The sequence below is a fragment of the Actinomadura sp. SCN-SB genome, from assembly GCF_043906805.1.
Lineage (GTDB): Bacteria > Actinomycetota > Actinomycetes > Streptosporangiales > Streptosporangiaceae > Spirillospora.
Map to the genome: position 1 here is coordinate 1 of NZ_JBIMPP010000068.1, position 42,492 is coordinate 42,492.

Sequence of the window (42,492 nt, forward strand, 5' to 3'; positions counted from 1 at the left end):
GGTTGTTTTGTTGGTGAAGGCCGTGTGCGGTTAGATGTCGTCTCCGGCCAGGACGGTGTCGGCGTCGATGATGCGGTAGGCGTAGCCTTGTTCGGCCAGGAAGCGTTGGCGGTGGGCGGCGTAGTCCTGGTCCAGGGTGTCGCGGGCCACGACGGCGTAGAAGCGGGCGGTCTGTCCTGAGGTTTTGGGGCGTAGCAGGCGTCCCAGGCGTTGTGCTTCTTCCTGCCGGGAGCCGTACGCGCCGGAGACCTGGATCGCGACGGTGGCCTCGGGCAGGTCGATGGAGAAGTTGGCGACCTTGGACACCACCAGCACGCCGATCTCGCCGGCGCGGAAGGCGTCGAAGAGGCGTTCGCGTTCGCCGACGCGGGTCTCGCCCTTGATGACCGGGGCGTCGAGCAGCTCGCCGAGTTCGTCGAGCTGGTCGATGTACTGGCCGATGACGAGGGTCTGCTCGCCGCGGTGGCGGTCGACGAGGGCCTGCACGAGGCGGGTCTTGGTGCCGGTGGTGGCGCAGAAGCGGTAGCGCTCGTCGGGGTCGGCGGTGGCGTACGCGAGCCGTTCGGAGTCGGTGAGGGTGACGCGGACCTCGACGCAGTCGGCGGGTGCGATCCAGCCCTGCGACTCCATGTCCTTCCACGGCGCGTCGTACCGCTTGGGTCCGATGAGGGAGAACACGTCGCCTTCGCGGGCGTCCTCGCGGACGAGGGTGGCGGTGAGGCCGAGGCGGCGGCGGGCCTGGAGGTCGGCGGTCATCCGGAAGATCGGCGCGGGCAGCAGGTGGACCTCGTCGTACACGACCAGGCCCCAGTCGCGGGCGTCGAACAGCTCCAGGTGGGTGTAGGCGCCCTTCCGCCGCGTCGTCATGATCTGGTACGTGGCGATGGTGACCGGGCGGACCTCCTTCTTGGTGCCGGTGTACTCGCCGATCTCGTCCTCGGTGAGGGACGTGCGGCGCAGCAGTTCCTGCTTCCACTGGTGGGCGGACACGGTGTTGGTGACCAGGATCAGCGTGGTGGCCTCGGCCCGTGCCATGGCGGCGGCGCCGACGATGGTCTTGCCCGCTCCACAGGGCAGGACGACGACGCCGGAGCCGCCGTGCCAGAACGCGTCGGCGGCGTCCCGCTGGTAGGAGCGCAGCGTCCAGCCGTCCTCGACCAGGGAGATGGGGTGCGCCTCGCCGTCCACGTACCCGGCGAGGTCCTCGGCGGGCCAGCCGATTTTGAGCAGGTTCTGCTTGAGCGCGCCGCGTTCGCTGGGGTGGACGACGACCGAGTCGTCCCCGATCCGTTCGCCCAGCATGCCCTTCAGCTTCTTGGACCGCAGCACCTCCTCCAGGACGGACCGGTCCGAAGAGTGCATGACGAGGCCGTAGGACGGGTGCTTCTCCAGGCGCAGCCGCCCGTACCGGGCCATGGTGTCGGCCACGTCCACCAGCAGGGCGTGCGGGACGGGGTAGCGGGAGAACTTCAGGAGCGTGTCCACGACCTGCTCGGCATCGTGTCCGGCGGCGCGGGCGTTCCACAGGGCCAGCGGGGTGATGCGGTACGTGTGCATGTGCTCGGGCGCCCGTTCCAGTTCGGCGAACGGCGCGATCTCCTTGCGGCACTCGTCGGCCAGGACGTGGTCGACTTCGAGCAGCAGGGTCTTGTCGGACTGGACGATGAGCGGTCCGTCGGACACGGCAGGCAGCCCCCATCAGGCGTTCGGTGTGGATGGCCCGTTGGCCCGTCCCGGCCCCTGGGCATCAGGTGCTGCACGCTACCCGAGGGCGGGGCGTGCGGAGCGCAGGGTAACGCGGCCACTTCTACCAACGGCGCGGAACGGTTCCCTCTTCCCCGGGGAGCGGTGGCCGCCTAGACGCCGTCGTAGTCGGACCCGTTGACGGCGTCCAGGACGCCGATGACGATGAACAGGGCGATCTGCAGGACGAGGGCGACCGCGAAGATGACCCAGCTCCAGGTTGTGAGCGTACGGGTGCTGTTGGGGTCGGTCTGGCTCCGGTTCATCGCGAGGGCCGCGGTGATGATGCCGGGGATCGCCAGTAGGTTGCAGCACATCCCGGTGGCCAGGGCGTTGCAGATCAACGCGGCGATGGTGGACCCTGGAGCGCCGCCGCCGGATCGGGGTACGCCTGGAGGGCCGTATCCGGAGGGCTGGCCGTAGGCGCCCCAGCTTGGCTGTGTGCCGGGGCCGTAGGGGTCGTTCCAGCCCTGTGCTTGCCCGTATGGATCCGGCCCGTAGGGGTCGTTCCAGGCGGGTGGCTGCTCGTCGTATCCGCTCATTGGCCACCTCCCGTACGCCGGAACGCCTCACCCCAGGAACGCCTCACCCCAGGGCTGTCCGGATTTTCGCGTAATGCCGCTTTGGTGATTGGACCGTGCAGGCTAGCCGTTGGTTCAATCCCGTGGCGAATCCGTGCGTCAGGAGTCCTCGTCGAGTTCGGCGACGCCGGTGATGCGGTGCAGGGCGAACCGGTGGACGGCGGCGCGGGTGGCGTCGTACCCCGTCAGGAAGCCGCCTTCGACCCGTACCGGCTCCACGATGCGGCTGGAGGACTGGCCCTGCTGGTCCAGGTAGCCGATCCAGACGCGGGTGCCGCTCTGGACGGCCGCGCGCAGCCGTTCCACGGTGGCGGCGGCGGGCGAGCGGGGCGGTTCGCCGGAAGGGGCGTCGCCGCGCCGCCGGGCCTGCTCGGCGCCGTGCCGGGCGGCCTCGTCCCCGGCGCGCAGCGCCCGCACCGCGGCGGCGATCATGGAATCGTCGGCGGTGGCGCCGCCCGGCCTGACACGGACGACCTCGGCGGTGGGCGGCGGGTCGGCGCGCAGCACGTCCGGGCGGGTGATGATGATCCCGCCGCCGGGCTCCTCGGCGACCGGGGCCAGGCCCATCCCGCGCAGGGCGTCCAGCAGCTCGCCCCGGGGCAGCGCGGACGCCAGGACGGTCGGCGCCAGCCGGTGGGCGCGCAGTGTGCCCGAGCGGCGGTCGGCGAGGATCTCGTCGAGGACGGCGGGCGAGTCGCCGCGCACGTACGAGGTGAGCGAGCCGACCCGCAGGTGCCCGTGGCGGCGTGCCACGTCCTCGATCAGGTAGGTGAGGGGTTGGGGGAGCGGCGTCACCGAGTGCCGGGACAGCAGCTCGGTGAGCTCGGCCGCGGTACGGCCCGCGTCCAGGGCCCGGCGGATCGAGGTGGGCGTGAACCGGTACACGGTGGCGCCGCCGGTCGACTCGACGTCGGCCGACAGCGCCAGTTCCCGGGCCAGCTCGGTGACGAGGGGGCCGGGTGCGACCGCCGTCAGGTCCGCCTGGATGACGATCTCGTCGACCGGTTCCGGCAGGTGCTTCCGCAGGCCGGGCTCGGGGTCGTGGCCGTCCAGGAGGTCCCGCGCGTACGGGGCGAGGCGTCCGAAGCCGGTGAGGCCCAGCGCGGCGGCCTCCCGCAACGTCCAGCCGATCAGGCGGTCGCGCAGGGCGCCCGTGCGGCGCGGATGCAGCCAGGACAGCCGGGCGCGGATCGACTCCTCGTCCACCGCCAGGCCGGGGCCCGCCGAGGCGAGGACGTTCAGGACGGCGGCGCGAAGGGCGGGCGCGCTGCTGCGCACGGTGGCCTCGCTCAGCGCGTTGATCATCCGGTCGCGGTCGTCGCGTTCACCGGCCAGGCCGGGGACGCGGTCGGACGTCAGCCAGCCCCGGGCCAGCTCCGTCCAGCGCCCGGCGGTGTCGCGCGCCAGCCACAGGTCGTAGGCGGGCGTGGGCAGCCACTCGCCGTCCACGGTGCCGCTGCGGGTCAGCAGCCCGGTGGCGTAGGCGACCTCGGTCAGCAGCGCCGCGCGCCACTCCTCCACGTCCAGGAGGGTCGCGACGGCCCGCAGGTCACGGACCGCGAGGCCGCCGCTGCGCAGGACGGGCGGGGGCTCGGTGCCCCACCGCTCCAGGAGTTCCTCGACGAGCCGCACGGTGGTGAACGCCTCTCCCGCGGCCGTCCTGACGGCCAGTTCGTCCCCGTCACCGCCGCCCGGGGTGGAGACGCTTCCGGTGAGTTCGGGCGGGTGTGCGGGGACGTCCCGGAAGAGCCTTCCCTCGCGCAGGTGGAGCCCGACCTCCCGGGGGAGGGTGACGGTCCGGTCGTCCTCGGCGGCGAGCAGCCCGCGCGCCAGGAGCCGTTCGATGGGGGTGGTGGCCGTTCCGACCCGTACGGGACGCCGGGCGTCCGCCACACGGCCCACGGGAGGGCCCCAGGCGAGTTGCAGGAGGGCGGCTCTGGCTTCGGGGCCCGCGTCCTCGATGAGCCGTTCGGGGGCGGCGAGAAGGGCGCTCAGGCGATCCAGCAGGCCCGCGGAGTCGGCGAACCCGCGCGGCTCCTCGCCCTCCAGGTCGGTGATGATGGCGGCCAGCCGCTCGGTGGTGTAGCCGGCGAAGACCTCCCGCACGGGCGGTCCCAGGCCCGCGGGGTGCGGTAGCTGCGGCCGGACCCCGGGTGCGGGGGCGAACGCGCCGCCGCCTCCGTTCTCCCAGATCAACGCGTGCCGTTCGAGGCGTTCGAGGGCTTGGCGCACATCGTCCTGGGTGGCGTCCATGGCGTCGGCGAGGTCGTTCGGCGACACGGGACGGGGGAGGACCAGCAGCGCTTCGAGCACGGCCAGGGTGAAACGGTCCAGGCGGTCGAGGGCGCGCGAGATGGCGACGGGTGTGCCCGCGCGGGCGGCCAGCGCGGTCAGGTCGGCGGGGACGGGCGTGACCAGTTCCGGCCTCGCGGCCAGCAGCGCGCGCAGTGCCGCGTCCTCGCGTGCGCGCAGCCAGTCCGCGAACGATTCCATCCCTCTCCCCACCTCGTGGCGGTGTCCGTACGCCTGCGCGTGCAGGTGAACGTGCGGGCACCTGTCACCAGGGTAGGAGCCGCTGGGCGTGCCCGATGCGGGTCGGCGCATCGGGCTGGGTCACACGCGGGCGGGCTGGGTGGAGGCGATCCGAGGGGCCTGCGTGCGGAACGCGCATCCGTTGGCGGGTGCGTGGCCGTGTCGGCTGGCGGCGGTAGTCAGCTAGCGGCGTGGGTGTCGGTTGCGGGGGCGCGGTCCACGGTGACCAGGCCCAGGCCCAGCCGTGCCCACGCCTCGACGAACCGTGTCTCGTCTATGCGGGTCGGGGGCTCGTACAGCGACTCGTTGGCCAGCCAGTAGTTGACCACGGCACCGCCCAGGATCGAGGCGATCGCCGGCCAGTCCTCGTCCAGGCCCTGGTACTCCGGTTGCTTCGACAGCCAGGTGGCGATGCCGTCGTACAGCGGGTTGACGATCCCCTCGCGCATCTCGGAGACCAGATGCGGGAACTGGTCGAGGTCGCGGAACAGCACCCGGACGAGGTCCTGCTCCTCGCGCATCTTCGCCAGGCCCGCCTGGCAGGTCATCCGCAGCCGGATCTCCAGCGGCCGGTCCTGGTAGGCGGAGGCGTGCCGCAGGACGTCGCTGATCTGTTTGCGGGTCCGCTCGATGTGCTCGCGGATGGCGGACGCCAGCACCTCCTCCTTGGAACGGAAGTGCCGGTACAGGCCCCCGGCCCCGGGCGACAGCCCCGCCGCGGCCTCGATCTCCGCGACGGAGGTGGCGGCGTAGCCGCGGTCGGCGAACAGCCGAAGCGACTCGCTCACGATCCGCTCGCGCGTGGTCATCGTCATGGTCGTCTAGTCCTCCGACAGCACAGTACGGCATGGCGGCCCGGGGTTTCCGGCCACGCGTGACGGCGCGCCCGAATTCGTGATGCGGCTCGCACCGGACGGCGGGCGGCTAAAGTTCTTGGGACGACGTCCCTAACGCCGGAAGGGGCGTCCGCCGGAAGGGGTGACGATGTTCGTAACTCCGCGGAAGGGAGGTCGGGGGACCTTCCTGCCGGAGGACTTCGTCGTGCCCACCCTGGTCGCCGGGCCCAGGTTCCGGATCCGCCCCATCGCCATCCATGACGTCGTGAAGGACTACGACGCGGTGCGGGGCAGCCTGGAACAGCTTGAGGGCCGGTTCGGGCCGGAGTGGGGGTGGCCGGACGGCCGGTTCACCTTCGAGCAGGCGCTGATCGACGTCGCGTGGCTGCAGAAGGAGGGGCAGCTACGGCGCTCGTTCAGCTACGCGGTGATGACGCCGGACGAGGAACGGCAGCTCGGGCGGATCCACGTCGCCCCGTCCGACTCGCCCTCGGCCGATGCCGTGGTGGTGTTCTGGGTGCGCGCGGACGAGGAGGACCCCAGCATCGAGAAGGAGCTGGAGGAGTTCGTGCGCGAGTGGGTCACCACCGCCTGGCCGTTCGAGACCGTACGGTTCCCCGGCCGCGACCTGATGAGCTGACACGCGCCGCGCCCCGCCGCGGGGCCGGACCGGTCAGTCCAGGTGGCGGATCAGGCCGGCCAGCAGCCGCCCGATCACCAGGTACACGACGGCGGCCAGGCCGTAGTTCACCGCGATCCCCGCCTTGGGGTCGGAGGGCTGGAAGACGTCCTTGAACTCCCAGGCCATGCCCTCGGCCCACTCGGCGACCGTGTTCACGATCTCGTTGGCGGGATTGGCCTCGAAGGCCACGAACACGATGTGCACCGCGAGCGTCGCCACCACCACCGTGGTGACGGCGGAGACGGCCGTGGTGAGGACGCGCACGGCCCGCTTGCGCACGGCGCCGAACCGGCTCGCGCCCGGCTCGGCCTTCGCCGCCGAACCCGCGTCCCCTGCGGGCGGGGGCATGTGAGACGCGACGCCCGGCGCGTGGCGGGGCGCTTGAGGGACGGCCGTCGCGGCGCCGGAGGCCGCCGTTTCGGGGGCCTCAGTGGTCTGCTGGTCCGTGAATCGGTCATGGTCGTCGGCCATGGCGGTGCCCTCTTGGGATGGTCGTGGTGGTGTCGAGCCCGGTGTTTTGCCTGGTCGGAGGTTCGTGGCCAGGGGCAGGGGTATATGCATCAAGGAAAGCACGTTTCGGACAGTACGGAATTACAGCTTCGAATACGTAGAAATCACAACTTATCGCTCACAAGACTCCCGCGCTCCCTCACTCGGATCCCGTCGCATCGCCACTACCGGGGGAGCGCGGGTGCACGTCCGCGCACGGGCATCCGGTGTACGGCCAGGCAGACCGGGTGATGCCCTGCCCAGCGGCCGGAGCGTCGTGGCCGCCCGCGGCGCTCCGGCTTCCCAGCAGGCACACCCGCGTGGCAATGCCGCCATACCCATCCCTTTACCCTGTGGAACGTGCTGGAGCCAGATGCGACGCGAATTGCCGACATCGGACCCGTCCCGGCGATCGGGAGCCCGGGGACCGTGGTCGGGTTCGATCTCGACATGACGCTGGCCGACACCCGTGACGCGATCGGAGCGGTGTACGAGGCGCTGGCCGCCGAGACCGGCGTCGCCATCGACGTCGCCGCCGTCGTCGCGCGCATCGGCCCGCCGCTGGAGACGGAACTGGCCTACTGGTTCCCGCCGGCGGACGTCCCCGCCATGGCCGAGCGTTACCGCGCCCTGTACGCGGGCATCGCGGTGCCCGCCACCGTCCCGATGCCGGGCGCCGCGGAGGCGCTGGAGGCCGTCCGCGCGCAGGGGGCCCGTGTCGTCGTCGTCTCCGGTAAGAACCAGGCCGACACCGAGCGCACGGTCCGGTTCCTGGACCTTCCGGTGGACGGGGTCGTGGGCGGCCTGTTCGGGACGGAGAAGGCCGCCGCGCTGCGCCTGCACGGCGCGTCCGCCTACGTCGGCGACCACACGGGCGACGTGGACGCGGCACGCGCCGCCGGGGCGCTCTCGGTCGCCGTCGCCACCGGGGCGTTCGACGCCGTCGCGCTCACCTCCTACGGGGCCGACGTGGTCCTTCCCGACCTGCTGGCCTTCCCTGGCTGGCTCGGCACGTTCGCCACCGGCGGGGGTAGACCGGGATGAGAAGGGTGGTCGCCGGATCCGTCCGAACCGTCGGATATTCGGATGCCGCCCAGGTCGTGTACCGATAGCTTCGGTGCGTCGGCTCGCAGCGGTCGTCGCTTTCACCGCTTCGTGGCGAGGCACTAATCTTTAGCCCAATTCAGGACGAGAGCTAAACGAGGTCTCCCGTGCCCACTGGCAAGGTCAAGTGGTACGACGCCGACAAGGGTTTCGGCTTCCTCACCCGCGATGACGGTGGTGAGGTCTTCGTGCATTCCTCCGCGCTTCCCAATACGGTCTCCACGCTGAAGCCGGGACAGCGCGTGGAGTTCGGGGTCGTCGAGGGGAGACGCGGCCAGCAGGCCCTGTCGGTGCGCGTCCTGGAGACACTGCCGTCGGTGGAGAAGTCGGTGGCCAAGGCCCGCCGCAAGAAGCCCGACGAGATGGTGGTGATCGTCGAGGACCTGATCAAACTCCTCGACGGGATCTCCAACACCTATCGCAGGGGCAAGCACCCGTCGCCGGGCGAGGCCAAGAAGATCGCGACGGTGCTGCGCGCGGTGGCGGACGACCTGAACCCCTGACCGCGGGACCGTCCGGGACGCGCGCAGGCGGTCTAGGGGGCGGGGCCGGGATGGGGTTCGCCGTGGTGGGCCTCGGCCGGGTGCGGATCGGCGCGGCGCGCCGGAGGCTTCCGCTTCGGCTCCCCGCGCTCCCTGCGGCGTGCGCGGGGCGTGGCCTCCCTCCGGCGGTCCCGGAGGATCAGCAGCGCCAGGGCCGCCGCGAGGGCGGCCGCGACGATCGACATCGCCGGCCGCCCGTCCGCGACGATCGACAGCCCGAGCCCGAGCAGGCCGCCGAGCACCCACACGAGCTGGTGCAGGGTCTCGGAGACCGCGAACGTGGACGACCGCACGTCCTCGCCGATCTCGCGCTGCACCACGGCGTCCATGGACAGCTTCCCGAGGGACTGGCCGAGACCGGCCGCGGCCGCCACCCCCAGCGCCGCCCAGAGCCCGAACAGGGCGGCGGCCACCGCGGCGGCGGCCGTGACGAACGCCAGCGTGCTCCGCACGATGGCGCGGGGCGCGCGGGCCTTCATCCAGGCGCCCAGCGAGGTGCCCGCCATGCCGCCCGCCCCGGCCGCGGCGGCGAGCAGGCCCAGCGCCACGTTGCCGGACACGGGCTCGAACGACTCCTCGCGCAGCAGGAAGGCCAGGTAGAGGATCAGGAAGCCGGAGAAGGCGCGCAGCGCGGCGTTGGCCAGCATCGCCTCGGCCACCACCGGCTCGACCCGCAGGAGCGGACGCGGCCGGCGGCGCCGCCGCTCGCCCTCACGGGCCTTGCCGGGTTCGCCGCCCGAGTCGCCGCGAGCTTCCGGCTCCGGCTTCGCCTCGGGCTCCGGCTCCGGTTCGGGGACGTCGGCGTGCCGGGGCAGCCCCATGCTGAACAGGGCGCCCGCGAGGAACGTCACCGTGGCGATGCGCAGCAGCCAGTCGGCGCCGATCAGCGTGCCCAGCGCGGCGGCGACCGGCACCGTGACCGAGGCGGCGATCAGCCCGGCGAACGCGGACCGGGCGTTCGCCGTCACCAGCGTGATCTGGTCGGGCAGCACCCGCGGGGTCACCGCCGCGCGCAGCACGCCGAACGCCTTGGACAGCACCAGCACCCCGAAGGCGGCGGGCAGGAAGGTGATCTCGTCCCCGTGCAGGACGGCGCCGGCCATGCCCCAGCAGAGCAGGCCGCGGGCGCCGAACGTGCCCGCCATCGCGAACCTGCGGGCATGGCTCATCCGGTCCAGAACGGGCCCGATCAGCGGGGCCACCAGCGCGAACGGGGCCATGCTGACCAGCAGGTAGAGGGCGACCTGGCCGCGGGCCTGCTCCACGTCCAGCCCGAAGAACAGCGTTCCCGCCAGGGCGACGGTGAGCATCGCGTCCCCGGCCGAGTTGAGCGCGGAGATCTCGATGAGGCGTCCCAGGCCGCTCTGCCCCGCGCCCTGGGCGTGGGCGACCCGCCGGGCCAGCCCGCCCACGCCGCGGACGCCACGGCTCGCCGACCGCGCGGCGCGAGCCGTGCGGCGCGCGCCGGTGCGCAGGGCTCGCCCCGCCGCCTCGGTCCCCGCCCGCAATCCCATCAGGCTCATCCCTCCCCAGCAGGAAGACCAGGGCACACGATGCAGGGTACGTTCCCGTGGCCGTGGCGCCGTCACCCGGCGAGGAAACGAAAGTGGGAGGGTGATGTGCGCGGTCACGCCTTCGCATGGGCGAGAATTGGAACGTGAGCCCACTCCGTCAGTCCAGTTCCGCGCGTTCCTCCACCGCGCGCGCCACCAGCGGGCCCGCGCGCCGCACCCGTACCCCTGCCGTCGACGCCGCCGCTGCGGACGCGATCGACCTCGCACGCGAGGCGGCGGAGGAGACGGCGCGCCCCCTGCCGGTCGGGGAGCATCTCGGCCTGAGGGCCGAGGGAGACCGAGTGGTCACGCACTATTTCGACTGCCTCGACCCGGCGTACCGGGGGTGGCGCTGGGCGGTCACGGTCGCCAGGGCGGCGCGCGCCAAGCAGGTGACCGTCGACGAGGTCGTGCTGCTCCCCGGCGAGGACGCGCTGCTCGCGCCCGAATGGGTGCCGTGGCTCGAACGGCTGCGTCCCGGCGACCTGGGGCCCGGCGACCTGCTGCCGACCCCCGCCGACGACGTCCGGCTCGCGCCCGGCTTCACCGAGGTTGACGACTCGATCGACCGGGCGACCCACTGGGAGCTCGGCCTCGGCCGTCCCCGCGTCCTGTCCCGGCAGGGGCGGGACGAGGCCGCCACGCGCTGGTACGAGGGCATCGCCGGCCCCCGCGCCCCCATCGCGATCTCCGCCCCGGCCCAGTGCTCCACCTGCGGCTTCTTCGTGCCGCTCGCGGGTGAGCTCCGCCAGGTCTTCGGGGTGTGCGCCAACGAGTACGCCCCCGACGACGGGCGGGTGGTCTCCGCCGACCACGGCTGCGGCGCCCATTCCGAGGCGGTGGTGATCCCGCCGGCGTCCGAGCACGGCCCCCCGGTGATCGACGAGCTCGGCTACGACATCGTCCCGACCGGCGACGCCGAGGCAGAGCGCGACGCGGAGGCCGCCGAGCCGGCCGAGGAACGGGCCAGCGCGGTCGAGCTCCCCCGTGACCTGGAGGCCGAGGAGGCGCTGGGGCACAGCTGACCGCCCCGGACGGTGCCCCTCGGCCGCCATGACCGGCCGCCATGATGATGATCGTTCTTGTGAGGGGTGTGCGTGACCGGCACGGCTTCCGATCCGTTCGGCACCGGGGCGCTCCGCGAACGGGTCCTGCGGGCGTGGGCCGAGTCCCCGGCGCGCTTCCGTGAGGACGCCAACGCGGAGGAGGACTACGCCCTCGGCGGTTACCGCGACCGGGTCGTGATCGAGCTGGCGCAGAACGCCGCCGACGCCGCCCTGCGCGCGGGCGTCCCCGGCCGCCTCCGCCTCGTCCTGGACGACGGGGGCGGGGACGGCCCGCCGGTCCTGACCGCCGCCAACACCGGCCGGCCCCTGGACGCCGCCGGAGTGGAGTCCCTGTCCACGCTCCGGGCGTCCGCCAAGCGCGACGAGCCGGAGACCACGGGCCGCTTCGGTGTGGGCTTCGCCGCCGTCATCGCCGTCAGCGACAGCCCGTCCATCACCTCGGCCCTGGAGCCCGCCGAGGCGGGAGATCTCGGCCGCGCGGGCGTCGAGTGGTCCCGGAAGCGGGCTCGGGAGCTGGTGAGGGACGTCCCCTCGCTGGCCGGGGAGCTGGAGCGGCGCGGGGGGCAGGTGCCGGTGCTGCGGCTGCCCTTCGCGGTTCCGGCGACGGCGCCGGCGGAGGTCCCGGAGGGGTTCGACACGGTCGTGCGGTTGCCGTTGCGCGACGCCGCGGCCGTCGCGTCCGTGCGGGCGCAGCTTGAGCAGGCGGGTCCCGCGCTGCTGCTCGCCCTGCCCGCGCTCACCACGGTCGAGATCGAGGTCGGCGGCGCCCGCGTCAGGACGCTGACGGCCGAGAAGGGCCCGGACGGGACGGTGGTGATCGACGGGCTGCCGTGGCGGACGGCGGAGGCGCACGGGCAGGCGCCGCCGGAGCTGCTGGCCGATCGTCCCGTGGAGGAGCGCGGCCGTCCCGGCTGGCAGGTCCGCTGGGCCCTTCCCGAGGCCGGCACGGGGCTTCCCGATGGGGTGCCGGGGGTCGTGCACGCCCCGACGCCCAGCGACGAGCGGCTGGGGCTGCCCGCCCTGCTGATCGCGTCCTTCCCGCTCGCGCCCGACCGCCGCCATGTCGCGCCCGGACCCCTCACCGACTTCCTGGTGGAGCGCGCCGCCGAGGCGTACACGTCCCTGCTGCGCGGGCTGCCGGCGACCCCGCGCCTGCTGGACCTGATCCCCGGCCCGGTGGCCGAAGGTGAGCTGGACGCGCGGATCCGCAGGGCGGTCTTGGCCCGTGTCCCCGAGGTGCCGCTGCTGCCCGTCCCGGGCGAGGAGGAGACCCGGGTCCGGGGACGGGACGCGGTGGCGCTGGACGCGCCCTTCCCCCTGATCGATCTCCTGGCGGGCGAGGCGGTCGTCCCGGGACTGCTGCCGAGCGGATGGCCGGTGCGGCACAAGGCCCTCGACGCGCTGGGTGTGCGGCGCGTGGAGCTGGCCGACGTCGTGGACGAGCTCGCCGCGCTCGATCGGCCCCCGGACTGGTGGCGGCGCCTGTACGCGGCGCTCGCGGACGCCCCCACGGACGCGCTGGGCGCGCTGCCCGTTCCGCTGGCGCCGGAGGCGGCGGCGAAGGACGAACCGGGACGCGACGTACGGGTCGTCCGAGGGCCCCGCGGCCTGCTCGTCGCGGCGGACGGTGTCGATCCGGCCGGGCTGGGCGTTCTGGGCCCGCGGTTCGTGCATCCGGACGCGGTGCATCCGCTGCTGCTCCGGCTGGGCGCCGTGGAGGCGGGGCCGCGCGCCGTCCTCGCCGACCCCGCCGTGCGGGCCGCCGTGGAGGGGTCGTACGAGGCCGAGGAGCCGGAGGAGATCGCGTCGGCGGTGCTGAGCCTCGTCGCGGCGGCGGGCCTGGAGCCCGGCGAGGAACCGTGGCTGGCGGAGCTGGCGCTGCCCGGCACCGACGGCGATCTCTACCCGGCCGGTGAGCTGCTCCTGCCCGGCAGCCCGCTGCGCGAGGTGATGGCGGCGGACGCGCCGTTCGGCGTCGTGGCGGACGAGCCGGTGGAGCGGTGGGGCACCGGACCGCTGGCGGCGGCCGGCGTCCTGGACGGGTTCGCGCTCGCGCGCGCCGAGGACGTCGGCCTCTCCGCGCTCGCCGACCTCGCCGAGGAGTACGACCTGGACGGCGAGGACGCGTGGGCCGAGCACGTCCTGGAACGGCTGGGCCCGCAGGAGGTGCCGCCGATCGTCCCCGAGTTCCGGGCGGTCAGGGACCTGGAGCTGGTCGGGGACTGGGACCGGGCGCTGAGCCTGCTGGCCGCGCCGCCCTGGCGTGCCGCGATCGTCCAGCCCGCCCACGTGCTGCTGCACGACGGGCGGCGCGTCTCCGTCCCCTCCTACACGGCCTGGTGGCTGCGCGCCCACCCCGTGCTGGACGGGCGGCGCCCCGGCGAGTTCCGCCTCGGCGGGCCGGACGGCGACGACCTGCTCGACGGGCTGTACGACCCCGTCCCGGCGGGCGCGCCCAGGGATCGGGAACTGCTCCTCGCCCTCGGCGTCCGGACCTCCCTGGCCGAGCTGCTGGACGAGCCGGACGGGACGCGGGAACTGCTGGAACGCCTCGGCGACCCGTCCCGTACCGTCCCGAGGGAGCACCTGAGCGCCCTGTGGACGGCCCTCGCCGACGCGCACACCGCCGGCGGGGACGGTGTGGAGCCGCCGGAACGCGTCCGGGCGATCGTGGACGGCGAGGTGGAGGTGGCCGACGCCGTGGACGCGCTCGTCCTGGACCGTCCCGACGCGCTGCCGCTGCTCGCCGGCCAGCCGCTGGTGATCGCGGCGGGCGGCCGGGCGGGGACGCTCGCCGAACTCCTCGACCTGCCCCTGGCCGGCGAGGAGATCCCCGGCGAGGTCGAGTCGGCGGGGACGCGGCGGCCCGTTCCCCCCGCGGTACGGGCGGTCCTGCCGGAGGCGCCCGGGTCGTACGTCGAGCACGAATCCCTGGTCGTGGACGGGCAGGCCGTCCCCTGGTGGTACGGCGACGACGGTGAGGTCCACGCGGACGGCCCGTGGGGACTGGCCAGGGCGCTCGCGTGGGCGGCGGGCCGGTGGGAGGACAGGCTCCTGGCCGAGACGCTGCTGCGCGACCCCGATGCGCTGCCGACCCTTCAGGCCGAGGCGGACCTGGACGAGCCTTAGCCGCTCAGCTCGGCCGGAGTCTCAGCCGGCCCGGTCCTCCGGCCGCTGGGCGCGGCGGGCGGCGCGGGCCTCGGCCTGGCGGGCGCGGCTCGCCTGGAGGCGGGGGATGTACCAGACGCCGAAGACGCCGATGGCGATGCCCGCCACGCACGTCCACAGCCACCACCGGTCGGACGGCGGCAGATCCACGATCAGCAGCACGACGAGCGCGACCGTCCAGCCCGCGGTGCCCGCCGCGGCGATGCGGACGTCGTTGGTCCGCATCGGCGGCGGATCGGGCCTGCGGGCACGGGTCATGTGATCAGCCTAGTCAGACGCCCGCGCGCGGCGGAGGGCGCGCCCGCCCGAGCCCCGGCGGAAGAAATCGTCCTCGCTTGCCGATCCGTTGCCATTTCGGTGCCTTGAGGGGTTCCTTTCGAGCGCTTCGGTCTGTCACCCTGCGCCCGTGACCGTTGACGACGCTGCAGACGCCAAGGAACGGGCCCCGCGGAACGCCCTCGACCGGTACTTCAAGATCTCCGAGCGCGGGTCGACCGTGGCGCGGGAGGTCCGTGGCGGACTCGCCACGTTCTTCACCATGGGCTACATCGTGGTCCTCAACCCGCTGATCATCGGCACGGTGGCCGACCACGACGGCCAGTTCGTCGGGGACGTGTCCGAGCCGGGCGCCGCCATCCCCCTGGTGGCGGCCGCGACCGCGCTGGTCGCCGGGGTGCTGTCGCTGCTCATGGGCCTGGTCGGGCGGTACCCGTTCGCCCTCGCGGCCGGGCTCGGGCTCAACGCGGTCGTCGCGTTCACCCTCGTCACGGACATGTCGTGGGAGGACGCGATGGGCATCATCGTGCTGGAGGGCCTGGTCATCACCGTGCTGGTGCTGACCGGGTTCCGGACGGCGGTGTTCCACGCCATCCCCGCCCCGCTGAAGACGGCGATCGCGGTCGGGATCGGGCTGTTCATCGCGCTGATCGGGCTGGTGGACGCGGGGTTCGTGCGGCGCATCCCCGGCCTGCTCGGCGAGTCGTCGGTGCCGCTCCAGCTCGGCGCGACGGGAAGCCTGTCCGGCTGGCCCACGGCGGTGTTCGTGTTCGGCCTGCTGCTGACCGTCCTGCTGGTGGCCCGCAGGGTCAGGGGCGCGATCCTGATCGGCATCCTGGTCACCACCGTGGTCGCGATCGTCGTGCAGGCGATCGCGAACGTGGGCCCGTTCAACCAGGGCAGGGGCCCGGACGGGCGGCCGCGGATCAACCCCGACGGCTGGCAGCTGAACGTCCCCGAGCTGCCGGACAAGGTCGTCAGCACTCCCGATCTGAGCCTGCTCGGCCAGTTCAGCCTGCTCGGCAGCTTCGAGCGGGTCGGGGTGACGGCGGCGCTGCTGTTCGTGTTCACGGTCATGCTGGCCGACTTCTTCGACACGATGGGCACGGTCGTGGGCGTCGGGGCGGAGGGCGACCTGCTCGACGACGACGGCAACCTGCCGGGCATCCGCAACGTGCTGCTGGTCGACTCGGTCGGCGCCGCGGCGGGCGGCGCGGCCTCGGTGTCGTCCAACACCACCTACGTCGAGTCGGCGGCCGGTGTCGGCGAGGGCGCCCGCACCGGGCTGGCCAGTGTGGTCACCGGGGCGCTGTTCCTGCTGGCGATGTTCCTGGCGCCGCTGGTCAGCGTCGTGCCGTTCGAGGCGGCCTCGCCCGCGCTGGTGGTGGTCGGGTTCCTGATGGTCGCGCAGATCCGCGCCATCGACTTCAACGACTACGAGGTGGCGATCCCCGCGTTCCTCACCATCGTGCTGATGCCGTTCACGTACTCGATCACCGCGGGCATCGGGGCCGGCTTCGTCTCGTATGTGGCGATCAAGGCGGTGCGCGGCAGGGTCGCCCAGATCCACCCGCTGATGTGGCTGATCGCGGCGCTGTTCGTGATCTACTTCGCGCTGACCCCGCTGCGGGAGCTGCTGGGTGTCTGAGATCGGCGCCGCCGCGTGGCACGATGGGGTTCCGACGGCCTCACCAGCAGCGATCGGAGGTTGAAGTCGCTCGCGTCACGGGCGCCGGGCGGGTGGTGCGGACGGCCGGCGGCCCCCTGGGCCGCGGCGCGTTCGCGGAATAGCCCCGCCCGGCGTATCGTTAGCAAAAGCAATGACTTCTGCGAACGACCATGAGCACGCCAACCAACCCACGGCGCACCCGGGGCAGAGCCCCGGGCCTGGCCGAAGACCTGCGCATCTCGATCGCCCGGCTGTCGCGCCGCCTGCGCACCCTGAGGGCGTCGGGCGAAGGCCCCGAAGGGGATCTCTCGCTCACCCAGTCCGCCGCGCTCGCGGCCATCGAGCGGCACGGCTCGATGACGCCGCGGGAACTGGCCGACCACGAGAAGGTGCAGCCGCCCTCGATGACCCGGGTGATCGCGTACCTGGAGGAGCGCGGCCTGGTGGAGCGCAGCCCGCATCCGACGGACGGCCGGCAGGTGGTGCTGAGCGCCACCGAGGCCGGCAAGACGATCCTGGCGGAGGGACGGCGCCACAAGGAGGCGTGGCTGTCCCGGAGGCTGGCCGAGCTGAGCGCGGAGGAGAGGGAGATCCTGAGGCGGGCGGCCCCGATCCTGGACAAGATCAGCCGCTCCTGACCCCGGGAGAGCCCACCGGCACGGGAAAGACGCCCGATACGGGGAAAACCGGTGGCATGTTCCGGTCCCTGCGCGTCCGCAACTACCGGTTGTACGCGTCCGGCCAGGTCGTGTCCAACACCGGGACCTGGATGCAGCGGGTCGCCCAGGACTGGCTCGTCCTGGACCTCACCCACGGCAGCGGCACCGCGCTGGGGATCACGACCGGATTGCAGTTCCTGCCGATGCTGCTGTTCGGCCTCTGGGGCGGCGTGGTCGCCGACCGCTACCCCAAGCGCCGGGTGCTGATGATCACGCAGGCGTCCATGGGGCTGCTCGCGCTGATCCTGGGAGTGCTCGCGGTCACCGGCACCGCGCGGGTCTGGCACGTGTACCTGCTGGCGTTCGGGCTCGGGCTGGCCACCGTGATCGACAACCCCAGCCGCCAGTCGTTCGTGGTCGAGATGGTCGGACCGCGCGACCTGCCCAACGCCATCGCGCTCAACAGCGCCACGTTCAACGGCGCCCGCCTGGTCGGGCCCGCCGTGGCCGGCGTGCTGATCGCCATGCTCGGCACCGGCCCGGTGTTCCTGCTGAACGCGGCCTCGTTCGGCGCCGTGCTGTTCGGCCTGTACGCCATGCGCACGAGCGAGCTGAACCCGTCCGAACCGGTCAAGCGCGCCAAGGGCCAGCTCGTCGAGGGCCTGCGGTACGTGCGCGGGCGCCGCGATCTGCTGCTGGTGCTCGTGCTGGTCGGGATGGTCGCCACGTTCGGGATGAACTTCCAGATCACCACGGCGCTGGTGGCCAGGCAGGTCTTCCACAGTGGAGCGTCATCGTTCGGGCTGGCCTCCAGCATGCTCGCGCTCGGCGCGCTCAGCGGAGCGCTGCTGGCGGCGCGGCGCGCGTCCCGGCCCCGGCTGCGGCTGCTGGTGGGGGCGGCGGCGCTGTTCGGAGCGCTGGAGATGATCACCGGCGTGATGCCGTTCTACTGGTCGTTCCTGGTCCTGCTGGTGCCCACGGGCATCGTGCTGATGACGTTCACCACCTCCGCCAACGCCACGATGCAGCTGAGCGTGGCGCCGGAGATGCGCGGCCGGGTCATGGCGCTGTACATGTTCGTCTTCCTCGGCACCAACCCGCTGGGCGCCCCGATGATCGGCTGGCTCTCCGAGGCGTTCGGCCCCCGTATGACCATCGTTCTGGGCGGTTTGGTGGCCATGCTCGCCGCCCTGGCCGTGGGAGCGCTGGCGGCGCCACGCGGCAGCCTCCGCCGCCTCGCCCCCCGCCGTGACGGCACGCCCGCGCTGGAGACGGCGCCGAAGTAAGCTCTCGTTTCCATGAGACTCTTCGTGGCGCTGGTGCCGCCACCGGAGGTCCTCGACGAGATCGAGGAGTTCATCTCCCCGCTCCGCGCGAAGCCGCCACAGCTTCGCTGGGTTCGCCGGGACCTGCTGCACGTCACGCTGGCCTTCCTCGGTGACGTCGACGACCGCACCCTGCAGCGGCTGCTTCCGCGGCTGCAACGGGCCGTGGGCCGCCACGAACACCTGTCCCTGTCGCTGGCGGGCGCCGGCGCGTTCCCCGGCACCGGCAAGCACGCCCGCGTGCTGTGGTCGGGTCTGTACGGCGACCGCCGCAAGCTGGCCCGGCTGGCGGCCTCGGCGGGCGCGGCGGGACGCAGGGCGGGCACGCCGCCCGACACTCACCGCACGTTCCGTCCTCACCTGACGCTGGCACGCGCCCGCGTCCCGGTGGACGTCCGGCCGCTGCTGGAGCCGCTCCAGACGTTCGCCGGTAGCCCGTGGACGGCCGACTCGGTCCACCTGATGGAGAGCCGCCTGCCGGGCAAGGGACGCACCCAGGTCGAGTACCAGCCCATCAAGACCTGGTCGCTGCGTCCCCCCAAGGACGTCTGATCACAGTTCGGGCGGCGGGGGAGCGGGACGGTCGGCGTCCGGCGGACCCCAGGGAAGCCCGTACCGCTCGCAGGCGCGGCGCAGCTCCTCCAGGTCGGGCGGGAACCCCACCTGGCGGAGCACCCGCCCCGCGGGGCTCCACACCACCAGCCGCGGCATCCGGTCGCCGGTCTCGTCGATGCCGACGCCGCCGACCCGGTCGCGGGCCAGATCCCATTCGACCCGGCCGCGGCGGGTGACGACCGCCAGTCCCGCCGTCGAGACGCGCAACTGGGACCGGTTGCGGTCGTACAGCCAGTAGCCTCCCAGGCCCACCAGCACCCCGGACGGCACCGACCAGCTCGCCGCCGCGGTGAACCCGCCGACGTCCGGGCCGAGCCAGATCGCGCCGAGCAGCGCCACCAGCTCGCACAGCAGGACGCTCACGAGGTACGTCCCGAGCCGGGAACGGCGCGTCGCGTCCAGCAGGGTGCCCGGCGCGTCCGCAGGATTGGCACGCTCCGCCTGGGCGGCCGTGCCCCCCTCCGCCGGGGGAACGGCGGAACCGGACTCCGGCGAGGACAGCGTGGCCACGGCCGAATGGAACGCGGCGGACAGATAGGCGTCGTACTCGGCGTCGGTCACCGGAAGCCCCGCCCGCCGGGCCGACTCGCGCAGGTCGGTACGCGCGATGCGCAGCGTGGACAGCGGCGCCGCGAAGAACTCGTCGCCCTCGGAGTCGTACAGCCGGACCCAGGCGTGCCCGGAGATCGTCAGCAGCTCGATGCCGCCGATCCGGTCCTCCGGCATGCGCAGCACCACGTCGCCCGCCGCGTCCGCCCAGCCGAGGCCCCCATCGGCCACCACCAGCCGCCCGCCGGGGACCTGCGCGAAGATCTCGGGCAGCCCGTCCAGGCCGTACTCGGGCGTGCGCGGCTGCCGCGCCCCCGGCGTGATCACCCGGTAGCCGTGGTCGTCGAGGGCGTGCGCGAGCTGAAAGGTGTCCAGCCCGTGCGCGGGAAGCCGGGCGATCAGCCGCAGCCGGTGATCGAACGCCAGCACCGCCGGGTCGGCGCGCCGGGGCTCGCCGGTCAGCGGGTCGGGCCGCAGCCCGGGACCGGTGACCAGCGCCGCGACCCGCGCCGCCGGAAGCCGCACGGGCTGCCGCGTCCGCGGGACGCCGCGCACCTCCAGCCGGTCGCCGGAGATCGTCCACCGGATCCGCGCGTCCCGCAGCAGCCGCCGCCGCGCCAGCAGCACCGCGCCGATCGCCGCCAGCGCCCAGCAGGCCGCCGCCAGCCTGGCGCCGAACCCGCCGGTCCCCTCCACCGCGATCCGCGCGATCATGATCGCGCCGAGCAGCACGGTCAGCACGCCCAGCGCCACGACCCTGCGGCGGCTGGGCAGCGGCTCCGGCGTCGCCAGCCGCACCGGCTCGCGCGGCGCGGGGGAGGCCGCGGGCTCCCGCTCCACCGTCCCCACGGGGTTGGCGGGCGCCCCGGGGGTCTCCGCCGGTCCGGCGGGGCTCTCGGCGTCCGTCCCGGACGCGGAGGACTCGACGGTGACCGCGGGTTCGGCGGGCTCGGCCGTGGCGACCGGGCCGCGCGGCGGCTCGTGCGCGGCGGCCAGCAGCTTCGCCTCCTGGTCGAGCAGCCGCTGCTCCGCGACCTGATGGCGGGGCAGGCCGAGGTCGTCGGGGCCGTCGCCGGACGGGACGGGCGCCTCGGCCAGCTCGGCGGCGTCACCGTCCAGCAGGTGGATCGGGATGCCCAGCCGCCGGGCCGTCACGAACAGCGGCAGCGGCTCGAACCCCATCGAGTCCAGGGTCCCGATCGGCGTCCGGCCGAACTTGTGCAGGACGGTCAGGACGTTGTCGCCCATCGTCACGGCCAGGCCCTCGACCCGGGCCCGCTCGTACCGGATCATCGGCAGGCCGCCGGGGCCCAGCCTCTCCAGCCCCTCGGCCGACAGCCGCCAGTACGGGCGCGGGCGGCGCCGTCTGGCCTCGGGGGACGCGCCCAGCGCCCACGGCAGCGCCGCCACCGCGACGATCAGCGCCGCCCACAGCCAGACCGGACGGATCGGCAGCAACGCCAGGACCACCGCGAGCAGGGTGAACGGTCCCGCGGCGACCGGACGCCACCGGCCGCCGGGACCGCGCAGGCCCACCAGCTCATGCTCCACAGCAGGCATCCTCTCGCGCGTCCGGTCTCCTTCGCCGCCCTCCGCAGCACGCCCGGAGGTGGCGGACGTCCCGCCCCTCCATCATGATCGCCTGCGCAGCAGCGCGTAACCCAGCGCCGCCGTCGCGCCCAGGGCGACGAACAGCCCGACGCTCGCCCCCGTCGAGTCCCGCCGGCCCTCGGTGGCGTCCCGCTTCGCCTGCGGGGACGCGCTGGAGGTCGTGCTGGGGGACGGCCGCGCCTCCTCGGGAACCGGCACGCGGTACACCGGCTGCGAGACGCCCTCCGAACCGGCCAGCAGCCACCGCCCGTCCGCCGTGTACGTGATCGACTCGCCCTGTTCCTGCGCGGGTATCCCCACCGAGGTCAGCGAGCGGCCGGGCCGCCCGTCGGCGCCCATCCGGTAGATCCGCGCGCCGAAGTAGTTGCGGATGACGAAGGTGCGGCCGTCCGGCGCGAACGCCGCGTCGGTCGCGAGCGTGGGCGCGTCGCCGACCCTGCGCAGGGTGTTGGCACGCTCCGTGCTGAGCTTCGCGGGCGCCCGGTACAGCGCGCCGGTGAACAGCTTGCTGGCGATGTAGAGCCGGTTCGTCCGCGGGTCGATCATCATGGCCTCGGCGTTGCGCGGACCGTCCTCGTAGGTGAACCGGAACGCGGTCGCGCGCAGCGTCCTGGTGCGCAGGCTCGCGGGCTCGGTGACCCGGTACACGGTGACGTACGGCCAGGCCCCGCCGAGGTTGTCCCCGATGTCCGCCACGAAGATCGCCGGTCTGCCGCGCTCGTCCCGTCCCATCGCCATCGCCTCCCAGTCGCGGGCACGGGCGCCCGCCAGGCTCAGCACGGCGCGCGTCCTGCCGTCCGGGCCCAGGGCGAAGATCTGAGCGACGCCGCCGGAGTCGTTGTGGGTGTAGACGACGCCCCGGTGCCTGCGGCTCACCGCGAGCCCGCTGGACTCGTTGATCCGGGGATCGGCGACGGTGAACGCGACCTTCGCGTCGTCCCGCGCACCCCTGCCGGGGGCGTGCGCGGCGGACGCGGGCCGCGGGGCGGCGATCAGGATCGAGCCGGCGAGCAGGGCGGAGGCCGCGAGGAACGCGGGGAGGGCGGGCGGGGCTCCGGGTCCCGGGCCGGGTCGTCGCCGGGGACGTGACGGGCGCGCTGGCATACTCCGATCATCCCCCGTTCCCGCGCCGAAACGATCACCGCATGCCCCGTGGCCGGGCCTCCCTCAGCCGAACACGGCGCCGGCGACCACGCACAGGATCAGCGCGGTCAGCACGGTCGGGAGGAGCCATCGGGGCGCACGGTTCACGGCATCGAGCTTAATCCACTCCGGCGGCGGCCCCTCCGCCCCGCGCTGGCCGGTCCCGTACGTGACGCACGCCATCCCGCGCCCGTGCCGGGGCCCCGAACCGGACTCCGGCGGTCGGCGTCGAAAACTGCATGTGCGGCTTGTTCGGATTGTTGCGCTCGGCCGGGGCCGAGCACCCCGCCCAGGCGTCGGACGCGTTCGTGGCGCTGGGCACCCTCGCCGAGGAGCGCGGCCGTGACTCCGCCGGCATCGCCCTCTTCACGGGCCACCCGGCGCAGGACGGCGAGGCCCTCGCCCCGGTCGGCGAGGTGGACGGCGTCCGTTCCGACCTGCTGCACGCCGGCTGCCGCGTCGTGAAGGGCCGGGGCGCGTTCTCCGGCACCTGGCGGCCCGACCTCCTCGAACCGCTGGACGAGGCGCCGGTGGCCATGGGCCACACCCGCTGGGCGACCCAGGGGTCCCGGCACGAGCCGGCCAACGCCGGCCCACTGCTCGTCCCGTCCCCGAGCCCGGCGCCCGGCGTGCCCGCCCCTCCCGGCATCGTCGCCACCCACAACGGGGACGTGGACGCGCGGCTGCTGCGCACGCTGTACGAGCTGCCGCCCGCGACCGGCACCACCGACAGCGAGCGGATCTTCCAGGTGCTGGCCCGCAGGCGCACCCCGCGGGAGATCACCGGCGCGCTGTCCACCGTGGTCGGGCGGGCGGCCCTGGCCTGGGTCGACCGGTCGCGTCCCGACCGGGTGCACCTGGCCCGCGCCGCGCTCAGCCCCCTGTACGTCGCCGTGGACACCGAGCACAACCTCTACTGGGCGTCCAACCCCCGCTGGTTCCGGGAGGTCGAGCGGCACACCCGTGTCCGCTTCGCCACCGTCGTCATGCTCCGCGAGGGCACGTACCTGCACACCGGCCTGGTGAGGGGGCGGCCGCAGGTGCTGGCCGGCGCCACGTTCAGGCCGATGGTCCGTCCCATCGACCTGGACGAGCGGGTGTGGACCGGCTTCACCCCGGAGGACAGGGCCCGTGACCGCGCCGAGCTGCGTCACCAGATGATCGGCGGCAACGGCACGGGTCCCCTGCCGACCGTCGTCTAGAGGCGCTCGACGACGTAGTCGATGCAGGCGGTCAGGGCCTCGACGTCCGAGGGGTCCACCGCCGGGAACATCCCGATGCGCAGCTGGTTGCGGCCCAGCTTCCGGTACGGCTCGGTGTCGACGATGCCGTTGGCCCGCAGCGTCGTGGCGACGGCGGCGGCGTCGACCTCGTCGGTGAAGTCGACGGTCCCGACCACGTTCGAGCGCTGCGCCGGGTCGGCCACGAACGGCGTGGCGAACGAGGACTTCTCCGCCCAGGTGTAGAGCCGCTGCGCGGAGTCGGCGGTGCGGGCCGTGGTCCAGGCCAGGCCGCCCTGCTCGTTCATCCACTCGACCTGCTCGGCGAGCAGCAGCAGCGTCGCGACGGCCGGGGTGTTGTAGGTCTGGTCCTTCGCGGAGTTGTCGACCGCGGTCCTCAGGTTGAGGAACTCGGGGATGTACCGGCCGGACGAGGCGATCTCCTCGATCCTGGCCAGCGCGGCCGGGGAGGCCAGCGCGACCCACAGCCCGCCGTCGGCGGCGAAGCTCTTCTGCGGCGCGAAGTAGTAGACGTCGGTCTCGCTCACGTCCACGGGCAGCCCGCCGGCGCCGGACGTGGCGTCCACCAGCACCAGCGCCTCCTCGGCGCTCGCGCCCGCCGGCCGCTTGATCGGCATGGCCACGCCGGTGGAGGTCTCGTTGTGGGTGAGGGCGTAGACGTCGATGCCGTCCTCGGCGCGCGGCAGCGGGTGGGTGCCGGGGTCGGACGCGATCACCGACGGGTCCTCAAGCCAGGGCGCGCCCTTGGTGACCTTGGCGAACTTGCTGGAGAACTCGCCGAACGACAGGTGCTGCGACCGCGACCGGACCAGACCGAACGCGGCGGCGTCCCAGAACGCCGTGGTGCCGCCGTTGCTGAGCAGGACCTGGTATCCCTCGGGCGGCGAGAACAGCTGCGACATGCCCGCGCGGACCCGTCCGACCAGGGACTTGACCGGCTTCTGCCGGTGCGAGGTCCCCATGTACGTCGCCCCGGACCCCGCCAGCGCGGCGAGCTGCTCGGCCCGCACCTTGGACGGGCCGCACCCGAACCGCCCGTCGGCGGGCTTGAGGTCGTCGGGAAGGACAATGGCTGGTTTGGCGCTCTCGGTCACTCGAAAAAGGCTACAGCGTCTCCCACGGGCTCTGGCCGCGGACCCCTGACGTGCGTACGCGGGTCACCGGCGGTGGCGGAGGGCCCAGCCGCCGAGGGCCGCGAGGCCGGTCAGGCAGAGCGCCGCGATCGTGGCGGGCGGGTAGAGCCAGGGGTCGTCGCGGCCGTGGGCCTTGACGGCCGTGGTGATCGAGTCGTAGGCCAGGAAGCCCAGCAGGGCGGCCATGAGGACGAGGGTGAGGCGCCCCGCAACGGCGTTGGTGCGGCGCCGCCTCTCTTCTCGCTCCGCCTCGTACCGCCGCAGCTCCTCGGCCTGGTCCGCCCGGCGTCCCTCGCCGACGCCGGGCGCCGGGCCGATGTCGCCTTCCAGCGCCCCTTCGAGGGGGTCGGCGTCGTCGTCGGTCACGTGCCAAGAATGGCAAAACGCGGTCGGGCTCGGGAACCGTGGGCTCGTGGGGCTCGGAAAGGTCGGGGGACGGGGGTCCCGGGGACGGCTTGCTCTGGCGCTTACCTCTTGAGGACCTCGGCGGCTCCGGGGACCTCGTCGATGGAGCGGGTGCCGGGGCCGACGTACCGGGCGCTGGGGCGGACGAGGCGGCCGGTGCGCTTCTGCTCCAGGATGTGGGCGGCCCATCCCGCCGTACGGCCGCAGGTGAACATGGCGGGCATCATCCCGGTCGGGACCTCGGCGAAGTCGAGGATGACCGCCGCCCAGAACTCGACGTTGGTCTCGATCGCGCGGTCGGGACGGCGCTCGCGCAGCTCGGCCAGGGCGGCGTCCTCCAGGGCCTTGGCGGCCTCGTACCGGGGGGCGCCGAGCTCCTTGGCGGTGCGCCGCAGGACGCGGGCGCGCGGGTCCTCGGCGCGGTAGACGCGGTGGCCGAAGCCCATCAGCCGCTCGCCGGAGTCGAGGATGCCGGTGACGACCTTGCGGGCGTCGCCGAGCTGCTCCACTTTTTCGATCATCGGCAGCACCCGCGCTGGCGCGCCGCCGTGCAGCGGGCCGGACATGGCGCCGATCGCGCCGGAGATGCTGGCGGCCACGTCCGCTCCGGTGGAGGCGATGACGCGGGCGGTGAAGGTGGAGGCGTTGAGCCCGTGCTCGGCGGCCGACACCCAGTACGCGTCGATGGCCTGGACGTGCTTGGGATCCGGTTCGCCGCGCCATCGGATCATGAACCGTTCGGTGATGGTCTCGCCCTCGTCGATGCGCGACTGCGGCACCATCGGCTGCGAGACGCCGCGGGCCGACTGCGCCACGAACGACAGGGCCGTGACCGATACTCGGGCGAGGTCGGCGCGGGCCTCCTCGTCGGAGATGTCCAGCAGGGGGCGCATCCCGTACGCGGGGGCCAGGATGGGCAGCGCGCTCTGCACGTCCACGCGGACGTCACCGGAGGTCACCGGGAGCACGTGGGGCTCGGCGGGGGCGAGGCCGGGGGTGAAGCTGTTGTCGACGAGCAGGCCCCAGGCGTCACCGAAGGAGACGCGGCCGACCAGGTCCTCGATGTCGACGCCGCGATAGCGGAGGGCGCCTCCTTCCTTGTCCGGTTCGGCGATCTCGGTCTCGAAGGCCACGACCCCTTCGAGACCGGGTTTGAAGTCGGACATGGTGTCCTGCCTTTCTCCTGCTAGTGATAAGGCGGTGCCGTGCCATTGAACCCTGTCCGTCCTACTGAGGAGTACCCAGGTCCCTTTGAGATGCACTACCGCAGGTGAGAGAGTCGGTCTTCGTGGAAAAACCGACACCCGACCCGGCGGGGCTCCGGAAAACCTATGAGGGCGGGGAGCTCGCGGAGGAGGCCCTTCCCGCCGACCCGCTGGAGATGTTCGCGGCCTGGTTCGCCGACGCGGCGGGACTCGCGGCGCTGCCGGAGCCGAACGCGATGGTGCTCGCCACGGCGTCGGCGCGGGCGGTGCCGAGCGTGCGGACGGTGCTGCTCAAGGGATACGGCCCGGACGGGTTCAGGTTCTTCACGAACCTGACCTCCAGGAAGGGACGGGAGCTCGCCGAGAACCCCAGGGCCGCGCTGGTGTTCCCGTGGCATTCGATGCATCGCCAGGTGATCGTGAACGGGCCCGTCGAACGGCTTTCCCGGGAGGAGACCGCGGCCTATTTCCGCACCCGTCCCTATGGCTCGCGGCTGGGCGCCTGGGCCAGCGAGCGCCAATCCGCGGTGATCTCGGGACGCGCGGAACTGGAGGAACGCTGGGCCGAGCTGGCCCGCCGGTGGCCGGATCCGGCCACCACGCCCGGGGGGCCGGAGGACGGCGCGGGTGAGGACGCGGTGCCGCTGCCCGACTTCTGGGGCGGGTTCCGGGTCGTCCCGGAGACGATCGAGTTCTGGCAGGGCCGTCCCAACCGCCTGCACGACCGGCTGCGCTACCGCTGCGTTCCGCCGGGCACCCCGGGACGCGGCGCGATCTGGAAGGTGGAGAGACTTTCTCCGTGAAGTCAGACAAACCCGATCCCGTCCGGCGTGGCGACCGCCGCAGGCTCCGCGGGATCGGGCTCAGCGGCATCGCCATCGACGTCAGGCCGCTGCGCTCCCCCGCCTACCGGCGGCTGTGGCTCGGCCAAGGCGTGTCGTTCATCGGTTTCCAGGTCACCGCCGTCGCCGTGCCGGTCCAGGTGTACGAGATGACACGCTCGTCGTTCTGGGTCGGCGTCCTGGGCGTGGTCAACCTGGTGCCGCTGATCGTCTTCGGTCTGTGGGGCGGCGCGGTCGCCGACCACATGGACCGGCGCAGGCTGCTGTTCGTGTCGTCCTGCGTGACCTGGGTGTCGACGCTGCTGCTCCTGGCCCAGGCGCTGCTGGGGCTGGAGAATCTCGGCCTGATCATGGGCGTGGTGGCGGTGCAGGCCACCGGGTTCGCGATCTCGTCGCCGACCCGGAACGCGATCATCCCCAGGCTGCTGGAGCCGCCGCTGGTCCCGGCGGCCAACACGCTCAACTTCACCGCGAGCCAGATCGGGATGCTGGCCGGGCCGCTGTTCGCCGGGGTGCTGCTGGCCCGCTGGAGCTTTTCGGCCGCCTACGCGCTGGACGCCGTGCTGTTCACGGTCGGCCTGTACGCGGCGCTGCGGCTGCCGGCCATCCCGCCGCTCGGCAGGATCACCGGCACGCCGGGGCTGCGCTCGGTGATCGAGGGCTTACGCTACCTGGCCACCCAGCCGGTGCTGCTGATGTCGTTCGTGGTCGACATCATCGCGATGGCCGTGGCGATGCCCCGGGCGCTGTTCCCCGAGCTGGCCGACACCCGTTTCGGCGGTGGGGAGGCGGTGGGCTGGCTGTTCGCGTCCATCGCGATCGGCGCGTTCGCGGGCGGGCTGGTGTCCGGCTGGATCGGCCGCGTGCACCGCCAGGGCCTGGCGCTGATCGGCTCGATCGTGGTGTGGGGGCTGGCCGTGGCCGCCGCCGGGCTGGCGCACAGCCTGTGGCTGGCCGTCGTGCTGCTGGCGGTCGGCGGCGCGGCCGACCTGGTGTCGGCGGTCTTCCGGCAGACGATGCTCCAGACGTACGCGCCCGACGAGATGCGCGGCCGCCTCCAAGGCGTGTTCGTCGTGGTCGTCGCGGGCGGCCCGCGGCTGGGGGACGTGCGCGCCGGTGCCACCGCGGCGGTGGCGGGCGCCACGGTCTCCTGGGTGGGCGGCGGCCTGGCCTGCGCCGTGCTCGTCGTGATCGCGGCACTGGCCGTGCCGGCCCTCCTGCGGTACGACACCCGCACGGCAAGGCCCGTACGGGTCGACTCCGACGCCCCGGCCACCGACCGTCCCGCGGACTAGGCGAGCGCCTCCGCGGCGACCCTGAGATCGTCCACCAGGCCGGCGTAGACGGCGTCGCGGTCGTCCGCGCGCAGCACGGCCGAGGGATGGATGGTGGCCAGCAGCCGGATCTCGGCGCCGGCCGCCTCCCCGGGGTCGCGGGCGCGCCGCTCCCGCGCGGCCGTCTCGGCGGCCACCTTCGCGGCCTTGGGCCGCCCGATCAGGTCGAGATCGGGCAGCGGCAGCAGCTCGCCGCGCTGCCTGGTCACCCGGAACGAGCCGCCCAGCAGGGCCTTCGCGGCGACCGCGCCCAGCGCCACCACGACCTCGGGGTCCAGCGCCCGCAGCTCGGCCAGCAGCCAGGGCCGGCAGGCCCGCATCTCACCGGCGTTCGGCGTCTCGTGGATGCGGCGCTTGCCGCCGCTCGCGGTGTGCTTGAACTTGAAGTGCTTGACGGCGTTGGTGACGTAGGCGTCGTGCCGGTCGATGCCGGCCTCGGCCAGGGCCCGGTCGAGGATCCGCCCGGCCGGGCCGACGAACGGGGCTCCCTTGCGATCCTCCTGGTCGCCCGGCTGCTCGCCCACGAAGACGACCCGGGCGCCCGGCTCACCGGCGCCGAAGACCGTCTGGGTGGCGTTCTCGTGGAGAGGGCATCCCTCGCACCGCTCCGAGGCCCGCCTCAGGGCCTCCAGATCATGCCGCTCCTCGGGGTCTTTCGGCAGGTAGGGGGTGGCGTCATGGGAAGAATCGGCGTCCATCGTGCGTTACGTCCTACCCGCCGTGCGGGGGATATGTTCGCGCGCACTCCCTGGACGGGTCCGGGCAAGTAAACTCGTGCTCACAAGACTGGAGGGAGCTGTGACCTCACACGGCCTGATCGACACCACCGAGATGTACCTCCGGACGGTGTTCGAGCTCGAAGAGGAGGGGATCGTCCCCCTCCGCGCGCGCATCGCCGAGCGGCTCTCGCAGAGCGGTCCCACGGTGAGTCAGACGGTGGCTCGGATGGAGCGCGACGGGCTGTTGCGGGTCCAGGGCGACCGTCACCTCGAACTGACCGAGAGCGGGCGCGGGCTGGCCACCCGTGTGATGCGCAAGCATCGCCTCGCCGAGTGTCTGCTGGTCAACGTGATCGGCCTGCCCTGGGAGGACGTCCACATCGAGGCGTGCCGCTGGGAGCACGTGATGTCGGAGGAGGTCGAGCGGCGGCTGGTGGCCCTGCTGGACAACCCGACCTCGTGCCCGCACGGCAACCCCATCCCCGGCCTGGACGAGCTGGGCGGCCACGGTGAGGAGTCGCAGGCCCCCGTCTCCGTCATGACCGAGGTGGCCACCGCGTCCGGCGCGCCCGCCGTGATCCGCCGGATCAGCGAGCAGGTGCAGAGCGACAGCGATCTGATGCTTAAACTCAAGCAGATCGGGATACAGCCCGGACGGGAGGTGACCCTCCTGGAGAGCGACGACGGTGTGCGGGTGACCTGTGACGACGAGGACGGCGGTCCGGCGACCGAGCTCTCCCGCGACATCGCCGAGCACGTGTTCGTCAGCCCCCGGTGACGACCCGAGGCCCGCGGAACCGTGCCCGCGGGACAGCGCGGCCCTTCCACCGCTGCACCCAGGTGGACGCTCCGCCGGAGCCGTCCCTGGAGCGGTCTATACCGAAGATCTCCATATCGGCGTGCGGATCGCGCGTATCCGGGTGGCGACTTCGTCGTTCAATACCAGTGAGGTGCGCGCGGCATCGGCGGTGCGAAGCCCGGTGATCGCGTTCCGGGGGGCTCCGCGGACGTCCGCGCCGCGGCGTACGGCAGCGACGAGGGCGGCGAAGGCAACGACGACGGCATCTATGACAGGAGCCGTACCGCAGTGACTTCGGTGAGCAGGGTGGGCGTATGAAGCGTTGGGGGGAGTCGCCGTTCGATGCGCACCTGCCGCCCGAGACCGTCCTGAACCAGATGGAGATGGCGGTCGTGGTGTGCGACCGCTTCAGCAACGTCATCTACGCCAACGCCTTCGCGCGGCAGCTGTTCGGCTTCGGCGGCGACGAGATCATCGGGCATTCGGTGCTGTCGCTGGGCATCGCCGAGGAGGACCACGAGCAGGCCACCGAGCTGGCCCGGCACGTGCTCAAAGGGAACGTGTGGGAGGGCACCTTCTGCAACCTGCGGGCCGACGGCACCTCCGTCTACACCCGCGCGCACGCCGTCCCGCTGCGCCATCCCTCCGGCGCGGTCGACGGGGTGGTGATCCTCGCCCGTGAGGCGCTGCGCAGCAACCAGCGCGAGCAGGAGCGTTACGGCCTGATGGAGCGTATCGGCGAGCGGCTGAGCGGCTCGCTGGAGTTGCAGACCACGCTGCGCCGGGTGGCCGACACGCTGGTGCCGCAGTTCGCCGACCACTGCTTCATCGACCTGTTCAGCGGCGACCGGCTCTACCGCCGGGTGTCGTGGCACGCCGGAGGGTGGGAGCCGCCGCCGGGCACCTGGGCGGAGGTCGGCGAGCCGGTGAGCTACCCGCCCGACCACTTCAACGCCAAGGCGATGAAGCGCCGTGACGCGGTGCTCGTCGAGGACATGGTGCAGCACCGGTTCTCCGCGCCCAACGACGCCGGCAAGCGGCTGGGCGACGAACTGGGCATCACCTCGGTGATCGCCGCGCCGCTGCTGGTGCGGGGCGAGCTGCTGGGCGTGATGAGCCTGGCGCTGTCCAGCCTCACCAAGCGCGCCGACCCGCACTACGACGGGTTCGACCGCGACCTGCTGGGCGCGATCGCGAGCCGGGTGGCGCTGGCGGTGGACAACTCGCTGCTGTTCGAGGAGGAGCGGGAGACCGCGCTGGCGTTCCAGAAGCACCTGCTCCCCGGGGAGCGCCCGCCCCGGCTGGACGGCCTGCAGATCGCCTGGCGGTACGAGCCGGCCCGGCCGCTGGAGTCGCACGGGCACGGCATCCAGACCCAGGTCGGCGGCGACTGGTACGACGTGATCCCGCTGTCGGCCGGGCGGGTCGGGCTGGTCATCGGCGACGTGGAGGGCCGCGGCGCCCGCGCCGCCGCCGTGATGGGCCAGCTCCGGGCGGCGCTGCGGGCGTTCGCCCAGGACGACAAGCCGCCCGCGGAGATCCTGCGCAAGCTGGACGAGTGGGTGCGCACGATGACCCGTCCCGAGCGCATCAGCTCCGGCTGGAACAGCGACGACCTGGTCCGCCCCCCGCTGGTGTCGTGCACGTACTTCGTGTACGACGCCTGGTCGCGGGTGCTGGAGTTCGCCAACGCCGGGCACGACCCGCCACTGCTGATCGCCGATGGCGAGGTCGGCGAGCTGACGTTCGAGAGCGAGGGCGCCATGCTGGGCGTCCGCGCCGCCGGGATGGGCGGGGAGATCTTCTTCACCGAGGAGACCGCCGAGCTGAAGCCCGGCGCCACGCTGGTGCTCTACACCGACGGCCTGGTGGACCGGCGGGCCAGGGAGGACGGCGACTACCACAGCCGCGAGGAGGCCCGTGAGCAGGTGCGGGCCGCCGTGGAGAAGGTCGCGCGCGGGAACGTGGAGGACATCGCCAGGGCCGCCTACGACGCCATCCCCGGCGAGATCAACGACGATGTCGCGATCGTGGTGATCCGTACCGCGGCCGAGGAGCTGGCCGTGGAGGAGCGCACCTTCCCGGCCGAGCCGATCATGGTGTCGGAGGCGCGCCGCCTGGCCGCCGACACCTTCGCGGCGTGGGGCATGCTGGACGAGCAGGCGGAGCTGGCCTGCCTGCTGGTCTCCGAGATCGTGACGAACGTGGTGCTGCACGCCTCGACCAGTCCCGCGCCGCGCCGCGAGCTGGTGCTGGAGGGGATGCCGCTGGTGCAGTTCAACACCGGGTCCGGCGAGTACGGCGACGGCGACCCCGGAGGCCCCGGGTACGGCCCGGGCGCGTTCGACGAGGACGACTGGAACCTGGGCGCCGACCTGGGGCGCAGGGAGCCGCCGTCCAAGGAGTTCCGGCTGCGGCTGCGGCGCGGCGCCGAGGCGATCTGGGTCGAGGTGTTCGACTCCGACATGAGGCTGCCCCGGATCCGCAGCGCGGGCGAGACGGACGAGGGCGGCCGGGGGCTCTACCTGGTCGACCAGCTCGCCAGCCGCTGGGGCGCCCGTCCCACCGCCGACGGCAAGGCCGTCTGGTTCGAGCTGCCGCTCACCTCCTGACGCCGCCTCGTGCCCTGACCTCCTGACCCGCGTCAGGGGACGAGCACGGCCGCCCCGGTGAACCGCCCGGCGGACAGGTCCGCCAGGGCGGTGTCGGCCTCGTCCAGCGGGTACGGGCGGGTCGTGGCCCTCACCCGCATCCGGTCCGCGAGCCGCAGGAACTCCTCGCCGTCCGCGCGGGTGTTCGAGGTGACCGAGCGGACCTGCCGTTCCTGGAACAGGTGCTTCTCGTAGTTCAGCACGGGGACGTCGCTGAGGTGGATGCCGGCGATGGCGAGGGTGCCGCCGCGGTCGAGCGCGCTCAGCGCGGCCGGGACGGTCTCCCCGGCCGGGGCGAACGTGACCGCCGCGTCCAGCGGGCACGGCGACGCGTCGTACACGTCGCCCGCCCACGTGACGCCGAGGGTCAGCGCCAGTTCCCTGGCCGCCGTGCCGCGCGTGAAGACGTACACCTCGGCGCCCTCGGCGAGCGCGACCTGCGCGGCCAGATGCGCGGAACCACCGAACCCCCACAGGCCGAGGCGCCCGCCGGGTGGCAGCTCGGCACGGCGCAACGCCCGGTATCCGATGATCCCCGCGCACAGCAGTGGCGCGGCCTCGACGTCGTCGAGCCCTTCCGGCAGCTTGTAGGTGAACGCGTCGACGGCGATGGCGTACTCGGCGTACCCGCCATGCGCGTCCCAGCCGGTGTAGCGGGAGTTGGGGCACAGGTTCTCGCTGCCGCGGCGGCAGAACCTGCAGGCGCCGTCGGTGCCGCGCAGCCAGGCCACGCCCACGCGGTCGCCGACGTCGTGCAGGCAGCCGGGTCCGGCGGCGGTCACCTCGCCGACGATCTGATGGCCCGGGGTCACCCGCGGCAGGTGGACGGGCAGGTCGCCCTCGGCCACGTGCAGGTCCGTGCGGCACACGCCGCAGGCCAGCACCCGTACCAGCAGTTCGCCGGGACCGGGCTCGGGGACGTCCCGATCGATGAGCCGCATCGGCCCGTCCTGTATCGGTCCCGGTTTCTCCACCACCCAAGCCCGCATGCCACAACGCTACGCCCGAGGCGCCCACGGGAACGGAAGGGCCCGGTCAAATGGGCTCGGCGGCCACATGCGCCCAGGACTGGGTGAACCAGAGCTCCCCGTTGATGATGCGGGGTTTGGCGCCGGTGCGGGGGCCGCCGTCGACCTCGTCCAGCAGCGCGGCGCGGATCCGGTCGGCGGCCTGCGGGTCGCGCGCCCCGGCCAGCCACGGCTCCAGGGGACGTTCCACGGTGAACACGTCCAGGCGGCGGATGCTGGCGCCGGCGGAAGTGATCAGGTCGGTGACGGCGGCGATGGACGGGGTGCCGGGATGGTCGGGGTCGCGGAGCCGTTCCAGCCTGTCCCGGTCCGGCTGGGCCAGGTTGCCGCGCACCAGATCGGCGATGATCAGGCGTCCGCCGGGCCTGCACACCCGTAGCAACTCGCGCAGAACGCGTTCGGGCTCGCCCAGCGTGTAGAGCGAGAACCGGGCGGTGACCAGGCTGAAGCTGTCGTCGCGGTACGGGAGGGCGGTGGCGTCGGCGCGGACCCGCACCGGGTCGGGCGTGCCCCGCCTGGCGATCGCGATGTCCTGGCGCGTGGCGCCGGCCCGCCGCGCGCCGCCGGTCCGCGGCGGATCCCCGCCCTGCCCGGAGCCGCCGCCGTCGCCCCTGCTCGGGCGGTATTCCGGGACCCCGGGGAGCCGTACGGGGCCGGTGCCGAACGTCACGGTGGACGTGCGCCCCCCGGCGTCGCGTCCACCGCCGGAGGATCGGTGGGGCAGCGCGTCCACCGCGGTCACATGGCGGACCTGCGGTGAGAGGGCCGCGGGCATCGGCCCGCGCCCGCGCGCCACGTCGAGGCAGACGTCGTCGGGTTCGGGTTCGGCGAAGTCGAGCAGGCGCCGCAGGTGGGGGGCGATGGGGGCCGCGGGGGCCTGCGTGATCGTCGCCGGTCTCGGCACGTCTGCTCTCCTCGGCTCCGGGCGGCTTCAGGTTGCGGGGCGCTCGGACCGCAGGCGTCGCGTACCGGCGGCCGAGCCGGGTCGAAGCCGGTCTCGAAGGTTATGACTCCCCGTCCCCGAGGTTTGTTCACCTCCCCGGTACGGACTTCGTCAGTCCAGGCTCTGTCCCCACAGCGCCAGGACGACGAGGACGAACACGGTGATGACCGCCGCGCGGCCCGGGACGGGAAGGCGTAGCTTCGACGCGGTCCAGCGCACCACGAAGGCGCCCAGCAGGGCGACGACGGCGAGGGAGAGGATCCCTTCCATGACCGACAGACTAGACGGTCGAATTTCGTTCGGTGCGGGGATAGCCTCGCAGCGTGGCAGATGCGAAGGAAGACGAGAAGCGGGACACGGTGGACGATCTGATGCTCCAGTTGGCCCGGGGACGGGTGGTGTTGGGCGTGGCGGCGTTCACCCTTCCGGGACTGACCGTCCGGCTCATGGGGATGGGGAAGGGCCGCGACCCGGGCCGTGACTTCGTCACCCGGATGTTCGCCGCCAGGGAGATCGCGCTCGGCGCCGGCTACCTGCTCAGCAAGGAGCCGAACCGCAAACTGTGGGCGCGGCTAGGGCTGGCCGTGGACGGTCTCGACACGCTCAACGCCCTGCGCTCGCGCAAGGGACTGCCGCTCTGGGTCACCGCGGGCGCGACCGCCGTCGCCGGAGGCTGCACCGCCCTCGGCACCGCCAAGGTGACACGCGACCTCCTCTGAGCGCGGCGCCGCGCGGGCGCGACCGCCCCGGCGGGCCCCCGTGATGGGGGATCTTGGCTGGGTAGGGGACCGGCATGACTACCGGGGGCGCGACGCTCGGTGGGCCGCCGGCGTCCACGCCAAAGGGCCGGGACCTGTACGTGATCCTCGGCTCGCTGATGCTGACGTTGCTGCTGGCCGCGCTGGACCAGACGATCGTGTCCACGGCGCTGCCGACCATCGTCAGTGAGCTCGGCGGGCTGAACCACCTGTCGTGGGTGGTCACCGCGTACCTGCTGGCGGCGACCGCGTCCACGCCGCTGTGGGGAAAGCTGGGCGACCAGTATGGGCGCAAGCGGCTGTTCGAGACCTCGATCGTCATCTTCCTGGTCGGGTCGGCGCTGTGCGGGCTCGCCCAGGACATGCTCGAACTGATCATCTTCCGGGCCGTGCAGGGGCTGGGCGGCGGCGGGCTGATCGTGCTCGTGATCGCGATCGTGGGGGACGTGGTGCCGCCCCGCGAGCGCGGCCGCTACCAGGGGATGTTCGGCGCGGTCTTCGGGGTGGCCAGCGTGGTCGGGCCGCTGGTGGGCGGGTGGTTCGTGGACCATCTGTCCTGGCGCTGGGTGTTCTACGTCAACCTGCCGATCGGGATCCTTGCGCTGGTGACCATCGCCGCCGTCCTGCACGGGGAGTCCCGGAGGGAGCGGCACCGCATCGACTACGCGGGCATCGTGCTGCTGGTGGGGTGGGCGGTCGCGCTGGTGCTGCTGACCACCTGGGGCGGCACCCAGTACGACTGGCTGTCCCCGGAGATCATCGGCCTGGCGGTGGCGGCGGTGCTGCTGATCGCGGCGTGGGTACGGGTGGAGCGGCGGGCGGCCGAGCCGGTGATGCCGCCCCGGCTGTTCGCCAACGCGACGTTCCCGGTGGGCTCGGCGATCAGCGCGGTGGTCGGCTTCGCGATGTTCGGGGCGCTCACCTTCCTGCCGCTGTTCCTCCAGGTGGTGAACGGCGTGTCGGCGACCACGTCCGGGCTGCATCTGCTGCCGCTGATAGCCGGGCTGCTGACGGCCTCGGTGTCCTCGGGCCAGGTGATCAGCCGTACCGGGCGCTACAAGGTGTTCCCCGTGCTGGGCACGCCGCTGATCGCGGTGGCGCTGTGGCTGTGCTCGCGGATGGACGAGAACACCGGCGCGCTGTCGGCGAGCCTGCGCTTCGCGCTGCTCGGCCTCGGCCTCGGCATGGTGATGCAGGTGCTGATCATCGCCGTGCAGAACGCGTCGTCGTACGAGGACCTGGGCGCGGCCACGTCCGGGGTGACGTTCTTCCGGCAGATCGGCGGGTCGTTCGGTGTGGCGGTGTTCGGCTCGATCTTCAGCAGCGCGCTCGCGCGGAACACCGAGGAGCTGCTGCGCGGCGCCAGGCTGCCGCCGGGATTCAGTCCCGAGGCGGCGCAGGCCGACCCGACGACCCTGAACCGGCTGCCGCCGCGGCTGCACGCCATGCTGATCCACGCCTATTCCGAGTCCATCGGGTCGGTGTTCCTGTGGGCGGTCCCGGTGGCGGCCGTCGCGTTCGTGCTGACCTGGTTCCTGCGCGAGCTGCCGCTGCGGGAGACCGCGCAGGCCCGCGGCGTCGAGGACGCGGTCGGGCCGGCGCCGACCAGCGGCTCGTCCAGGGACGAGATGCTGCGGGCCCTCAGCGAGCTGATGCGCAGGGACCCGCACGCCAAGGAGATGTACGCGCGGCTCGGCTCCCTGGCGGGCGTGGACCTGCCCGCGGGCAGCATGTGGGCGCTGTGCCGGATCTCACGATCGCCGATCGCCGGCGCCGACCTCGCCGCGCTGGCGGACGTCCCGGTCGAGCGGGGACGGCCGTTCATCGACCGCCTGGTCGAGGCCGGGCTGGTCGTCCGGGAGGACGACGGCACGCTGAGGATCACCGAGCGGGGCAGGGAGGTCAAGCGCAAGCTGGTCGAGGCCCAGCGCGCCGCCCTGGCCAGCCATCTGACCGGCTGGTCCCCCGAGGAGCATCCCGAGCTGGCGTCCCTGCTCACCCGGCTGGCCGAGGAGTCGCTGTGGGACGAGACGGGCGCGGAGGCCATCCGGCAGGAGCCGCGAACCTAGCCTGAGGTAACCTCGTACCGACCAACCGAATCGGTTTCGGTTTCCGGGACGGAACCCGACCCACATTGGAGGCGCAGTGGCCGAGGCTTACATCGTCGGCGCGGTCCGTACCCCCGTTGGCACCAAGAAGGGTGCCCTCAAAGATGTCCACCCCGCGGATCTCGGGGCGCACGTGCTCAAGGAACTGATCGACCGTACCGGGGCGGACCCGTCCGCGGTCGAGGACGTCATCATGGGCTGCGTCATGCAGGTCGGCCCGCAGTCCCTGGACATCGCGCGCACCGCGTGGCTGTCGGCCGGGCTGCCCGAGGGCGTGCCGGGCGTGACCATCGACCGGCAGTGCGGCTCGTCCCAGCAGGCCGTCCACTTCGCCGCGCAGGGCGTGCTGTCGGGCACCCAGGACCTGGTGGTCGCCGCCGGCGTCGAGCAGATGGCCATCGTCCCGATGGGGTCCTCGGTCGCCATGGCCCTGGAGAAGGGGATGCCCTTCCCGTACGGCGACGGCTGGGCCGAGCGGTACGGCCAGCAGGAGATCTCGCAGTTCCGCGGCGCCCAGCTGATGGCCGAGAAGTGGGGCTTCAAGCGCCAGGACCTGGAGGAGTACGCGCTGGAGAGCCACCGGCGCGCCTGCAAGGCCATCGAGGCCGGGTACTTCGACCGGGAGATCGCCCCGCTGGCCGGGCTCGCCAAGGACGAGGGCGCCCGTCCCGACACCTCACTGGAGAAGATGGCGGAGCTCAAGCCGCTGCGCGAGGGCTGGGACATCACCGCCGCCGTCGCCTCGCAGATCTCCGTGGGCGCCTCGGCGCTGCTGATCGCCTCCGAGGACGCCGTCAAGCGGTACAACCTCACCCCGCGGGCGCGGATCCACACCCTCGCCGTGTGCGGGTCGGACCCGGTCTACATGCTGACCGGCCCGATCCCCGCCACCGAGAAGGCGCTGGCCAGAAGCGGCCTGAAGATCGACGACATCGACGTCTTCGAGGTCAATGAGGCGTTCGCCCCCGTCCCGATGGCCTGGGCCAAGGACACCGGCGCGTCGCTGGAGAAGACCAACCCCAACGGCGGCGCGATCGCCCTGGGTCACCCGCTCGGCGCCACCGGCGGCGTCCTGATGACCAAGCTGCTGCACGAGCTGGAGCGCACCGGCGGCCGGTACGGCCTCCAGACCATGTGCGAGGGCGGTGGCCAGGCCAACGCCACTATCATCGAGCGGCTCTAGCGGCCCGGCCCGCACGCTCCGGCGGCCCGTGGACCGGCCGCCGGAGCGTGCGGACGCGCCATCGTCTCGCGATGGCCGATGTCGTCGGACGGCTGGGGAGCGGGCTGGGCCATGGACGAGACGATCCTGTACGAGGTCACCGAGCGGATCGCCCGGATCACCCTCAACCGGCCGGAGGCGCGCAACGCGCTCAGCGACCGGATGATCGACGAACTGCTGGCCGCGTTCGCCCGCGCGAGGGACGACGACGGCGTGCGGGTGATCGTCCTCACCGGGGCGGGCGACCGGGCCTTCTGCGCCGGGGCGGACCTCGGCGGGCTCGGCGAGGCCCAGGCGGACGGGCGGCCGGTCGCCGACCCTGACGCGATCCGGCGCAGCGCCCCCTACCGGCTGTTCACGGCGTTCCCCGCGCTCGGCAAACCGATCATCGCGCGGCTGGCCGGGCACGCGGTCGCGGGCGGGCTCGGGCTGGCCGCGTCCTGCGATCTGGTGGTCGCGGCGGACGATGTCACGCTCGGGACGCCGGAGGTGAACGTCGGGCTCTGGCCGATGATGATCATGGCGATCGTCAACCGGAACGTGCCGCCCAAGCACGCGTTCAAGCTGTACTACACGGGGCAGCGGATCAGCGCCGCCGAGGGCCGTGAGATCGGCCTGGTCACCGAGGTCGTCCCGCGCGCCGACCTGGACGCCCGCGTGGACGAGCTGGCCGCGGCGATCGCCGCCAAGAGCCCGCTCGGGCTGCGCAGGGGACGCGACGCGTTCTTCGCCATCGAGGGCCGTCCGCTGGACGAGCAGGTGGAGTACCTGCTGGGCGAACTGGTCGCCCTGGCCGCCGGCGAGGACGCCAAGGAAGGCGTTTCCGCGTTCCTGGAGAAGCGGACCCCCGACTTCAAGGGCCGCTAGACGGCCAGGCTGAGGGCCCGCTGGATGCGGTCGGCGGTGGCCTGGATGCGGTGCGCGGACGCCTGGATCTTCGGGAGCCGCCCGGCGCGGCAGGAGACGGCGAGGGCGCCCACGACCGTGCCGGCGGCGTCGGCGACGGGCACGGCGGCGCAGCCGGTGCCGAGCGCGTACTCCTCGTGGTCCAGGGACACCGTGGCGGGCTCGGCCAGCAGCTCCAGGAGACGCCGCTCGTCGGTGATGGTGTTGGGGGTCAGGTCGACCAGCGGGTGCCTGGCCACGTAGTCGCGGCGGCGGTCCTCGCTGAGCTGGCGCAGCACGCACTTGCCGATCGCGGTGGCGTGCGCCGCCTCGTCGAAGCCGACCCACAGGTCGACCCGGGGCGCGCGGGGGCCGTCGGCGATGTCGACGACGCGGATCTCGTCGTCCACGTGCATGCTGAAGTACGTCGCCACGCCGAGCTCGTCGCGCAGCGCGATCAGCGTGGGGCGGATCCGGGCGAGGGTCTGCTGGGCCTTGCTCCGTCCGTGCAAGGACTGGACGCGGTCGCCGAGGACCCACACGCCGTCGGACAGCCGCATCGCGTACCCCTCGTGGGCCAGGGTGCGCAGCAGGTGGTAGGCGGTGGCGAGCGGAAGGCCGGCCTCGCGGGCAAGCTGCTTGGCCGGGGCGCCGTTGGGATGCGAAGCCACCGCCTCCATCAGGCGCAGCGCCCGCTGCACCGAGGCGATGAGGGTCGGTTTCCGTGTCTCGTCCATCACGGACAGCGAACCCTTCCGCACAGCCCAGGTCAAGGTCTTTGCCGACACTCGCCACAACGTGGCCGTCCGCGCCCGCCGCCCGGAACCGAATGATGGGTCTACTCAAGGGTACGACTCGGGAGTAACTTGCGAGAGAGGCCCGGACGAACGCCCCGGATCCAGGAGCCGGTATGAGCCAGACGAGCGGCCAGACGAGCGGCGAGGCCACCGAGCGCACAGTGGACGAACGCACCGCCAGGAAGGTCGCCGAGGAGGCGCGCGACGCCGAATGGCGTCTGCCGAGCTTCGGCAAGCAGCTCTTCCTCGGGGACTTCCGGCTCGATCTCGTCCATCCCCATCCACGTCCCGACGAGGCCGCCGCCCAGCGGGGTGAACGGTTCCTCGCCAGGCTCAAGGAGTTCTGCGCGACCCGGATCGATCCCGCGCGGATCGAACGGGAGGCGCGGATCCCCGACGAGGTGATCGACGGCCTGCGCGAGCTGGGCGCGCTCGGGATGAAGATCCCGGAGCGCTACGGCGGGCTCGGACTCAGCCAGCTCTACTACGGCCGCGCGCTGATGGTGGTCGGCTCGGTGAACCCGGCGCTGGCGGCGCTGCTGTCGGCGCACCAGTCCATCGGCGTACCGCAGCCGATCAAACTGTTCGGCACGGCCGAGCAGAAGGAGACCTGGCTGCCGCGCTGCGCCAGGCAGATCAGCGCGTTCCTGCTCACCGAGCCCGACGTGGGCTCCGACCCGGCGCGGCTGCACGCCACCGCCGTGCCCGACGGCGACGACTACGTCCTGGACGGCGTGAAGCTGTGGACGACCAACGGCGTCGTCGCCGACCTCGTCGTGGTGATGGCCCGGGTCCCCGAGTCCGAGGGGCACCGGGGCGGCATCTCCGCGTTCGTCGTCGACATGGACAGCCCCGGGATCACCGTCGAGAACCGCAACGCGTTCATGGGGCTGCGCGGCATCGAGAACGGCGTCACCCGGTTCCACCAGGTGCGGGTCCCGAAGGCCAACCTGATCGGGGCCGAGGGCGCCGGGCTGAAGGTCGCGCTCACCACGCTCAACACCGGGCGGCTGTCGCTGCCCGCGGTCTGCGCCGCGTCCGCCAAATGGGCCACCAAGATCGCGCGGGAGTGGAGCCGGGAACGCGTCCAGTGGGGCCGGCCCATCGGACGGCACGAGGCGATCGCGAAGAAGGTCGCGTTCATCGCCGCCACCTCGTACGCGCTGGAGGCCATGCACGACCTGTCCGGGCAGCTCGCCGACGACGAGCGCAACGACATCAGGATCGAGGCGGCGCTGGCCAAGCTGTGGTCCTCGGAGATGTCCTGCCGGGTCGTCGACGAGCTCGTGCAGATCCGCGGCGGACGCGGTTTCGAGACCGCCGAGTCACTGGCCGCCCGGGGCGAGCGCGGGGTACCGGCCGAGCAGCTCTTGCGCGACCTGCGGATCAACCGGATCTTCGAGGGCTCCACCGAGATCATGCACCTGCTGATCGCGCGGGAGGCGGTGGACACGCACCTGTCGGTGGCCGGGGACATCATCGACCCGGAGGCGTCCCGCGGCCGGAAGGCGCGCGCCGTGGCCCGCGCCGGTGGCTTCTACGCCCGCTGGCTGCCGACCCTGGTGACGGGCGCGGGACAGCGGCCCGGCGCGTACGGAGAGTTCGGCCCGCTGGCCAAGCACCTGCGCTACGTCGAGCGCGCGTCCCGCAAGCTGGCCCGCTCCACGTTCTACGCGGCCGGACGCTGGCAGGGGCGCCTGGAATACAAGCAGGGCTTCCTCGGCCGCATGGTCGACATCGGGGCCGAACTGTTCGCGATGAGCGCCGTGTGCGTCCGCGCCCACGCCGACGGACAGAGCGGCGGCACGCCACTGGCGGGTGAGACCGCAACCCTGCCGGGGTCGTCGGCGGTCAGGCTGGCGGACGCGTTCTGCCGGCAGGCACGGGTCCGCGTCGAGGAACTGTTCGACGGGCTCTGGCGCAACACCGACGCACTGGACTCCAAGCTGGCCAAGCAGGTCCTGGACGGCGAGTTCACCTGGCTGGAGGAAGGCGTACTGGATCCGTCCATCCCCGGCCCCTGGATCGCCGAGGCCGAGCCAGGGCCCAGCAAACGCGACAACGTGCACCGTCGCATCCCCGCAAGCGCCGCTCACCGGCCCGCCACCGGAGCGTGACGGCAGGTCGTTTCACAGTATGAAAACGGTCTTCCTGTGCCGCTCGTGATTGATAGGTAAATTTCGGCACGTCCGGCGATCTGCCGAAGCGGGAGCGGGGCGCGTGAACCGAGCCCGGCGCTCGGCTACCCCGTGGCGCGCCCCGTACCTGTTTGTTTTGC

37 protein-coding genes are annotated in these 42,492 nt (G+C 73.0%); 19 read left to right on the forward strand and 18 right to left on the reverse strand.

Annotated features, from left to right (window positions below):
• Nucleotides 1-30: 30 nt before the first annotated feature.
• The 4 genes from ACGWYJ_RS31720 to ACGWYJ_RS31735 form a co-directional block, all read right to left on the reverse strand.
• Complete coding sequence (locus ACGWYJ_RS31720; RefSeq protein ID WP_395110120.1) at nucleotides 31-1,683, reverse strand: DNA repair helicase XPB; 1,653 nt, start codon at nucleotides 1,681-1,683, stop codon at nucleotides 31-33.
• A 173-nt stretch (nucleotides 1,684-1,856) separates the two neighbouring features.
• Entirely contained in the window at nucleotides 1,857-2,285 is a 429-nt protein-coding gene (locus tag ACGWYJ_RS31725; RefSeq protein WP_395110121.1) for a hypothetical protein, read from the reverse strand.
• A 138-nt stretch (nucleotides 2,286-2,423) separates the two neighbouring features.
• Complete coding sequence (locus ACGWYJ_RS31730; RefSeq protein ID WP_395110122.1) at nucleotides 2,424-4,817, reverse strand: helicase-associated domain-containing protein; 2,394 nt, start codon at nucleotides 4,815-4,817, stop codon at nucleotides 2,424-2,426.
• 218 nt (nucleotides 4,818-5,035) lie between these two features.
• Nucleotides 5,036-5,671, reverse strand: a complete 636-nt coding sequence (locus tag ACGWYJ_RS31735) for a TetR/AcrR family transcriptional regulator (RefSeq protein WP_395110123.1) — start codon at nucleotides 5,669-5,671, stop codon at nucleotides 5,036-5,038.
• 226 nt (nucleotides 5,672-5,897) lie between these two features.
• Here ACGWYJ_RS31735 and ACGWYJ_RS31740 point away from each other — a divergent pair, with 226 nt between their 5' ends.
• On the forward strand, nucleotides 5,898-6,332 hold the full coding sequence (locus ACGWYJ_RS31740; RefSeq protein ID WP_395110124.1) for a GNAT family N-acetyltransferase: 435 nt from the start codon (nucleotides 5,898-5,900) through the stop codon (nucleotides 6,330-6,332).
• Nucleotides 6,333-6,365: 33 nt separating this feature from the next.
• Here ACGWYJ_RS31740 and ACGWYJ_RS31745 read toward each other — a convergent pair whose 3' ends face one another.
• A complete protein-coding gene (locus tag ACGWYJ_RS31745) occupies nucleotides 6,366-6,845 on the reverse strand; it encodes a hypothetical protein (protein WP_395110125.1) in 480 nt (159 codons plus the stop codon).
• Nucleotides 6,846-7,223: 378 nt separating this feature from the next.
• Between ACGWYJ_RS31745 and ACGWYJ_RS31750 the strand changes: the two genes are divergently transcribed.
• A complete protein-coding gene (locus ACGWYJ_RS31750) occupies nucleotides 7,224-7,907 on the forward strand; it encodes an HAD family hydrolase (protein WP_395110126.1) in 684 nt (227 codons plus the stop codon).
• A 167-nt stretch (nucleotides 7,908-8,074) separates the two neighbouring features.
• Complete coding sequence (locus ACGWYJ_RS31755) at nucleotides 8,075-8,470, forward strand: cold-shock protein (protein WP_395110127.1); 396 nt, start codon at nucleotides 8,075-8,077, stop codon at nucleotides 8,468-8,470.
• A 32-nt stretch (nucleotides 8,471-8,502) separates the two neighbouring features.
• Here ACGWYJ_RS31755 and ACGWYJ_RS31760 read toward each other — a convergent pair whose 3' ends face one another.
• Nucleotides 8,503-10,032 (reverse strand): MFS transporter, encoded by a 1,530-nt coding sequence (locus tag ACGWYJ_RS31760; RefSeq protein ID WP_395110128.1) that lies wholly within the window; start codon nucleotides 10,030-10,032, stop codon nucleotides 8,503-8,505.
• A 245-nt stretch (nucleotides 10,033-10,277) separates the two neighbouring features.
• Between ACGWYJ_RS31760 and ACGWYJ_RS31765 the strand changes: the two genes are divergently transcribed.
• Complete coding sequence (locus ACGWYJ_RS31765) at nucleotides 10,278-11,087, forward strand: DUF3027 domain-containing protein (RefSeq protein ID WP_395110155.1); 810 nt, start codon at nucleotides 10,278-10,280, stop codon at nucleotides 11,085-11,087.
• Nucleotides 11,088-11,159: 72 nt separating this feature from the next.
• Nucleotides 11,160-14,258 carry a sacsin N-terminal ATP-binding-like domain-containing protein gene (locus ACGWYJ_RS31770; protein ID WP_395110129.1) on the forward strand — a complete coding sequence of 1,033 codons (3,099 nt, stop codon included), beginning with the start codon at nucleotides 11,160-11,162 and terminating at the stop codon, nucleotides 14,256-14,258.
• Between the two features lie 21 nt (nucleotides 14,259-14,279).
• On the opposite strand, the gene ACGWYJ_RS31775 is transcribed toward ACGWYJ_RS31770, so the two are convergent.
• The gene (locus ACGWYJ_RS31775; protein ID WP_395110130.1) at nucleotides 14,280-14,555 is read right to left on the reverse strand and encodes a DUF2530 domain-containing protein; all 276 of its coding nucleotides are present in this window, start codon (nucleotides 14,553-14,555) and stop codon (nucleotides 14,280-14,282) included.
• 148 nt (nucleotides 14,556-14,703) lie between these two features.
• Between ACGWYJ_RS31775 and ACGWYJ_RS31780 the strand changes: the two genes are divergently transcribed.
• From ACGWYJ_RS31780 to thpR, 4 genes are all read left to right on the forward strand, one after another.
• On the forward strand, nucleotides 14,704-16,221 hold the full coding sequence (locus tag ACGWYJ_RS31780; protein WP_395110131.1) for an NCS2 family permease: 1,518 nt from the start codon (nucleotides 14,704-14,706) through the stop codon (nucleotides 16,219-16,221).
• A gap of 191 nt (nucleotides 16,222-16,412) precedes the next feature.
• Nucleotides 16,413-16,880: a MarR family winged helix-turn-helix transcriptional regulator gene (locus ACGWYJ_RS31785; protein ID WP_395110132.1), complete on the forward strand. Its 468-nt coding sequence runs from the start codon at nucleotides 16,413-16,415 to the stop codon at nucleotides 16,878-16,880.
• A gap of 56 nt (nucleotides 16,881-16,936) precedes the next feature.
• On the forward strand, nucleotides 16,937-18,187 hold the full coding sequence (locus ACGWYJ_RS31790; protein ID WP_395110133.1) for an MFS transporter: 1,251 nt from the start codon (nucleotides 16,937-16,939) through the stop codon (nucleotides 18,185-18,187).
• Between the two features lie 12 nt (nucleotides 18,188-18,199).
• Entirely contained in the window at nucleotides 18,200-18,778 is a 579-nt protein-coding gene (thpR, locus tag ACGWYJ_RS31795; protein ID WP_395110134.1) for an RNA 2',3'-cyclic phosphodiesterase, read from the forward strand.
• Here the strand turns inward: thpR and ACGWYJ_RS31800 are convergent, their stop codons facing one another.
• From ACGWYJ_RS31800 to ACGWYJ_RS31810, 3 genes are all read right to left on the reverse strand, one after another.
• Nucleotides 18,779-20,941, reverse strand: a complete 2,163-nt coding sequence (locus ACGWYJ_RS31800) for a hypothetical protein (RefSeq protein WP_395110135.1) — start codon at nucleotides 20,939-20,941, stop codon at nucleotides 18,779-18,781.
• Nucleotides 20,942-21,022: 81 nt separating this feature from the next.
• Nucleotides 21,023-22,105 carry a hypothetical protein gene (locus ACGWYJ_RS31805; RefSeq protein WP_395110136.1) on the reverse strand — a complete coding sequence of 361 codons (1,083 nt, stop codon included), beginning with the start codon at nucleotides 22,103-22,105 and terminating at the stop codon, nucleotides 21,023-21,025.
• Between the two features lie 63 nt (nucleotides 22,106-22,168).
• Nucleotides 22,169-22,327, reverse strand: a complete 159-nt coding sequence (locus ACGWYJ_RS31810; protein ID WP_395110137.1) for a hypothetical protein — start codon at nucleotides 22,325-22,327, stop codon at nucleotides 22,169-22,171.
• 65 nt (nucleotides 22,328-22,392) lie between these two features.
• On the opposite strand from ACGWYJ_RS31810, the gene ACGWYJ_RS31815 reads away from it, so the two are divergent.
• The gene (locus tag ACGWYJ_RS31815; RefSeq protein ID WP_395110138.1) at nucleotides 22,393-23,346 is read left to right on the forward strand and encodes a hypothetical protein; all 954 of its coding nucleotides are present in this window, start codon (nucleotides 22,393-22,395) and stop codon (nucleotides 23,344-23,346) included.
• On the opposite strand, the gene serC is transcribed toward ACGWYJ_RS31815, so the two are convergent.
• The 3 genes from serC to ACGWYJ_RS31830 form a co-directional block, all read right to left on the reverse strand.
• Nucleotides 23,343-24,479 (reverse strand): phosphoserine transaminase, encoded by a 1,137-nt coding sequence (gene serC, locus ACGWYJ_RS31820; RefSeq protein WP_395110139.1) that lies wholly within the window; start codon nucleotides 24,477-24,479, stop codon nucleotides 23,343-23,345. The two genes, ACGWYJ_RS31815 and serC, sit on opposite strands and share 4 nt — an antisense overlap.
• 63 nt (nucleotides 24,480-24,542) lie before the next feature.
• Nucleotides 24,543-24,884: a hypothetical protein gene (locus tag ACGWYJ_RS31825; RefSeq protein ID WP_395110140.1), complete on the reverse strand. Its 342-nt coding sequence runs from the start codon at nucleotides 24,882-24,884 to the stop codon at nucleotides 24,543-24,545.
• A gap of 101 nt (nucleotides 24,885-24,985) precedes the next feature.
• The gene (locus ACGWYJ_RS31830) at nucleotides 24,986-26,089 is read right to left on the reverse strand and encodes a citrate synthase 2 (protein WP_395110141.1); all 1,104 of its coding nucleotides are present in this window, start codon (nucleotides 26,087-26,089) and stop codon (nucleotides 24,986-24,988) included.
• Between the two features lie 104 nt (nucleotides 26,090-26,193).
• Here ACGWYJ_RS31830 and pdxH point away from each other — a divergent pair, with 104 nt between their 5' ends.
• Together pdxH and ACGWYJ_RS31840 are read left to right on the forward strand one after the other, a co-directional pair.
• Complete coding sequence (gene pdxH, locus ACGWYJ_RS31835) at nucleotides 26,194-26,931, forward strand: pyridoxamine 5'-phosphate oxidase (RefSeq protein WP_395110142.1); 738 nt, start codon at nucleotides 26,194-26,196, stop codon at nucleotides 26,929-26,931.
• Complete coding sequence (locus tag ACGWYJ_RS31840; protein WP_395110143.1) at nucleotides 26,928-28,265, forward strand: MFS transporter; 1,338 nt, start codon at nucleotides 26,928-26,930, stop codon at nucleotides 28,263-28,265. The genes pdxH and ACGWYJ_RS31840 overlap by 4 nt, the downstream gene beginning before the upstream one ends.
• Here the strand turns inward: ACGWYJ_RS31840 and ACGWYJ_RS31845 are convergent.
• Complete coding sequence (locus ACGWYJ_RS31845) at nucleotides 28,262-29,002, reverse strand: UdgX family uracil-DNA binding protein (protein WP_395110144.1); 741 nt, start codon at nucleotides 29,000-29,002, stop codon at nucleotides 28,262-28,264. The two genes, ACGWYJ_RS31840 and ACGWYJ_RS31845, sit on opposite strands and share 4 nt — an antisense overlap.
• 100 nt (nucleotides 29,003-29,102) lie before the next feature.
• Here ACGWYJ_RS31845 and ACGWYJ_RS31850 point away from each other — a divergent pair, with 100 nt between their 5' ends.
• Both ACGWYJ_RS31850 and ACGWYJ_RS31855 read left to right on the forward strand, forming a co-directional pair.
• Nucleotides 29,103-29,801, forward strand: a complete 699-nt coding sequence (locus ACGWYJ_RS31850) for a metal-dependent transcriptional regulator (RefSeq protein WP_395110145.1) — start codon at nucleotides 29,103-29,105, stop codon at nucleotides 29,799-29,801.
• Between the two features lie 335 nt (nucleotides 29,802-30,136).
• The gene (locus ACGWYJ_RS31855; RefSeq protein WP_395110146.1) at nucleotides 30,137-32,434 is read left to right on the forward strand and encodes a SpoIIE family protein phosphatase; all 2,298 of its coding nucleotides are present in this window, start codon (nucleotides 30,137-30,139) and stop codon (nucleotides 32,432-32,434) included.
• A 32-nt stretch (nucleotides 32,435-32,466) separates the two neighbouring features.
• Here ACGWYJ_RS31855 and ACGWYJ_RS31860 read toward each other — a convergent pair whose 3' ends face one another.
• The 3 genes from ACGWYJ_RS31860 to ACGWYJ_RS31870 all read right to left on the reverse strand — a co-directional run bounded on the left by ACGWYJ_RS31860 (nucleotide 32,467) and on the right by ACGWYJ_RS31870 (nucleotide 34,714).
• The gene (locus ACGWYJ_RS31860; protein ID WP_395110147.1) at nucleotides 32,467-33,462 is read right to left on the reverse strand and encodes a zinc-binding alcohol dehydrogenase family protein; all 996 of its coding nucleotides are present in this window, start codon (nucleotides 33,460-33,462) and stop codon (nucleotides 32,467-32,469) included.
• 46 nt (nucleotides 33,463-33,508) lie between these two features.
• On the reverse strand, nucleotides 33,509-34,405 hold the full coding sequence (locus tag ACGWYJ_RS31865; RefSeq protein WP_395110148.1) for a class I SAM-dependent methyltransferase: 897 nt from the start codon (nucleotides 34,403-34,405) through the stop codon (nucleotides 33,509-33,511).
• 150 nt (nucleotides 34,406-34,555) lie between these two features.
• A complete protein-coding gene (locus tag ACGWYJ_RS31870) occupies nucleotides 34,556-34,714 on the reverse strand; it encodes a hypothetical protein (RefSeq protein WP_395110149.1) in 159 nt (52 codons plus the stop codon).
• Nucleotides 34,715-34,767: 53 nt separating this feature from the next.
• On the opposite strand from ACGWYJ_RS31870, the gene ACGWYJ_RS31875 reads away from it, so the two are divergent.
• From ACGWYJ_RS31875 to ACGWYJ_RS31890, 4 genes are all read left to right on the forward strand, one after another.
• Nucleotides 34,768-35,163: a hypothetical protein gene (locus ACGWYJ_RS31875; protein WP_395110150.1), complete on the forward strand. Its 396-nt coding sequence runs from the start codon at nucleotides 34,768-34,770 to the stop codon at nucleotides 35,161-35,163.
• Between the two features lie 74 nt (nucleotides 35,164-35,237).
• Entirely contained in the window at nucleotides 35,238-37,271 is a 2,034-nt protein-coding gene (locus ACGWYJ_RS31880) for an MFS transporter (RefSeq protein WP_395110151.1), read from the forward strand.
• 76 nt (nucleotides 37,272-37,347) lie between these two features.
• Complete coding sequence (locus tag ACGWYJ_RS31885) at nucleotides 37,348-38,493, forward strand: acetyl-CoA C-acetyltransferase (protein WP_395110152.1); 1,146 nt, start codon at nucleotides 37,348-37,350, stop codon at nucleotides 38,491-38,493.
• A 111-nt stretch (nucleotides 38,494-38,604) separates the two neighbouring features.
• Nucleotides 38,605-39,399, forward strand: coding sequence for an enoyl-CoA hydratase-related protein (locus tag ACGWYJ_RS31890; RefSeq protein WP_395110153.1), 795 nt, complete (start codon nucleotides 38,605-38,607; stop codon nucleotides 39,397-39,399).
• On the opposite strand, the gene ACGWYJ_RS31895 is transcribed toward ACGWYJ_RS31890, so the two are convergent.
• Complete coding sequence (locus ACGWYJ_RS31895; RefSeq protein ID WP_285696877.1) at nucleotides 39,396-40,154, reverse strand: IclR family transcriptional regulator; 759 nt, start codon at nucleotides 40,152-40,154, stop codon at nucleotides 39,396-39,398. The two genes, ACGWYJ_RS31890 and ACGWYJ_RS31895, sit on opposite strands and share 4 nt — an antisense overlap.
• Nucleotides 40,155-40,327: 173 nt before the next feature.
• On the opposite strand from ACGWYJ_RS31895, the gene ACGWYJ_RS31900 reads away from it, so the two are divergent.
• Complete coding sequence (locus ACGWYJ_RS31900; RefSeq protein WP_395110154.1) at nucleotides 40,328-42,331, forward strand: acyl-CoA dehydrogenase family protein; 2,004 nt, start codon at nucleotides 40,328-40,330, stop codon at nucleotides 42,329-42,331.
• Nucleotides 42,332-42,492 lie beyond the last annotated feature (161 nt).

Excerpts from the sequence above, each read along its gene's own strand:
- ACGWYJ_RS31725 (WP_395110121.1), bottom strand. The coding sequence starts at position 2,285 with ATGAGCGGATACGACGAGCAGCCACCCGCCTGGAACGACCCCTACGGG.
- ACGWYJ_RS31730 (WP_395110122.1), bottom strand. The coding sequence starts at position 4,817 with ATGGAATCGTTCGCGGACTGGCTGCGCGCACGCGAGGACGCGGCACTG.
- ACGWYJ_RS31735 (WP_395110123.1), bottom strand. The coding sequence starts at position 5,671 with ATGACGATGACCACGCGCGAGCGGATCGTGAGCGAGTCGCTTCGGCTG.
- ACGWYJ_RS31745 (WP_395110125.1), bottom strand. The coding sequence starts at position 6,845 with ATGGCCGACGACCATGACCGATTCACGGACCAGCAGACCACTGAGGCC.
- ACGWYJ_RS31760 (WP_395110128.1), bottom strand. The coding sequence starts at position 10,032 with ATGAGCCTGATGGGATTGCGGGCGGGGACCGAGGCGGCGGGGCGAGCC.
- ACGWYJ_RS31775 (WP_395110130.1), bottom strand. The coding sequence starts at position 14,555 with ATGACCCGTGCCCGCAGGCCCGATCCGCCGCCGATGCGGACCAACGAC.
- ACGWYJ_RS31785 (WP_395110132.1), top strand. The coding sequence starts at position 16,413 with ATGAGCACGCCAACCAACCCACGGCGCACCCGGGGCAGAGCCCCGGGC.
- ACGWYJ_RS31790 (WP_395110133.1), top strand. The coding sequence starts at position 16,937 with ATGTTCCGGTCCCTGCGCGTCCGCAACTACCGGTTGTACGCGTCCGGC.
- thpR (WP_395110134.1), top strand. The coding sequence starts at position 18,200 with ATGAGACTCTTCGTGGCGCTGGTGCCGCCACCGGAGGTCCTCGACGAG.
- ACGWYJ_RS31805 (WP_395110136.1), bottom strand. The coding sequence starts at position 22,105 with ATGCCAGCGCGCCCGTCACGTCCCCGGCGACGACCCGGCCCGGGACCC.
- ACGWYJ_RS31810 (WP_395110137.1), bottom strand. The coding sequence starts at position 22,327 with ATGGCGTGCGTCACGTACGGGACCGGCCAGCGCGGGGCGGAGGGGCCG.
- ACGWYJ_RS31830 (WP_395110141.1), bottom strand. The coding sequence starts at position 26,089 with ATGTCCGACTTCAAACCCGGTCTCGAAGGGGTCGTGGCCTTCGAGACC.
- ACGWYJ_RS31845 (WP_395110144.1), bottom strand. The coding sequence starts at position 29,002 with ATGGACGCCGATTCTTCCCATGACGCCACCCCCTACCTGCCGAAAGAC.
- ACGWYJ_RS31855 (WP_395110146.1), top strand. The coding sequence starts at position 30,137 with ATGAAGCGTTGGGGGGAGTCGCCGTTCGATGCGCACCTGCCGCCCGAG.
- ACGWYJ_RS31860 (WP_395110147.1), bottom strand. The coding sequence starts at position 33,462 with ATGCGGGCTTGGGTGGTGGAGAAACCGGGACCGATACAGGACGGGCCG.
- ACGWYJ_RS31870 (WP_395110149.1), bottom strand. The coding sequence starts at position 34,714 with ATGGAAGGGATCCTCTCCCTCGCCGTCGTCGCCCTGCTGGGCGCCTTC.
- ACGWYJ_RS31880 (WP_395110151.1), top strand. The coding sequence starts at position 35,238 with ATGACTACCGGGGGCGCGACGCTCGGTGGGCCGCCGGCGTCCACGCCA.
- ACGWYJ_RS31890 (WP_395110153.1), top strand. The coding sequence starts at position 38,605 with ATGGACGAGACGATCCTGTACGAGGTCACCGAGCGGATCGCCCGGATC.
- ACGWYJ_RS31895 (WP_285696877.1), bottom strand. The coding sequence starts at position 40,154 with ATGGACGAGACACGGAAACCGACCCTCATCGCCTCGGTGCAGCGGGCG.
- ACGWYJ_RS31900 (WP_395110154.1), top strand. The coding sequence starts at position 40,328 with ATGAGCCAGACGAGCGGCCAGACGAGCGGCGAGGCCACCGAGCGCACA.